Annotated in this window: 56 protein-coding genes (2 of these 56 only partly in view); 23 read left to right on the forward strand and 33 right to left on the reverse strand. The window is 63.0% G+C overall.

Going from position 1 to position 56,592, the window contains the following annotated elements:
- The 5 genes from leuS to KI243_RS28680 all read left to right on the forward strand — a co-directional run.
- Positions 1 to 2,309, forward strand: the 3' portion of a protein-coding gene (gene leuS, locus KI243_RS28660) for a leucine--tRNA ligase (RefSeq protein ID WP_212810160.1). 298 nt of this gene lie to the left of the window's left edge; only the last 2,309 of its 2,607 coding nucleotides appear in the window; the start codon falls outside the window, past its left edge; its stop codon occupies positions 2,307 to 2,309.
- 86 nt (positions 2,310 to 2,395) lie between these two features.
- Positions 2,396 to 3,001, forward strand: a complete 606-nt coding sequence (lptE, locus tag KI243_RS28665) for an LPS assembly lipoprotein LptE (RefSeq protein WP_042934385.1) — start codon at positions 2,396 to 2,398, stop codon at positions 2,999 to 3,001.
- Between the two features lie 40 nt (positions 3,002 to 3,041).
- A complete protein-coding gene (gene holA, locus KI243_RS28670; RefSeq protein ID WP_017123358.1) occupies positions 3,042 to 4,079 on the forward strand; it encodes a DNA polymerase III subunit delta in 1,038 nt (345 codons plus the stop codon).
- A gap of 92 nt (positions 4,080 to 4,171) precedes the next feature.
- Positions 4,172 to 4,333 (forward strand): alternative ribosome rescue factor ArfA, encoded by a 162-nt coding sequence (arfA, locus tag KI243_RS28675; protein ID WP_017123357.1) that lies wholly within the window; start codon positions 4,172 to 4,174, stop codon positions 4,331 to 4,333.
- A gap of 72 nt (positions 4,334 to 4,405) precedes the next feature.
- Complete coding sequence (locus KI243_RS28680; RefSeq protein WP_177127751.1) at positions 4,406 to 5,722, forward strand: lytic murein transglycosylase; 1,317 nt, start codon at positions 4,406 to 4,408, stop codon at positions 5,720 to 5,722.
- A 132-nt stretch (positions 5,723 to 5,854) separates the two neighbouring features.
- Here the strand turns inward: KI243_RS28680 and KI243_RS28685 are convergent, their stop codons facing one another.
- The 13 genes from KI243_RS28685 to KI243_RS28745 all read right to left on the reverse strand — a co-directional run bounded on the left by KI243_RS28685 (position 5,855) and on the right by KI243_RS28745 (position 18,457).
- Positions 5,855 to 6,811, reverse strand: coding sequence for an LD-carboxypeptidase (locus KI243_RS28685; RefSeq protein WP_083875232.1), 957 nt, complete (start codon positions 6,809 to 6,811; stop codon positions 5,855 to 5,857).
- A gap of 2 nt (positions 6,812 to 6,813) precedes the next feature.
- Positions 6,814 to 7,839 carry a lipoyl synthase gene (gene lipA / locus KI243_RS28690; protein WP_042934203.1) on the reverse strand — a complete coding sequence of 342 codons (1,026 nt, stop codon included), beginning with the start codon at positions 7,837 to 7,839 and terminating at the stop codon, positions 6,814 to 6,816.
- A 1-nt stretch (position 7,840) separates the two neighbouring features.
- Complete coding sequence (lipB, locus tag KI243_RS28695) at positions 7,841 to 8,491, reverse strand: lipoyl(octanoyl) transferase LipB (protein WP_017123353.1); 651 nt, start codon at positions 8,489 to 8,491, stop codon at positions 7,841 to 7,843.
- Positions 8,491 to 8,766: a DUF493 domain-containing protein gene (locus KI243_RS28700; RefSeq protein WP_042934383.1), complete on the reverse strand. Its 276-nt coding sequence runs from the start codon at positions 8,764 to 8,766 to the stop codon at positions 8,491 to 8,493. The genes lipB and KI243_RS28700 overlap by 1 nt, the downstream gene beginning before the upstream one ends.
- 125 nt (positions 8,767 to 8,891) lie before the next feature.
- Positions 8,892 to 10,055, reverse strand: coding sequence for a D-alanyl-D-alanine carboxypeptidase family protein (locus tag KI243_RS28705; RefSeq protein ID WP_017123351.1), 1,164 nt, complete (start codon positions 10,053 to 10,055; stop codon positions 8,892 to 8,894).
- A gap of 318 nt (positions 10,056 to 10,373) precedes the next feature.
- A complete protein-coding gene (locus KI243_RS28710) occupies positions 10,374 to 11,387 on the reverse strand; it encodes a septal ring lytic transglycosylase RlpA family protein (RefSeq protein ID WP_017123350.1) in 1,014 nt (337 codons plus the stop codon).
- Complete coding sequence (gene mltB / locus KI243_RS28715) at positions 11,387 to 12,397, reverse strand: lytic murein transglycosylase B (RefSeq protein ID WP_042934202.1); 1,011 nt, start codon at positions 12,395 to 12,397, stop codon at positions 11,387 to 11,389. Before mltB ends, KI243_RS28710 begins: the two co-directional genes overlap by 1 nt.
- A gap of 17 nt (positions 12,398 to 12,414) precedes the next feature.
- Entirely contained in the window at positions 12,415 to 13,518 is a 1,104-nt protein-coding gene (gene rodA, locus KI243_RS28720) for a rod shape-determining protein RodA (protein WP_042934380.1), read from the reverse strand.
- Between the two features lie 38 nt (positions 13,519 to 13,556).
- Positions 13,557 to 15,443: a penicillin-binding protein 2 gene (gene mrdA / locus KI243_RS28725; RefSeq protein WP_177107184.1), complete on the reverse strand. Its 1,887-nt coding sequence runs from the start codon at positions 15,441 to 15,443 to the stop codon at positions 13,557 to 13,559.
- A gap of 9 nt (positions 15,444 to 15,452) precedes the next feature.
- A complete protein-coding gene (rlmH, locus tag KI243_RS28730) occupies positions 15,453 to 15,920 on the reverse strand; it encodes a 23S rRNA (pseudouridine(1915)-N(3))-methyltransferase RlmH (protein WP_007937439.1) in 468 nt (155 codons plus the stop codon).
- A 9-nt stretch (positions 15,921 to 15,929) separates the two neighbouring features.
- Positions 15,930 to 16,424: a ribosome silencing factor gene (gene rsfS / locus KI243_RS28735; RefSeq protein WP_017123347.1), complete on the reverse strand. Its 495-nt coding sequence runs from the start codon at positions 16,422 to 16,424 to the stop codon at positions 15,930 to 15,932.
- Positions 16,425 to 16,494: 70 nt separating this feature from the next.
- Positions 16,495 to 17,184, reverse strand: a complete 690-nt coding sequence (nadD, locus tag KI243_RS28740; protein ID WP_017123346.1) for a nicotinate-nucleotide adenylyltransferase — start codon at positions 17,182 to 17,184, stop codon at positions 16,495 to 16,497.
- 1 nt (position 17,185) lies between these two features.
- Positions 17,186 to 18,457: a glutamate-5-semialdehyde dehydrogenase gene (locus tag KI243_RS28745; protein ID WP_042934198.1), complete on the reverse strand. Its 1,272-nt coding sequence runs from the start codon at positions 18,455 to 18,457 to the stop codon at positions 17,186 to 17,188.
- 178 nt (positions 18,458 to 18,635) lie between these two features.
- Between KI243_RS28745 and KI243_RS28750 the strand changes: the two genes are divergently transcribed.
- Positions 18,636 to 19,331: a DNA-3-methyladenine glycosylase gene (locus KI243_RS28750; RefSeq protein WP_177083950.1), complete on the forward strand. Its 696-nt coding sequence runs from the start codon at positions 18,636 to 18,638 to the stop codon at positions 19,329 to 19,331.
- 66 nt (positions 19,332 to 19,397) lie between these two features.
- The gene (locus KI243_RS28755) at positions 19,398 to 20,714 is read left to right on the forward strand and encodes a bifunctional DedA family/phosphatase PAP2 family protein (protein WP_212810161.1); all 1,317 of its coding nucleotides are present in this window, start codon (positions 19,398 to 19,400) and stop codon (positions 20,712 to 20,714) included.
- 19 nt (positions 20,715 to 20,733) lie between these two features.
- On the opposite strand, the gene KI243_RS28760 is transcribed toward KI243_RS28755, so the two are convergent.
- The 3 genes from KI243_RS28760 to KI243_RS28770 are packed head-to-tail and all read right to left on the reverse strand — an operon-like array spanning position 20,734 to position 22,410.
- Positions 20,734 to 21,324 carry an LON peptidase substrate-binding domain-containing protein gene (locus KI243_RS28760; RefSeq protein ID WP_177083948.1) on the reverse strand — a complete coding sequence of 197 codons (591 nt, stop codon included), beginning with the start codon at positions 21,322 to 21,324 and terminating at the stop codon, positions 20,734 to 20,736.
- 10 nt (positions 21,325 to 21,334) lie between these two features.
- The gene (locus tag KI243_RS28765; RefSeq protein WP_177107187.1) at positions 21,335 to 22,051 is read right to left on the reverse strand and encodes an LrgB family protein; all 717 of its coding nucleotides are present in this window, start codon (positions 22,049 to 22,051) and stop codon (positions 21,335 to 21,337) included.
- The gene (locus tag KI243_RS28770; RefSeq protein WP_017123340.1) at positions 22,048 to 22,410 is read right to left on the reverse strand and encodes a CidA/LrgA family protein; all 363 of its coding nucleotides are present in this window, start codon (positions 22,408 to 22,410) and stop codon (positions 22,048 to 22,050) included. The genes KI243_RS28765 and KI243_RS28770 overlap by 4 nt, the downstream gene beginning before the upstream one ends.
- 178 nt (positions 22,411 to 22,588) lie before the next feature.
- On the opposite strand from KI243_RS28770, the gene KI243_RS28775 reads away from it, so the two are divergent.
- From KI243_RS28775 to KI243_RS28785, 3 genes are all read left to right on the forward strand, one after another.
- Positions 22,589 to 23,044 carry a MaoC family dehydratase gene (locus KI243_RS28775; RefSeq protein ID WP_177062865.1) on the forward strand — a complete coding sequence of 152 codons (456 nt, stop codon included), beginning with the start codon at positions 22,589 to 22,591 and terminating at the stop codon, positions 23,042 to 23,044.
- Positions 23,045 to 23,156: 112 nt separating this feature from the next.
- Positions 23,157 to 24,875, forward strand: coding sequence for a C13 family peptidase (locus KI243_RS28780; RefSeq protein WP_017123338.1), 1,719 nt, complete (start codon positions 23,157 to 23,159; stop codon positions 24,873 to 24,875).
- 27 nt (positions 24,876 to 24,902) lie between these two features.
- Positions 24,903 to 25,544, forward strand: a complete 642-nt coding sequence (locus KI243_RS28785; RefSeq protein ID WP_017123337.1) for an oxidoreductase — start codon at positions 24,903 to 24,905, stop codon at positions 25,542 to 25,544.
- A gap of 174 nt (positions 25,545 to 25,718) precedes the next feature.
- Here KI243_RS28785 and KI243_RS28790 read toward each other — a convergent pair whose 3' ends face one another.
- From KI243_RS28790 to KI243_RS28805, 4 genes are all read right to left on the reverse strand, one after another.
- The gene (locus KI243_RS28790) at positions 25,719 to 26,006 is read right to left on the reverse strand and encodes a YceK/YidQ family lipoprotein (RefSeq protein ID WP_017123336.1); all 288 of its coding nucleotides are present in this window, start codon (positions 26,004 to 26,006) and stop codon (positions 25,719 to 25,721) included.
- Complete coding sequence (gene ubiX, locus KI243_RS28795; RefSeq protein WP_017123335.1) at positions 25,999 to 26,628, reverse strand: flavin prenyltransferase UbiX; 630 nt, start codon at positions 26,626 to 26,628, stop codon at positions 25,999 to 26,001. Before ubiX ends, KI243_RS28790 begins: the two co-directional genes overlap by 8 nt.
- Positions 26,625 to 27,974: a UDP-N-acetylmuramate:L-alanyl-gamma-D-glutamyl-meso-diaminopimelate ligase gene (mpl, locus tag KI243_RS28800; protein WP_017123334.1), complete on the reverse strand. Its 1,350-nt coding sequence runs from the start codon at positions 27,972 to 27,974 to the stop codon at positions 26,625 to 26,627. The genes ubiX and mpl overlap by 4 nt, the downstream gene beginning before the upstream one ends.
- 95 nt (positions 27,975 to 28,069) lie before the next feature.
- Positions 28,070 to 29,986 (reverse strand): sigma-54-dependent Fis family transcriptional regulator, encoded by a 1,917-nt coding sequence (locus KI243_RS28805; RefSeq protein WP_212810162.1) that lies wholly within the window; start codon positions 29,984 to 29,986, stop codon positions 28,070 to 28,072.
- Between the two features lie 405 nt (positions 29,987 to 30,391).
- Between KI243_RS28805 and KI243_RS28810 the strand changes: the two genes are divergently transcribed.
- From KI243_RS28810 to KI243_RS28855, 10 genes are all read left to right on the forward strand, one after another.
- Positions 30,392 to 31,912, forward strand: a complete 1,521-nt coding sequence (locus KI243_RS28810) for an aldehyde dehydrogenase family protein (RefSeq protein WP_103033143.1) — start codon at positions 30,392 to 30,394, stop codon at positions 31,910 to 31,912.
- Positions 31,913 to 32,136: 224 nt separating this feature from the next.
- Positions 32,137 to 33,507, forward strand: a complete 1,371-nt coding sequence (gene eat / locus KI243_RS28815) for an ethanolamine permease (RefSeq protein WP_177083936.1) — start codon at positions 32,137 to 32,139, stop codon at positions 33,505 to 33,507.
- A gap of 123 nt (positions 33,508 to 33,630) precedes the next feature.
- Positions 33,631 to 35,025: an ethanolamine ammonia-lyase subunit EutB gene (locus KI243_RS28820; protein ID WP_017123331.1), complete on the forward strand. Its 1,395-nt coding sequence runs from the start codon at positions 33,631 to 33,633 to the stop codon at positions 35,023 to 35,025.
- Positions 35,022 to 35,852: an ethanolamine ammonia-lyase subunit EutC gene (eutC, locus tag KI243_RS28825; RefSeq protein WP_212810163.1), complete on the forward strand. Its 831-nt coding sequence runs from the start codon at positions 35,022 to 35,024 to the stop codon at positions 35,850 to 35,852. Before KI243_RS28820 ends, eutC begins: the two co-directional genes overlap by 4 nt.
- Before the next feature lie 103 nt (positions 35,853 to 35,955).
- Positions 35,956 to 36,414 (forward strand): GNAT family N-acetyltransferase, encoded by a 459-nt coding sequence (locus KI243_RS28830; RefSeq protein ID WP_017123329.1) that lies wholly within the window; start codon positions 35,956 to 35,958, stop codon positions 36,412 to 36,414.
- Positions 36,415 to 36,727: 313 nt separating this feature from the next.
- Positions 36,728 to 37,381: a DedA family protein gene (locus KI243_RS28835; protein WP_212810164.1), complete on the forward strand. Its 654-nt coding sequence runs from the start codon at positions 36,728 to 36,730 to the stop codon at positions 37,379 to 37,381.
- Positions 37,382 to 37,385: 4 nt separating this feature from the next.
- Complete coding sequence (locus KI243_RS28840; RefSeq protein WP_212810165.1) at positions 37,386 to 38,198, forward strand: zinc-dependent peptidase; 813 nt, start codon at positions 37,386 to 37,388, stop codon at positions 38,196 to 38,198.
- 112 nt (positions 38,199 to 38,310) lie between these two features.
- Complete coding sequence (gene ppa / locus KI243_RS28845; protein WP_017123326.1) at positions 38,311 to 38,838, forward strand: inorganic diphosphatase; 528 nt, start codon at positions 38,311 to 38,313, stop codon at positions 38,836 to 38,838.
- Positions 38,839 to 39,067: 229 nt separating this feature from the next.
- Complete coding sequence (locus KI243_RS28850; protein ID WP_177083928.1) at positions 39,068 to 39,826, forward strand: helix-turn-helix transcriptional regulator; 759 nt, start codon at positions 39,068 to 39,070, stop codon at positions 39,824 to 39,826.
- Positions 39,827 to 40,186: 360 nt separating this feature from the next.
- Complete coding sequence (locus KI243_RS28855) at positions 40,187 to 41,668, forward strand: leucine-rich repeat domain-containing protein (protein WP_212811257.1); 1,482 nt, start codon at positions 40,187 to 40,189, stop codon at positions 41,666 to 41,668.
- 37 nt (positions 41,669 to 41,705) lie between these two features.
- Here the strand turns inward: KI243_RS28855 and KI243_RS28860 are convergent, their stop codons facing one another.
- From KI243_RS28860 to KI243_RS28870, 3 genes are all read right to left on the reverse strand, one after another.
- A complete protein-coding gene (locus KI243_RS28860; protein ID WP_177118399.1) occupies positions 41,706 to 42,641 on the reverse strand; it encodes an alpha/beta hydrolase in 936 nt (311 codons plus the stop codon).
- A 182-nt stretch (positions 42,642 to 42,823) separates the two neighbouring features.
- Positions 42,824 to 43,735, reverse strand: coding sequence for a LysR family transcriptional regulator (locus tag KI243_RS28865; protein ID WP_212810166.1), 912 nt, complete (start codon positions 43,733 to 43,735; stop codon positions 42,824 to 42,826).
- A gap of 57 nt (positions 43,736 to 43,792) precedes the next feature.
- Positions 43,793 to 44,752: a helix-turn-helix domain-containing protein gene (locus tag KI243_RS28870; protein WP_042934371.1), complete on the reverse strand. Its 960-nt coding sequence runs from the start codon at positions 44,750 to 44,752 to the stop codon at positions 43,793 to 43,795.
- Between the two features lie 206 nt (positions 44,753 to 44,958).
- Here KI243_RS28870 and KI243_RS28875 point away from each other — a divergent pair, with 206 nt between their 5' ends.
- The gene (locus KI243_RS28875) at positions 44,959 to 45,573 is read left to right on the forward strand and encodes a hypothetical protein (protein ID WP_042934192.1); all 615 of its coding nucleotides are present in this window, start codon (positions 44,959 to 44,961) and stop codon (positions 45,571 to 45,573) included.
- Between the two features lie 143 nt (positions 45,574 to 45,716).
- Positions 45,717 to 46,487, forward strand: a complete 771-nt coding sequence (locus KI243_RS28880; protein WP_042934190.1) for an alpha/beta hydrolase — start codon at positions 45,717 to 45,719, stop codon at positions 46,485 to 46,487.
- Positions 46,488 to 46,525: 38 nt separating this feature from the next.
- Here KI243_RS28880 and KI243_RS28885 read toward each other — a convergent pair whose 3' ends face one another.
- A complete protein-coding gene (locus KI243_RS28885) occupies positions 46,526 to 46,843 on the reverse strand; it encodes a helix-turn-helix domain-containing protein (RefSeq protein ID WP_244861787.1) in 318 nt (105 codons plus the stop codon).
- A 150-nt stretch (positions 46,844 to 46,993) separates the two neighbouring features.
- Between KI243_RS28885 and KI243_RS28890 the strand changes: the two genes are divergently transcribed.
- On the forward strand, positions 46,994 to 47,584 hold the full coding sequence (locus tag KI243_RS28890) for a malonic semialdehyde reductase (protein WP_177118395.1): 591 nt from the start codon (positions 46,994 to 46,996) through the stop codon (positions 47,582 to 47,584).
- 22 nt (positions 47,585 to 47,606) lie between these two features.
- On the opposite strand, the gene KI243_RS28895 is transcribed toward KI243_RS28890, so the two are convergent.
- From KI243_RS28895 to urtA, 9 genes are all read right to left on the reverse strand, one after another.
- Entirely contained in the window at positions 47,607 to 48,536 is a 930-nt protein-coding gene (locus KI243_RS28895) for an AAA family ATPase (RefSeq protein ID WP_212811258.1), read from the reverse strand.
- 90 nt (positions 48,537 to 48,626) lie between these two features.
- Positions 48,627 to 49,670: an aliphatic amidase gene (locus KI243_RS28900; protein WP_212810167.1), complete on the reverse strand. Its 1,044-nt coding sequence runs from the start codon at positions 49,668 to 49,670 to the stop codon at positions 48,627 to 48,629.
- Between the two features lie 15 nt (positions 49,671 to 49,685).
- Positions 49,686 to 50,030 carry a zinc ribbon domain-containing protein gene (locus KI243_RS28905; RefSeq protein WP_017123314.1) on the reverse strand — a complete coding sequence of 115 codons (345 nt, stop codon included), beginning with the start codon at positions 50,028 to 50,030 and terminating at the stop codon, positions 49,686 to 49,688.
- Between the two features lie 30 nt (positions 50,031 to 50,060).
- Entirely contained in the window at positions 50,061 to 51,290 is a 1,230-nt protein-coding gene (gene fmdA / locus KI243_RS28910; RefSeq protein ID WP_017123313.1) for a formamidase, read from the reverse strand.
- 495 nt (positions 51,291 to 51,785) lie between these two features.
- Entirely contained in the window at positions 51,786 to 52,475 is a 690-nt protein-coding gene (gene urtE / locus KI243_RS28915) for an urea ABC transporter ATP-binding subunit UrtE (protein WP_017123312.1), read from the reverse strand.
- 10 nt (positions 52,476 to 52,485) lie between these two features.
- Complete coding sequence (gene urtD / locus KI243_RS28920; RefSeq protein ID WP_017123311.1) at positions 52,486 to 53,244, reverse strand: urea ABC transporter ATP-binding protein UrtD; 759 nt, start codon at positions 53,242 to 53,244, stop codon at positions 52,486 to 52,488.
- On the reverse strand, positions 53,241 to 54,428 hold the full coding sequence (gene urtC, locus KI243_RS28925) for an urea ABC transporter permease subunit UrtC (protein WP_177118394.1): 1,188 nt from the start codon (positions 54,426 to 54,428) through the stop codon (positions 53,241 to 53,243). The genes urtD and urtC overlap by 4 nt, the downstream gene beginning before the upstream one ends.
- A gap of 10 nt (positions 54,429 to 54,438) precedes the next feature.
- Positions 54,439 to 55,356, reverse strand: a complete 918-nt coding sequence (gene urtB / locus KI243_RS28930; RefSeq protein ID WP_017123309.1) for an urea ABC transporter permease subunit UrtB — start codon at positions 55,354 to 55,356, stop codon at positions 54,439 to 54,441.
- A gap of 520 nt (positions 55,357 to 55,876) precedes the next feature.
- Positions 55,877 to 56,592 carry the 3' portion of an urea ABC transporter substrate-binding protein gene (gene urtA, locus KI243_RS28935; RefSeq protein ID WP_017123308.1) on the reverse strand. The gene runs 529 nt beyond the window's last position, so only the last 716 of its 1,245 coding nucleotides appear in the window; the start codon falls outside the window, past its right edge; its stop codon occupies positions 55,877 to 55,879.

Here is a 56,592-nt window from a genome sequence, read left to right on the forward strand (position 1 = left end):
GGACCTACGAAAACATCGCCTACATGAAGACCCAGCTGCGCAGCCTGGGCCTGGCGGTGGACTGGTCCCGCGAAGTGACCACCTGCAAGCCGGACTACTACCGCTGGGAACAATGGCTGTTCACCCGCCTGTTCGAAAAAGGCGTGATCTACCGTAAGAACGGCACCGTCAACTGGGACCCGGTGGACCAGACCGTACTGGCCAACGAGCAAGTGATCGACGGCCGCGGCTGGCGTTCCGGCGCGCTGATCGAAAAGCGCGAAATCCCGATGTACTATTTCAAGATCACCGCTTACGCCGATGAGCTGCTGGAAAGCCTCGACGACCTGCCGGGCTGGCCCGAGCAGGTCAAGACCATGCAGCGCAACTGGATCGGCAAGTCCCGTGGCATGGAAGTGCAGTTCCCGTACGATGTCGCCTCCATTGGCGAAGCCGGCGCCCTGAAAGTCTTCACCACCCGTCCGGACACCCTGATGGGCGCGACCTATGTCGCCGTTGCCGCCGAACACCCGCTGGCGACCCAGGCCGCGCGCAACAACCCCGAACTGCAGGCCTTCATCGCCGAATGCAAGGGCGGCAGCGTGGCCGAAGCCGACGTCGCCACCCAGGAAAAGAAAGGCCTGCCGACCGGCCTGTTCGTCGAACACCCGTTGACCGGTGAGAAACTCCCGGTGTGGGTCGCCAACTACGTGCTGATGCACTACGGCGACGGTGCCGTGATGGCGGTTCCGGCTCACGACGAACGGGACTTCGAGTTCGCCACCAAATACAACCTGCCGGTCAAGTCGGTGGTGCGCACCAGCTCGGGCGACACCAATCCGGCGCCCTGGCAGGACGCTTATGGCGAGCACGGCACGCTGATCAACTCCGGCGAATTCGACGGCCTGGACTTCGCCGGTGCGTTCGACGCCATCGAAGTCGCACTGATCAAGAAAAACCTCGGCGCCTCGCGCACCCAGTTCCGCCTGCGCGACTGGGGCATCAGCCGCCAGCGCTACTGGGGCTGCCCGATCCCGATCATCCATTGCGACACCTGCGGCGACGTTCCGGTACCGGAAGACCAACTGCCGGTGGTGCTGCCGGAAGACGTGGTGCCGGATGGCGCCGGTTCGCCGCTGGCGCGCATGCCCGAGTTCTACGAGTGCACCTGCCCGAAATGCGGCGCCCCGGCCAAGCGCGAAACCGACACCATGGACACCTTCGTCGAATCGTCCTGGTACTACGCCCGCTACGCCTCGCCTCACTACGAGGGTGGCCTGGTCGACCCGAAGGCCGCCGACCACTGGCTGCCGGTGGACCAGTACATCGGCGGTATCGAACACGCGATCTTGCACCTGCTCTACGCGCGCTTCTTCCACAAGCTGATGCGCGACGAAGGCCTGGTCAGTTCCAACGAGCCGTTCAAGAACCTGCTGACTCAGGGCATGGTGATCGCCGAGACCTACTACCGTCGCGAAGCCAATGGTGCCTACACCTGGTTCAACCCGGCGGACGTGGAGCTCGAGCGTGACAGCAAGGCCAAGGTCATCAGCGCCAGGCTGATCTCCGACGGTTTGCCGGTGGAGATCGGTGGCACCGAGAAGATGGCCAAGTCGAAGAACAACGGCGTCGACCCGCAGTCGATGATCGACCAGTTCGGCGCGGACACCTGCCGCCTGTTCATGATGTTCGCCTCGCCACCCGACATGAGCGCGGAATGGTCCGACTCGGGCGTCGAAGGTTCGCACCGTTTCCTCAAGCGCGTCTGGCGCCTGGCGCAGGCCCACGTTTCCCAGGGCCTGCCCGGCAAACTGGACATCGCCGGCCTGAACGACGAGCAGAAAGCCATTCGCCGTTCGATCCACCTGGCGATCAAGCAGGCCAGCCACGACGTCGGCCAGAACCACAAATTCAACACCGCCATCGCCCAGGTGATGACGCTGATGAACGTGCTGGAAAAAGCCCCGCAAGGCACCGCGCAGGATCGCGCCCTGATCCAGGAAGGCCTGGAAACCGTGACCCTGCTGCTGGCGCCGATCACTCCGCATATCTGCCACGAGCTGTGGAATCGCCTGGGTCACGCCGATCCGGTGATCGACGCCGGCTGGCCGGTGCAGGATGACAGCGCGCTGGTGCAGGACAGCCTGGTGCTGGTGATCCAGGTCAACGGCAAGCTGCGCGGCCAGATCGAAATGCCGGCCAGCGCCACTCGCGAAGAAATCGAAGCGGCGGCGCGGGTCAACGAAAACGTACTGCGCTTCATCGATGGCCTGACGATCCGCAAAGTGATCGTCGTGCCCGGCAAGCTGGTCAATATCGTCGCTAGCTAATTGGACCAGGTGCCCGTCCCGGACGAGCACCTTACAAGACTTCCGGGGTCGCAGTGTCGACCCACGGTTTCAAGGGGAGCAACAAGATGATCAAACGCAATCTGCTGGTAATGGGCCTTGCAGTGCTGCTGAGCGCATGCGGCTTCCAGCTGCGCGGCACCGGCAATACCGAACTGACGATCAAGGAACTGTCGGTCAGCGCCCGCAACGCCTACGGTGACACGGTCAAGCAGTTGACCCAGGTCCTGGAGCACAGCGGCGTCAAGGTCTACAACGGCGCGCCCTACAAGCTGATCCTGACCAGTGAACAGGAAACCCAGCGGGCAGCCAGCTACAGCGGCTCGGGCCGTACCGCCGAGTACGAACTCAACACCGTGCTGACCTATGAAATCCATGGCGACAAGGACCTGACACTGCTGGGCGGCAAGCTGGAAGTGCAGAAGTACTACGTGCACGACGGCAACAACATCACCGGCGGCGACGCCGAGGCCGAGCAGCTGCGCAAGGAAATGCGTCGTGACCTGGTACAGCAGATGGTCATCCGCCTGCAACTGCTGACCCCGGAACAACTCGACGGCCTGCAGCAAACCGCCGATGCCAAGGCCAAGGCAGATGCCGACGCCCTGGAAGCCGCGCGCAAGTACGAAGAGTCGATACCGAAGCAATCACCTCTGGAACTGCCGCAGCAGTAAGCCGGACGGGGCGCCCCAGGCGCCCCGCCGCTATCCGCCTATGAAACTCGCCCCCGCCCAACTCGCCAAACACCTGCAAGGCAGCCTCGCGCCCGTCTACATCATCAGCGGCGACGATCCGTTGCTGTGCCAGGAAGCCGCCGACGCCATTCGCGCCGCCGCGCGCCAGCAAGGCTTCGACGAACGCCAGGTGTTCAGCGCCGACGCCAACTTCGACTGGGGCACGCTGCTGCAAGCCGGTGCCAGCATGTCGTTGTTCGCGCAAAAGCGCCTGCTGGAACTGCGCCTGCCCTCGGGCAAGCCTGGCGACAAGGGTGCCGCCGCCCTGATGGAATATTGCGGCCGGCCGGCCGAGGACACCCTGCTGCTGATCAGCCTGCCCAAGCTCGATGGCAGCGCGCAGAAAACCAAGTGGGGTAAAGCCCTGGTCGAAGGCCAGCAGACCCAGTTCATCCAGATCTGGCCGGTGGACGCCAACCAGTTGCCGCAATGGATTCGCCAGCGTCTCTCGCAAGCCGGGCTGTCCGCGCAGCAGGATGCGGTGGAGCTGATTGCCGCGCGGGTCGAAGGCAACCTGCTGGCGGCGGCCCAGGAAATCGAAAAGCTCAAACTGATGGCCGAGGGCGGCCAGATCACCGTCGAAACGGTGCAGGCCGCAGTGGCCGACAGCGCCCGTTTCGACGTGTTCGGACTGGTCGATGCCGTGCTCAATGGCGAATCGGCCCATGCCCTGCGCATGCTGGAAGGCTTGCGCGGCGAAGGGGTCGAGCCGCCGGTGATTCTCTGGGCCCTGGCCCGGGAACTGCGGCTGCTCGCCAGCCTGTCCCAGCAGTACAGCCAGGGCGTGCCGCTGGACAAGGCGTTCAGCCAGGCCCGGCCACCGGTCTGGGACAAACGCAAGCCGCTGATGAGCAAGGCCCTGCAACGGCATTCGGCGCAACGCTGGAGCCAACTGCTGATGGACGCCCAGCGGGTCGATGCGCAAATCAAGGGACAGGCCGCCGGTTCGCCCTGGAGCAGCCTGAGCCGTCTCAGCCTGCTGATGTGTGGGCAACGGCTGGCATTGCCGCCGGAATAACCCCGCGCCGCGAGCATCACCCTACCCACTGGACAGGCAACCCCATCTGCCCGATCATTCGCACTCTTCACCCAACCCGAGAGCGCACCCTCATGAGCAAGCCGTCCCGGCGCCGTCCCAACAAGGCCAAATCGATCATCGCCCAGCCACTGTTCCGCAGCCGCCAGGAACAACCCGCCAAGGGCAAAGGCAGCTACCGCCGCGAAGCCTTCCAGTCTAAAAGCTGGGAGGCTTCTGACTTTCTGGCCGCGTAAAAGTGTCATCACGACCTGCACCCCTCTGGCGTGATAAGGTCAGCACCTGATTCGCATTCTCCGGACCCGCGCATGCCCTTTAGTCTCACCCTCCGTTGGCCGTTGCGCCGACTGTTCGCCGCCACCAGCTTCATCCTGCTCGTCGCCTGTGCGGAAAAGCCTACCGCCGCCGACGCCCAGCCGCTCCAGACCTTGCCCGCGGCCCCTGCTCCCGTCCCTGCGCCACAGCCCGCCAGCGACGAGTTGAGCATCCAGCCCGCCCAGAGTTTCGATGACTGGCAAACCGCCTTCCGCGCCGAAGCCTTGCGCGCCGGTATCACGGCGAGCACCTTCGACACCGCCTTTGCCGGCGTCACCCCGGACATGAGCGTGATCAAGGCCGATCGCAGCCAGCCAGAATTCACCCGCCCCGTATGGGAATACCTCGACGGCGCACTCTCGGCGCTGCGCGTGCGCAAGGGCCAGTCGCTGCTGGTCCAGAACAGCGCCCTGCTGCAAAGCATCGAACAACGTTACGGCGTCGACCGGGAAGCCCTGGTCGCCGTGTGGGGCATGGAAAGCAATTTCGGCCAGTTCCAGGGCGACAAGTCGGTGATCCGCTCGCTGGCGACCCTGGCCTACGAAGGCCGTCGCCCCGGTTTCGCCCAGAGCCAGTTGCTCGCGGCGCTGCAGATCATCCAGCACGGCGACATCCTGCCCGGGCAGATGCTCGGCTCCTGGGCCGGAGCCATGGGCCAGACCCAGTTTATCCCGACCACCTACAACACCTATGCCGTGGACTTCGATGGGGATGGTCGCCGCGACATCTGGAACGACTCCGCCGATGCCCTGGCCTCGACCGCTAACTACCTGCAAAGCTCCGGCTGGCAGAAAGGCCAGCCCTGGGGATTCGAAGTCACGCTGCCGACCGGCTTCGACTACGCCCTGGCGGACGGTGCCATCCGCAAGCCGGTGAGCGAGTGGCTGCAGATGGGCGTGCAGCTTCCTCCAGGGGTCGCCCTGCCCTATGGCGCCGCGCCGCTGTCGGCCTCGCTGTTGCTGCCGGCAGGCTATCGTGGACCGGGTTTCCTGGTGCTCGACAACTTCCGCGCCATTCTCAAGTACAACAACTCATCGTCCTACGGCCTGGCCGTCGGCCTGCTGTCCCAGCGTTTCAATAGCGGTGGCGTGATTCGCGGGAGCTGGCCGAAAGACGACCTGCCGCTGAGTCGCAGCGAACGGATGGAATTGCAGACGGTGCTCAGCGCCAATGGCCACGACGCGGGCAATCCCGATGGGATCATCGGAGCCAATACCCGCAAGGCGATCCGCAGCGCACAGCAGTCGCTGGGCTGGCCTGCGGATGGGTATCCGACCCACAAGCTGCTGGAGAGCTTGCGCAACCGATAGATCCGCCGGGGCCCTCAAGACCGCCAAAAGCTTCGGGGGCAAGCCCCTCCCACAGGTATTGCAAGGACCGCAATACCCGGTACCACTCGAACACCGTGGGAGTGGGCCGGGCGGCTGAACAGGCAAGCGGACTTACGCGATCAGCACCACGTCCTGCTCCAGGACAAGCTGCCGGGCATCGGCATCCAGGCGCACCTGAGCCCCCAACGGCAGCGTCAGGTTCGGGTCGCAATGTCCGCTGCGCCACCCCGCCAGCACCGGGATCCCCAAGGGCGCCAGTTCCTGCGTGAGCAGGCGCGCCAGCGCATCGCGGTCGACGCCGGCGAAATCCCCTACCAGCACGCCCCTGAGGCCTTCCAGCTTGCCGGCCAGGCGCAGGTGGGTCAGCAGCCGATCAACCCGGTACAGCGGCTCGTTGACGTCCTCGATCAGCAGGATCAAGCCATGGGTGTCGATTTCATAGGGCGTGCCCAACGTGGCGCAGATCAACGACAGGTTGCCGCCTTGCAGACGTCCCGAGGCGGCGCCCGGAACAACGGTGGTCAGCGGGAACGCGGCGGGATGCTCGAACAGGCTACCGGCGCGCACCTGCCCGGTCAGCAGGTTGAATAACGAGGATTCGGTCGGCGGCAGTTTGTCCCCGAGCAGATCCGCATTGAACAGCGGCCCGTGAAAGGTCATGAACCCCGCATAACGGGCGATCGCCAGATGCAGCGCGGTGATGTCGCTGTAGCCGACCAAGGGTTTTGGATGTTTTTTGAGCAATTCGAAATCAATAGCGTCCAGCAGACGCGGGCAACCGTAGCCGCCACGCAGGCAGAGGATCACATCGATTTCGGGATCGGCAAAGGCATCGTGCAAGTCCCGCAAGCGGACCTCATCGCTGCCGGCCAGGTAACCGTCCCGTTGCGAGACACCCGGAAATATCCGCAGCTCATAGCCACGGGCCTGCGCCCACTGCTTTGCCTTGAGCGGATCAAGGGCTGCCGGACCGGCCGGGGCGATCAAACCGATCACCCCGCCCTGACGTAGCGCCGGCACCGCGCTCTGGACCTGACAGGAAGCCTGCACGGGTCGACGACGGTTCAAGGTTACGCTCCGATCAGCTCTGCCTTGACCAGCTTGGCCTGCTCGTCGGCGTGGTACGAGGAACGTACCAGCGGGCCCGAGGCAACGTTCTTGAAGCCCATCTTGTAACCTTCCTCGGCGAACCAGGCGAAGGTGTCCGGGTGCACGAAACGCTGCACCGGCAGGTGGCTGCGGGACGGTTGCAGGTACTGGCCGAGGGTCAGCATGTCGATGTCGTGTTCGCGCATGCGCTTCATGACTTCGATGACTTCGTCGTCGGTCTCGCCCAGGCCGAGCATCAGGCCGGACTTGGTCGGAATGTGCGGCATCATCTGCTTGAAGCGTTGCAGCAGGGTCAGCGACCACTGGTAGTCGGAGCCCGGACGCGCGGCCTTGTACAGGCGCGGTACGGTTTCCAGATTGTGGTTGAACACATCCGGCGGCTCGGCGGCGGTGATTTCCAGCGCGATGTCCATGCGTCCACGGTAGTCCGGGACCAGGGTCTCGAGCTGCACGTTCGGCGACAGCTTGCGGATCTCGCGGATGCAGTCGGCGAAGTGCTGGGCACCGCCGTCACGCAGGTCGTCGCGGTCCACGGAGGTGATGACCACATACTTCAGGCGCAGGTCGGCGATGGCGATGGCCAGGCTTTCCGGCTCGTTGACATCCAAGGGCTTCGGCCGACCGTGGCCGACGTCGCAGAACGGGCAACGACGGGTGCAGATATCGCCCATGATCATGAAGGTCGCGGTGCCGCCGCTGAAACACTCGCCCAGATTCGGGCAGGAAGCCTCTTCACAGACGCTGTGCAGCTTGTGCTTGCGCAGCAATTGCTTGATGCGGTCGACTTCCGGCGATACCGGGATGCGTACGCGAATCCAGTCCGGCTTCTTCGGCAGCTCGGTGGTCGGGATGATCTTCACCGGAATCCGCGCCACCTTCTCGGCGCCACGCAGCTTGACGCCGGTTTCGACTTTCGCACGGGCCGGACGCTCGGAAACATCCAGCGCCGGGATCAGGGTTTGCACAGCGTCTTGCGCAGTAGTCATATCAATCGATTCCGCCCGTTAGGGTCGTCTGCTCAGCATAGTCGAGGTGTTTGACGAGCTGCGCGCGCAGCCGGGCACTTACCTCGGCAAATTCAATCGGTCCTGTGTGGTCACGCAGCTGGGTCATCGCCAGCCCAGCATAACCGCAGGGGTTAATCCGCCGAAACGGCTCCAGGTCCATGTCGACGTTCAACGCCAGGCCATGGAAGGAACAGCCGTTGCGAATCCGCAGGCCCAGGGAGGCGATTTTCGCGCCGTTGACATACACCCCGGGGGCGTCGGCCCTGGCTTCGGCATCCACACCGTAGCTGGCCAGCAATTCGATCAGGCAGCGCTCCATCCGGCTGACCAGTTCGCGCACGCCAAAACCCAGGCGGCGAACGTCCAGCAACAGATAGGCCACCAGTTGGCCAGGCCCATGATATGTCACTTGGCCGCCGCGATCGACCTTGACCACCGGAATATCGCCCGGCAGCAGCAGATGCTCGGCCTTGCCGGCCTGGCCCTGGGTGAAGACCGACGGGTGCTGCACCAGCCAGACTTCATCAGGAAATTCCGCGGACTTGCGTCCGTCGGTGAATCGCTGCATGGCATGCCAGACCGGCTCGTAAGGGGTCTGGCCGAGCTCGCGAAAGCCCAACACGCCAGCCATCACAGCACCATGTGTACGAAGCCGGTGGCCCGCAACTCGCTGTTGATGTTGTACAGCTGGTCCTGGTCGGTGGCCACGATGTGCAGCTGGATCGTGGTGTACTTGCCGTTGGTGCTCTGGCGTTCGTCCACGCGGTTGTCGTTGATCGTCGCGTGTTTCCTGACGATCTCGACGATCTTGTCCTTGTTGCCCACACCCGTGTCACTGATCACCTTGACCGGATAGTCGGTGACGGGGAATTCGATTTTCGGCGCTTTTACTTCAGTGTCTGTCATGACAATAACGGCCTCGTAAGCCCAGGCAACGGACATACCTCGCGCCCGGGTCAGGCGCGAGGTACGTAAATCGACACTATTGGTTCAAATTGCTACGTGTTCAAACTGCCGCCGTTCAAGGTGCTTCAGTTGAACATGCCGTAGAAGAACATGCGGATGCTATCCCACAGGCGACGGAAGATACCACCTTCCTCGACCGCTTCCAGCGCGATCAGATCGGCACTGTGAACGACCTTGTCATCCAGTTTGACTTCCACTTTACCGATCACGTCACCCTTGGCGATAGGAGCGACCAGTTTCGGGTTGATGGTCATGCTGGCGGCAAGCTTCTTCAGCTGGCCTTTAGGCATGGTCATGGTCAGGTCTTCGGCCAGGCCGGCCTTGATCTGGTGGGTGGTGCCTTTCCAGACCGGGGCCTGGGCCAGTTCGGTGCCCTTCTGGTAGAAGGTCTGGGTTTCGAAGAAGCGGAAACCGTAGGTCAGCAGCTTCTGGGTCTCGGCCGCACGGGCCGATTCACTGTTGGTACCGAACACCACCGCGATCAGGCGCTGGCCGTCACGGACCGCCGAGGACACCATGCAGTAGCCGGCTTCTTCGGTGTGACCGGTTTTCAGACCGTCGACGGTCTTGTCACGCCACAGCAGCAGGTTGCGGTTCGGCTGCTTGATGCCGTTCCAGAAGAATTCCTTCTGCGAGTAGATCGCGTAGTGCACCGGGTCGACGCGGATGATCGCGCGGGCCAGCAGCGCCATGTCGTGAGCCGACGAGTAGTGCTCCGGGTTCGGCAGGCCGGTCGGGTTCATGAAGTGGCTGTTGCTCATGCCCAGGTCGCCAGCGGTCTTGTTCATCATGTCGGCAAAGGCGTCTTCGCTGCCGGCGATGTGCTCGGACAGCGCGACGCTGGCGTCGTTGCCGGACTGGATGATGATCCCGTGCAGCAGATCGCTGACGGTGACCTGCGAGCCGACCTTGATGAACATCCGCGAACCGCCGGTACGCCAGGCGTTCTCGCTGACCGTCACCGGATCGTTTTCGCCGATCTGGCCACGACGGATTTCCAGGGTCGCGATGTAGGCGGTCATCAGCTTGGTCAGGCTGGCCGGTGGCAGGCGCTGGTCGCCGTTGTTCTCGACCAGCACGTTGCCGCTGGCGGCATCCATGAGCACATAGGCTTTGGCGGCGAGTTGCGGCGAAGCCGGCAAGGCCATGTCATCGGCGGCCCAGGCAGCGGGCGCAATGATCAACGGCACAAGCAGGCACAAACGTTTGGCAAAGGTGGTGATGTTCATCCGTCTCTCGAAATCGCTAATGGAAACTTGCCCTTGCGGACAAAACTAATCAGACAGCCAACGGCTGCCCCGTGTTAGGTTGCTCGCTCCACCACCCTTTTATCAGGGCGCATGAAAACTACTGCGCTCGGTAATACGGCGTTAAAAGCAGGCCCGGAATGCTCATTTACAGCAGTAAACTGCGCTTCCTCGCGTGCTTTGCCTTGTCTTGCCTTCGCTCGCTACGTTTTCAAGCGCCCTTGAGGCTTTTATTATCAGACGAACCAACAACCAGGACCCGGCCCTTCGGATGCGGCCGAATCCACAATTGTGCCTGTGTTATTCCGACGTCACCAGACTCGGCGAGCCGAGATTGGCCAGGCGGACGCTGTTCTGTACCTGCTGCACTTCATCCGGCGTGCCGATCGGCCCCATCCGGACCCGATGCAGCGTCTGCTGGTTGCGCACGATCGAACTGACGAACACCGGCGCCTTGACCATCGAGCTTAGCTTCGATCGCAGCAGTTCGGCAGCGTCCGGGTTCGCGAAGGCGCCCACCTGGAGATACTGGCCAGAGGCTGGTACAGAACCGTTTTTTTTTGCATCGGCCTGTACAGGGACAACGTCGGTCGCGTGTTGTTGCGGCGGCGGAGTCCATTGCTCGATGGTCCCGGTGGACGCGGTCAGGGCCGGTGCAGGAGCCTGCGCCACTTGCGGCTCATTGAGCATCAGCGGCGCCGGGCGACCGCGCTGGGCCCACCATTGCTGCGGATCGATACCTTCGACCTTGACCCGTGCGGTGCCGATCTCGGCGTAGCCGAGCTTCTTGGCGGCGGCGTAGGACAGGTCGATGATCCGGTCCGAATAGAACGGCCCGCGGTCGTTCACCCGCAGGATCACGCTGCGATTGTTGTCCAGGTTGGTCACCCGCACATAGCTGGGCAGCGGCAGGGTCTTGTGCGCGGCACTCATACCGTAGAGGTCGTAGACCTCGCCGTTGGCGGTGTTCTGGCCATGGAACTTGGTGCCGTACCACGAGGCCGTGCCCTGGGCGACATAGTTCTTCGAGTCCGGCAGCGGGAAGTAGGTCTTGCCCAGCACGGTGTAGGGGTTGGCCTTGTAGGCGCCGGTATGCAGGGTCGGCGTGGCGTCGGGAATCCGCGACACATCCACGTCCCACCACGGCGCGCCGTCCTTGTGGGCCCGGTTGATATCCAGCCCCGGCTTGGCGCGGATGGCATTGGAAGACGACGACTGGTAAGGCGAGCGGCTGGTCGAACAACTGACCACCAGCACCGCCAACGCGGTGTAAGCCAGCAGTTTCAGTGGTTTTTGAATCGGCAAAGCCTGCATTACTTGACGCCCCGTGCTTGGACCAACAGGTCAGACAGCTGATGCACGGCCATGGCGTACATTACGCTGCGGTTATAGCGCGTGATCGCATAAAAATTCTTCAGGCCCATCCAGTATTCAGGGCCATTGTCGCCTTCCAGGCGAAATGCCGTGACCGGCATATCATCGCGCAGCGCATCATGACTCGACCAGCCCAGCGCCCGCAACTCCCCAACGGTCTTCACCGGGTCGATACCCGGGCTCAAACCCTGGTCGACCAGATCGCCCCGCACGTCGGCGCGACTCACCACCGGCTCGCCGGCCACCCAGCCATGACGCTTGAAGTAGCTGGCAACGCTGCCGATGGCATCGTCGGCGTTGGTCCAGATATTGATATGGCCGGTGCCGTCGAAGTCCACCGCATAGGCGCGGAAACTGCTCGGCATGAACTGCGGCAGGCCCATGGCGCCAGCGTAGGACCCCTTGAGACTGAGCGGATCGAGCTGTTCCTCGCGGGCCAGCAGGAGGAACTCGCGCAGCTCCTTGCGGAAAAACTCGGCGCGGGGCGGATAATCGAACCCCAGGGTCGACAAGGCATCGATCACCCGGTAGTTGCCGGTGTTGCGACCAAAGAAGGTTTCCACGCCGATGATGGACACGATCACCTGGGCCGGCACACCGTATTCCTGCTCGGCGCGGGCCAGGGCCGCCTCATGCTGGCGCCAGAAGTCGACACCGCGGGCAACCCGGGCATCGGTGAGGAACATCGGCCGGTATTCCTTCCACGGCTTGACCCGCTCGGCCGGGCGGGAAATCGCATCGAGAATGCTCTGCTTGCGCTCGGCCTGGCGGAACACTTCCATCAGCTGTTCGCCGGCGAAACCGTAGTCGCGGGTCATTTCACCGACGAACTCGGCCACTTGCGGTGATCCTTCGTAATCACCGGCCAGCGCACTCTGCGCCGCCCCCAGGCAGCCCACAAGGCTCATCCATGGAGCGCATCGAGCCGCCCAGCCGCGCATCACTTGCATTGAATTCTTCACCTTAATCAAACCTGTGCGATCCACTTGCGGTGGGTATGGATCGACATCAAAACCCCAAACGCTGACAGCAGCGTCACCAGCGAAGTTCCGCCATAGCTAATGAATGGCAACGGCACGCCCACCACCGGCAACAGGCCACTGACCATACCGATGTTGACGAAAACATAAACAAAAAATGTCATGGTCAGGCTGCCCGCGAGCAGCTTGCCGAACAGGGTCTGGGCCTGGGCGGTGATCACCAGCCCCCGGCCGATCAGCAGCAGGTAGATCAGCAGCAGGGCACAGATGCCCACCAGGCCGAACTCTTCGCCCATGACCGCGATGATGAAGTCGGTGTGGCTCTCCGGCAGGAAGTCCAGGTGCGACTGGGTACCCAGCAGCCAGCCCTTGCCGAACACGCCACCGGAACCGATGGCGGCCTTGGACTGGATGATGTTCCAGCCGGTGCCCAGCGGATCGCTTTCCGGGTCGAGGAAGGTCAGGATCCGCTGCTTCTGGTAGTCGTGCATGATGAAGAACCACATGCCGACCGCCACCGGCACCGCCGCCGCCAGCACGCTGAGGATCCAGCGCCAGCGCAGGCCGCCCATGAACAGCACGAAGGCGCCGCCGGCCAGGACCAGCAGCGAGGTACCGAGGTCGGGTTGGCGCACGATCAGGATAAACGGCACGCCGATGAGCATCAGGCTGATGCCCACGTGCTTGAGCTGCGGCGGCAACGTGCGCTTGGACAGGTACCAGGCGATGGTCGCCGGCATCAGGATCTTCATGAATTCCGACGGCTGGAAGCGGATCACCCCGGGAATGTTGATCCAGCGCGTGGCGCCCATGGCGTTGTGGCCCATGACATCCACCACCACCAGCAGCATCACCCCCAGCACGTAGGCCAGCGGCACCCAGCGGGCCATGAACCGCGGTTCGAGCTGGGCGATGACAAACATCGACACCAGGCCGATACCGAAGGAAGTCGCCTGCTTGATCAGCAGGTCCCAGCTTTTGCCGCTGGCCGAATACAGGACGAACAGGCTGCCGGCCGCCAGGGTCAGCAGCAGGACCAGCAGCGGCCCGTCGATGTGCATGCGCTGCAACAACGTGGCCCGGCGGCGCATCACATCCTCACTGGAGAGGATGCGATCGAAATTGGCGATCAAGGCGTAGCCTCCGCGGTAGTGGTGCCTGCATATTCAGGTTTGATCCGGCCATCCGGGCCCAGCAGCCAGGCGTCCATCACCTGGCGGACCACCGGCGCCGCGACGCCGGAACCGGACTCACCGTTCTCGACCATCACCGCCACGGCAATCTTCGGATTGTTGGCCGGCGCAAAGCCGACGAACAGGGCGTGGTCACGATGACGCTCCTGGACTTTCGAGCGATCGTACTTCTCGCCCTGCTTGATCGCCACGACCTGGGCCGTACCACTCTTGCCGGCGATCAGGTACTGCGAACCGATCGCCGCCTTGCGCGCGGTCCCCCGGGCGCCGTGCATCACCTGCTGCATGCCGTGGCTGACCTTGTCCCAGTCGGAAGGGTTGCGCAGGACGATATCCGCCATCGGGTTCTCATCCAGCGGCTTCTGGCCTTCGATGGTCTTCGCCAGGTGCGGACGGTTCCACACGCCCTTGTTCGCCACCAGCGCCGTGGCCTGGGCCAGTTGCAGCGGCGTCGCCTGCATGTAGCCCTGGCCGATGCCGAGGATCAGCGTCTCGCCGGGGAACCAGGCCTGGCGGCGCGTGGTGCGCTTCCACTCGCGCGACGGCATCAGCCCCGGCGACTCTTCGAACATGTCCAGGGAGACCTTCTGGCCCAGGCCGAACTTGTTCATGTAGGACGACAACCGGTCGATCCCCAGCTTGTGGGCCAGGTCATAGAAGTAGGTATCGTTGGAACGCATGATCGCCGTGTCCAGGTCGACCCAACCGTCACCGGTGCGGTTCCAGTTGCGGTACTTGTGGTCGTAGTTCGGCAGTTCGTAGTAACCGGGGTCGAAGACCCGCGTCGAGGCATTGACCACACCGCTGTCCAGGCCGGCAATCGCCACCGCCGGCTTGATGGTCGAACCCGGCGGATACAGGCCGCGCAAGACCCGGTTGAACAGCGGGCGGTCGATGGAGTCGCGCAGTTCGGCGTAGGCCTTGAAGCTGATGCCGGTGACGAACAGGTTCGGGTCGAAGCTCGGCTGGCTAACCATCGCCAGCACCTCGCCAGTATTCGGGTCCAGCGCCACCACCGCGCCACGACGGCCACCGAGGGCTTCTTCGGCGGCTTCCTGCAGCTTGATGTCCAGGCTCAGGACAATGTCCTTGCCCGGCACCGGATCGGTGCGCTTGAGCACCCGCAGGATGCGCCCGCGGGCGTTGGTCTCGACTTCCTCGTAACCGACCTGGCCGTGCAACTCCGCCTCGTAGAAGCGCTCGATGCCGGTCTTGCCGATATGGTGGGTGCCGCTGTAGTTCACCGAGTCGAGGACTTTCGCCTCTTTCTCGTTGATACGCCCCATGTAGCCCACCGAATGCGCGAAATGCGCCCCCTGTGGATAGTGGCGAACCAGTTGCGCCACCACCTCGACGCCCGGCAGGCGGAACTGGTTCACCGCCACCCGGGCGATCTGCTCTTCGGTCAGCTCGAACAGGATCGGCACCGGCTCGAACGGCCGACGCCCCTGGCGCATGCGCTTCTCGAAGAGCACGCGGTCCTCGGGGGTCAGTTGCAGGACTTCGACGATCACATCGAGGACCTGTTGCCAGTCGCCGGAACGCTCGCGGGTCATGCTCAGGCTGAAGCTGGGCCGGTTATCGGCCACCACCACGCCATTGCGGTCATAGATCAGGCCGCGAGGCGGCGGGATCGACTGCACATGGACGCGATTGTTTTCCGACAGGGTCGAGTGGTAGTCGTACTGGATCACCTGCAGGAAATACAGGCGGGCGATCAGTACCGCAATAAGCAGCACGACCACGACTGCACCGACCACGACACGGTTACGCACCAGACGGGCGTCTTTCTCGTGGTCCTTGAGGCGGATCGGCTGGGTCATTCGGCAGGCTTATTTGTGGTAAGGGTGCCCGGACAGCACGGTCCAGGCGCGATACAGCTGTTCACCGATCAGGATCCGCACCAGCGGGTGCGGCAGGGTCAGCGGCGACAGCGACCAGCGCTGATCGGCCCGCGCACAGACTTCCGGCGCCAGCCCCTCGGGGCCGCCGACCATGAAGTTGACCGTGCGCGAATCCAGCCGCCAGCGATCCAGCTCGACCGCCAACTGCTCGGTGCTCCATGGCTTGCCATGGACTTCCAGCGTGACGACGCGCTCGTTGGGACCGACCTTGGCCAGCATGGCCTCGCCTTCCTGACGGATAAAGCGCGCCACGTCGGCATTCTTGCCCCGGGTATTGAGCGGTATTTCCACCAGTTCCAGCGCCAGTTCGGATGGCAGGCGCTTGGCATATTCATGCCAGCCTTCTTCCACCCACTTGGGCATGCGGGAACCGACAGCAATCAGGCGCAGGCGCACAACCGCACCTTATTCCTGGTCTTTGTTGAGCTTGATGAAATGCTCATGGGTGTTTTCCGGGCTGTGGTGTGCGGCGCTGGCCGAACGGCTCTGCTCGGCACCCTGCCACAGACGCTCCAGGTCGTAGAACTGACGGGCGCTGGCGGTCATCATGTGGACGATCACGTCGTCCATGTCCAGCAGGACCCAGTCGCTGTCGCCCTTGCCTTCTTCGCCCAGCGGCTTGACGCCCAGGGCCTTGACCGCTTCGCGGACCTTGTCCAGCATCGCGCCGATCTGGCGGTTGGAGGTACCGGTGGCGATGATCATGTAGTCGGTGATGCTCTGCTTTTCGCGAACGTCGATCACCAGGATGTCCTGGGCCTTGACGTCTTCCAGGGCCGCCACGGCGATCTTGACCAGCTCATCGCCCTTGAGGGGCTCACCGCTGATCACTTTCTCAGGCAGCGGAGCACTTTTGAAGGTGCCTTTGCGCTTTGCTTTGTTTACGTCGTTGTTCGTCATATAAAACTCGTTTTGCTCGTATGTTCGGGCGCTTCAATACACGATTGTCCGTGCTTTCAAGCGCGCCTTTTCAGTTCGACGCACGGTACAGCCCGTGCGCATCGATATAGGCCAGGACCGCGTCAGGCACCAGGTAACGTACCGACTTACCGCTGGCCAGCAGTTGACGGATCTGGGTGGCCGACACCGCGAGGGGTGTCTGCCAGACGAATGTAATGTGCCCGCCAGGCCCCGGCAGGGCCTTCGGGTCGCTGACCGACCGCGCGGCCAGCAGGTTGCGCAAGGCATCCGGCGGTTCGCTGTCGGCATCCGGGCGTTGCAGCACCAGGATATGGCAATGCTGGAGCAACTCTTCCCAGCGATGCCACGTGGGCAGGCCGCAAAACGCGTCCCAGCCCAGTAACAGAAACAACTGGTCCTCGGCGGCCAGCTCGGCCCGCATGAGTTCCAGGGTGTCGATAGTGTAGGACGGCTTGTCCCGTTGCAGCTCGCGATCATCGACCACCAGCGGCGAGACGCCGGCCACCGCGCAATCGACCATCGCCAGACGGTCGATCGCCGAAACCTGCGGCGTATCCCGATGGGGCGGCCGGGCGCTGGGCGTCAGGCGCAACTCATCGAGCTCCATCAATTCCGCGACTTCCAGGGCACTGCGCAAATGGCCGATGTGCACCGGGTCGAAGGTTCCACCGAGCACACCGATGCGCCGAGGTGGAACTTCGCGAGCGGTCACGGCGGCTGACTGGCGTTTCTCGACCAAGTCAGACCGACTCCTGACCACGCAACTGCCCGTCGCCGACCACGATGTACTTCTCGCAGGTCAGGCCTTCCAGACCTACCGGTCCGCGGGCGTGCAGCTTATCAGTAGAAATGCCGATCTCGGCACCCAATCCGTACTCGAAGCCATCGGCGAAGCAGGTCGGGGTGTTGAGCATCACCGAGCTGGAGTCGACTTCGGCCATGAAACGCCGGGACTCGGCCAGGTTTTCGGTGACGATCGAGTCGGTGTGATGCGAACCGTAACCGTTGATGTGCTCGACGGCCATGTCCAGCCCGTCGACGACACGGATCGACAGGATCGGCGCCAGGTATTCGGTATTCCAGTCTTCTTCCGTCGCGGCCAGCGCCTCGATGATCGCCCGGGTGCGTTCGCAACCCCGCAGCTCGACACCCTTGGCGCGGAACTGCTCGGCCATGGCCGGGAGGAATTCGGCGGCAACGGCCTGGTCCACCAACAGGGTTTCCATGGCGCCGCAGATGCCATAGCGGTAGGTCTTGGCGTTGAAGGCGATACGACGGGCCTTGGCCAGGTCGGCATGGGCACTGACGTAGACGTGACAGATGCCGTCCAGGTGCTTGATCACCGGCACCCGCGCATCACGGCTGACCCGCTCGATCAGGCCCTTGCCGCCGCGGGGAACGATCACGTCGACGTACTCGGGCATGCTGATCAGCGCGCCGACGGCGGCACGGTCGGTGACTTCCACCACCTGCACCACGGCGGCCGGCAGGCCGGCCTCGTCCAGGCCACGCTGGATGCAGGTGGCGATGGCGCGATTGGAGTGGATCGCCTCGGAGCCGCCACGCAGGATGGTGGCATTGCCGGACTTCAGGCACAGGCTGGCGGCATCGATGGTCACGTTCGGACGCGACTCGTAGATGATCCCCACGACACCCAGCGGTACGCGCATCTTGCCGACCTGGATACCCGACGGCCGGTAGCTCATGTCCCGGATCGCCCCGACCGGGTCCGGCAGGCTTGCCACCTGGCGCAGGCCGATAATCATGCTGTCGATCCGCGCCGGGGTCAGTGCCAGACGTTCGACCAGCGCCGGCTCCAGACCATTGGCGCGGGCAGCGGCCAGGTCGAGCTCGTTGGCCGCGCCCAGCTCGTCGCGGGCCGCATCCAGCGCGGCGGCGGCGGCATGCAACGCGCGATTCTTCTGCGCGGTGCTGGCACGGCCGATCACGCGGGAAGCCTCGCGGGCTGCGCGACCCAGGCGGGTCATGTAGTCAAGAACGGACTCAGTCATGGTCTAAGGGGGACTTGGCAAATAGGAAAGCGGCCGATTATAGCTGTCGCGCCGCCTCACGCACAGCGGTGCCGGGCGGATGGTCGAAATCGGGCACAAATAGCCGCCATTCAGCTTGGATTAAGGGCAAAATCGGTATGATTGGCCTCCGACCAGCCTTGAATGCCTCTCAGGAACGATGTCCAACCTGACACCCCCGCCCCTGCCGAACGCCCTGCCCGATGCCTTTTTCGACCGCGACGCGCAACTGCTTGCCCGCGAACTGCTGGGAAAAGTCATACGCCATCGCGTCGGCGATCTGTGGCTCGCGGCGCGCATCATAGAGACCGAAGCCTATTACTTCGAGGAAAAAGGCAGCCACGCCTCCCTCGGCTATACAGAAAAGCGTAAGGCTTTGTTTCTGGATGGCGGACACATCTATATGTACTACTCCCGGGGTGGCGACTCGCTGAACTTCAGCGCCCATGGGCCGGGAAACGCGGTGCTGATCAAATCCGCCTATCCCTGGGTCGACGACCTGTCGGGCCCGGCCAGCCTGGCGCAGATGCTCCTCAACAATCCCGACGCCAACGGTGCGGCGCGGCCATCACAGAAGCTGTGTGCCGGGCAGACGCTGCTGTGCAAGGCCCTGGGCCTCAAGGTACCGGCCTGGGACGCCAAGCGCTTCGACCTGCAGCGGCTGTTTGTCGAGGATGTCGGCAACCGGCCGGCGCAGATCATCCAGACCACCCGCCTGGGCATTCCCCTGGGTCGGGACGAGCACCTGATGTACCGCTTCGTCGACGCCGCCTATGCCCCGCATTGCACGCGCAACCCATTGCGACGCGGACAGGTCGAAGGTCGCGATTACCACATTCTTTCACCAAACCTGTAGGAGCCCGGCTCCTGCAGTAACAAGCGCAATGCCGACGGTTGTCTGGCCTGCATAAGGAAATCCTCCATGGGCCCATGGCTCGATAGCATCACCGGCTGGTTGACGGCTAATCCGCAATGGCTCGGCCTGGCCGTATTCATCATTGCCTGTGTCGAATGCCTGGCCATTGCCGGCATCATCGTGCCGGGCACCGTGCTGCTGTTCGCCATTGCCGTCCTGGCCGGCAGCGGCGCCCTGACCCTGGGCGAAACCCTGCTGCTGGGGTTCCTCGGCGGCTTGCTCGGTGACGGGTTGTCCTACGCCCTCGGCCGGCGCTTTCACCAGAACATCCGGCGCTTGCCGGGCCTGCGCCAGCATCCGGAGTGGATGAGCGGCGCCGAATCCTATTTCCAGCGCTACGGGATCGCCAGCCTGCTGGTCGGGCGCTTTATCGGCCCGCTACGGCCGATGTTGCCGATGATCGCCGGTATGTGCGACATGCCGCTGCCACGGTTTATCGGTGTCAGCCTGATTGCCGCCGCCGGCTGGTCCGTGGCCTACCTGCTGCCGGGCTGGGCCACCGGCGCGGCCTTTCGCCTGCCGTTGCCTGAGGGTTTCTGGCCGCAGACCGCGGTGGTCGCGGCCGGCCTGGCGGCGCTGATCGGGCTGTGCATTCATTGCAGTCTCAAGCGCCACCCGAAGGCGACGATCCTGATCTCGGCCCTGAGCCTGGCACTGCTGGGCGGCCTGTTCTTCGGCTACCCGCACCTGAAGGCCTTCGACCAGGGCCTGATGACGCTGGTGCAGGAGCACCGCGAGAGCAGCCTTGATTTCGTCGCGGTGATCATCACCCGCCTGGGCGACTTCCGCACCCAGTTCACCGTCGCGGCGGTGCTCACGGTCCTGCTGTTCCTCGCCCGCCAATGGCGCCACGCGCTGTTTTTCGGTGCCACCCTGGCGGTCACCGCCCTCGGCAACACCGTGACCAAGCACCTGTTCGCGCGCATGCGCCCGGAGGTGCTGACCGATCCGATCACCAGCTACAGCATGCCCAGCGGCCACAGCTCCGGATCGTTCGCGCTCTTCCTGATGCTCGCCGTGCTGGCCGGGCGCGACCAGCCGCCACGGATGCGCGTGACCTGGCTGCTGCTCGGCTGCCTGCCGGCCTTTGCGGTGGCGTTGTCGCGGGTGTATCTCGGCGCGCATTGGCCGACCGACATCCTCGCCGGCGCACTGCTGGCGATTGGCGTGCTGGCGGCCAGCCTGACCCTCAGCCAGCGCTACATGCCGCTCAATGCCATGCCGCCACGCGCCTGGTGGCTGATCCTGCCGGCCGCCGTGGCCCTGTATGGATTCCACGCGTTATGGCATGTGCAGCACCAGGTGCTGCGGTACGCCTACTAGAGAGAACCGCGCCCCCTGTTCATGCGAATAGTTCGCCCTGCAGTTCGTCGAGCAGGGCCTGGATCGCATCCAGCCGCTGCTGGGGATCGTCGAGTTCCAGCAGATCGATCTTGTCCAGATCGGAAAACGGCAGCAGATAAGCCAGCTGGTTCGCCAGCGACTGCTGTCCGGTGGCTTCGGTGCCCATGTTCAACGCCGCCACCATCGGGTGTTCGGCCAGGGCCTTGAGCAGGGCCACCAGGTCCTCGTCCTCGTCCTGCAATGGCTGCTCGGGAATTTCGTCCAGCCATTCGACGTCGGCGACGGTCAGGTTGTCCTTCTGCAGCTCGCTGCCCAGCACACGGAAACGTCGCCCGCCTTCCACGCGAATGCCCAGCAGGCCATTGTCCTGCTGCTGGAAGTCGCGGATCAGCGCTTCACAGCCGACCCGGGCAAAACCTTCCGCGGCGCGACCGACCTCTTCGCCCTCGAGAATGCACACCACGCCAAAGCCACTGCCTTGCTTCATGCAGCGACTGATCATGTCCAGGTAGCGCGCCTCGAAAATCTGCAGGTCGAGGGTGCAGCCGGGGAACAGCACGGTGTTCAGGGGAAACAGCGCCAGGGTCATAAAGGTTTCCTTAAACCAGCCATGTCACCACCAGCGGCAACAACACCGCCGTGGCCACGCCCATCAAACTCATCGCCAGCGCCGCGAAGGCACCGCATTCGTCACTTTCCTGCAAGGCCACCGAGGTGCCCACCGCATGGGCCGTCATGCCCAGCGCCATGCCACGAGCCTCGGCACGGTGCACACCCAGGCGCGTCAGCATGTTCGGCCCGGCAATGGCGCCGATCACGCCGGTGATCAGCACGAAGACCGCCGCCAAGGCTGCCACACCACCGATCTGCTCGGCCACCAGCATGGCAATCGGCGAAGTCACCGACTTCGGTGCCATGGTCATCAACATCCGGTGGTCGGCGCCGAACAGCCAACCCAGCAGGACACACAGCCCGGTGGCGATCACCCCGCCAATCACCAGCGTAGTAAAAATCGGCCAGAACAACTGCCGGATCCGCCGCAGGTTGAGGAACAACGGCACCGCCAGCGCGACGGTCGCCGGACCGAGCAGGATACTGAGGATTTCCGTGCTCTTGCGGTACTCGGCATAGTCCAGGTCGCACAGCAGCAGGACCCCGACCACCAGTGCCATCGACGCCAGCACCGGTTGCAGGAAGATCCAGCGGGTTTTCTCGAACCCGGCGAGCACCAACTGATAGGCGCCCAGGGTAATGCCGATGCCGAACAGCGGATGGTGAATCACCGCGCTCCAGGCGCCTTGCCAGTCGAGCGTCATGGCTTGCCCTCCCGCCGATCCTTGCGTTGCACCAGCCAGTTCATCAGGACGCCGGCCAAGGCCATGGAGATCAGCACCGAGAGCACCAGCGAGCCGGCGATCGCCCAGAAGTTCGCCGCGATCTCCGTGGCATAGACCATCACACCCACGGCCGGCGGCACCAGCAGCAACGGCAGGTAGCGCAACAGGCTGGAGGCCGCCTCGCTCAACGGCGCGCCCACTTCGCCACGCACCATCAGGAACGCCAGCAACAGCAGCAGGCCGATGATCGGCCCCGGCAACATCGGTACACACAAATGATTGATCGCCGTGCCAAGCAACTGAAACAGCACCAGCCAGGTCAGGCCGCGTAGCAACATCAGACACTCCCTTGGATTCTTCCCCGATAACGCGGCCCATTATAAGCACGCCGATACGGCGGCATTCGCCAAAGCCATGGTGGCTTGACCGGGCACAAGTGCCGTGATGATCTACAGTGGATGCCAAGGGCTGCAAGGCCCCGGCCAGAAAGAACTGGATAAACCAAGGAGAGGCTCAATGCCCTATGTACCCGTAGCGCAACTCAACGACTATGTCGGCAAGGAACTGGGACGTTCCGAATGGCTCACCATCGACCAGGAGCGTATCAACCTGTTCGCGGAAGCCACCGGCGATTATCAGTTCATCCACGTCGACCCGGTCAAGGCCGCGCAAACGCCGTTCGGCAGCACCATTGCCCATGGTTTCCTCTCGCTGTCGCTGATGCCCAAGCTGATGGAAGACATCCTCGTGCTGCCCGAAGGGCTGAAGATGGTGGTCAACTACGGCCTCGACAGCGTGCGCTTCATCCAGCCGGTGAAGGTCGACTCGCGGGTGCGCCTCAAGGTCGAGCTGACCGAGGTCACCGAGAAAAAGCCCGGCCAATGGCTGCTCAAGGCCACCGCCACCCTGGAAATCGAAGGTCAGGAAAAACCCGCCTACATCGCTGAACCTCTGTCGCTCTGCTTCGTCTGAGGTAACGCCCGAGTGCTGGCACGAAACAGTGACACGACTGTTTCGTGCTCTCCCCCCTAGACACAACATAATGCTACGGCATACTCGGTCCCCTAATTGCCCGGATCCCGTTATGCGCCCACTTGTGCCCCTTGCTCTGACCCTGCTGCTCGCCGCCTGCGGTGATGGCGAATCACTACTACCGCCAGACGCCCGTCTGCCGGATGGCGGTCGTTATCGTGGGGAAGTGATCAATGGCCTGCTGCAAGGCCAGGGGCGCATCGACTACCCGAGCGGCAGCTGGTACGCGGGTCAGTTCGACAAGGGCCAATGGCATGGCGACGGCGAGTGGCACGGCAGCAACGGCGAGGTCTACAAGGGCCAGTTCCAGCAAGGCCTGTTCCACGGCCAGGGCACCCTGACCACCCATGACAGCAGCTACACCGGCGCGTTCAAGCTGGGGCGCCGCAACGGCGAAGGCACCCTCAAAGAAGCCGGCATGACCTACCGCGGCGAATTCAAGGACGACCAGTATTCCGGCCTCGGCCACCTGGAGCTGGAAGACGGCAGCCAGTACCAGGGCCAGTTCGCCCATGGCAAACCCAATGGCGAAGGCCAGCGCAGCGATTCGAGCGGCAACCAGTTCACCGGGCGTTTCGTCAACGGCCAGCTGGAAGGCATCGGGACCTTCAACAGCGCCGAAGGCGACCAGTACGCCGGCGGCTTCAAGCACAACCAGTTGAACGGCAAGGGCCGTTATGAAAACGCCGACGGCGATGTCTGGATCGGTGAGTTCAAGGACGGCGTGCTCAGTGGCAAGGGCGAGCTGATCGGTGTCGATGGCAGCCACTATCGCGGTGAATTCAGCGAATGGCGCTTTACCGGCTTCGGCCACCTGAGCCTCGGTGATGGCAGCGTCTATATCGGCGAGTTCGCCGGCGACACCTATCAGGGCCGCGGCATCCTGACCCTGGCCGACGGCAGCGTGCAGAGCGGTGTCTGGGCCAATGGCCAGCGGGTTCGCGATGCCGAGGGCAAGCTGCTGCCGGACGCCCTGGAGCTGGGTCTGCTGGCCCAGGGCTCGCTGCTGGAAAAAGCCCTGGCCGCCGTTCCTGCCTCCACCCCGGCCATCGAGCTGTACAGCCTGGTACTGGCGGGCGATGGCAAGCAGAGCGTGTTCCTGCGTGAAGCCGACTACGTCAACAAGATGCTCGCCACGCGCTTTGGCGCCTACGGCCAGATCAGCCTGGTGAATCACCGCGACCATCTGATCGACCGTCCGATGGCCACCCGCGAGAACCTGCGCCGCGCCGCCCAGACCCTGGCCGACCGTAGCGGCCCGGAAGACCTGATCTTCATCTACCTGACCAGCCACGGCACCCACGAGCACGAACTGGTGCTGGACCAGCCGCGCCTGGAACTGGCCGACCTGCCGGCGGATGAAATGGCCTCGGCCCTGGCCCCGCTGAAGAACCGCGACAAGGTCATCGTCATCTCGGCCTGTTATTCCGGTGGTTTCATTCCCGCACTGAAAGATGAAAGAACTTTAATAATGACCGCCTCGCGGGCTGATAGGGTGTCCTTCGGCTGCTCCGAGGAAGCGGATTTCACCTACTTCGGCGACGCCCTGTTCGCCCAGGCCCTGAACCAGACCGACGATTTGCAGCAAGCTTTCAACCTCGCCAAGGCCCATGTTGCCGACCGCGAACAGGCAGACAACTTCGAGGCTTCGGAACCCCAGATCTGGGCACCCAAGGGCGTGCTGGCCCATTGGCAGCAACTACGCAAGCAACAAGCACGAAAAGCGTTGCAAAGCGCTTCGCTGGACAGCAAGGAAGCCAAGAGCAACTAAGCTGATTCGTATCAAGGGAGATATTTTATGTACTTGACGCCTCAGCACATCCTGCTCGCTGGAGCCACCGGCCTGACCGGTGAACATCTACTCGACCGCCTGCTCAACGAGCCCACGGTCAGCCGCGTACTCGCCCCGTCGCGGCGGCCCCTGGCGGAACATCCACACCTGGAAAACCCGGTCGGCGACCCGGCGGTATTCCTGCCGCAACTGAGCGGCCGTGTCGACCTGGCCATCTGCTGCCTCGGCACCACCATCAAGCTAGCCGGTTCCGAGGAAGCCTTTCGCGCCATCGACCATGACATGGTCGTAGCCTTTGGCAAGCGCGCCCGGGAAATGGGCGCACGGCACCTGATCGTGGTCAGCGCGATTGATGCCAACCCGAAATCCAAGGTGTTCTACAGCCGGGTCAAGGGGGAGATGGAGGAGTCGTTGAAGGCGCAGGACTGGCCGCAACTGACCATTGCCCGGCCGTCGCTGTTGCTGGGCGAGCGCACGGAACCGCGCCTCGCCGAACAGTTGGCGGGGCCCTTGTCGAAGTTGATTCCCGGCAAGTATCGCGGGATCGAAGCCTGCCAGCTGGCCCGGGCACTGTGGCGCCTGGCGCTGGAAGAGCAGGATGGCGTGCGGATCGTCGAGTCGGATGAATTGCGCCGGTTGGGCAAGTAACTCACAGGACTGCTCGGTCCCTTGTGGTGAGCGGTGTTTGTGTGGAGCAGTGCTTATTTATGTGGGAGGGGACTTGCCCCCGAAGCTTTTAGCGATCTCACCGGCCCCTTCAGGGGCAAGCCCCCTCCCACACAAGCTCCACGCAACCCAGCGTCACAAAGCCATCAATCAATGCTACAACCCGCCCGTCGCCTGAAAACCAACCCCCAATACCGTCAACACCGACAGCGGCAACAGCAAGGTGTCGAGCAAGGCGCTGGCCGGCAGGTCGACGCCCGGATAGCTCGGCGCCTCGGCCCCGAAGCGGTCGCTGGCACAACAACCGCCCTGCATCGCGTACAGGTCCAGCCGCGTCCCCGAATAGACGATCGGCGCACCGGTCTTGCCCGCGTCCAGGGTACGCACCGTCGCACAGCCCGCCAGTTGCACGGCCAGCAACAGGTACAGCAGCGACTTATTCATCGCTGCTCAAGTGATGCTCGCCCCAGCGCGGCAACATGTCCTGAGGAATATTCAGCACATTGAGAATCCGTGCCACGACAAAATCCACCAGGTCGTCGATGGTCTGCGGCTGGTGATAAAAGCCCGGCGACGCCGGCAGGATAGTCACGCCCATATTCGACAGCTTGAGCATGTTCTCCAGGTGGATACTCGAGTACGGCGCTTCCCGCGGCACCAGGATCAACTGCCGCCGCTCCTTCAGCGTGACGTCCGCCGCCCGCTCGATCAGGTTGTTGCAGGCCCCTGTGGCAATCGCCGACAAGGTCCCGGTGGAACACGGCACCACCACCATCGCCGCCGGCGAACCGGAGCCCGAGGCGACGGGCGACATCCAGTCTTCCTTGCCATAGACACGGATCTGCCCCACTTGCGCCCCGGTGTATTCGGTGAGGAACGCCTGCATCGTCTGCGGCTTGGGTGGCAGGGTGACATCCGTCTCCGTCGCCATCACCAGTTGCGCGGCCTTGGAAATCAGGAAGTGCACCTCACGGTCCTCGCGCACCAGGCAATCGAGCAGGCGCAAGCCGTATTGCGCGCCGGACGCGCCGGTCATCGCCAGGGTGATGCGTTCCGGGCCGCTCACTGCAAGGCCTCGGCCAGCTTGCCGTGCAGGCCGCCGAAGCCGCCGTTGCTCATGATCACCACATGGGTGCCGGGTTTGGCCTGGCTTTTCACCCGCTCGATAATTCCGTCGAGGGAGTCACTGACAATCGACGGCACGGTACACAAGGCCGCGGTCGCGCCCAGGTCCCAGCCGAGGTTGGCCGGCGCATACCAGATCACCTGGTCGGCCTGGACCACGCTTTCCGGCAAGCCGTCGCGGTGGGCACCGAGCTTCATCGAGTTGGAGCGCGGCTCGATAATGGCGATCACCGGCGCATCGCCGACCTTCTTGCGCAAACCGTCGAGGGTCGTGGCAATGGCCGTCGGGTGGTGGGCGAAGTCGTCGTAGATGGTCACGCCATGGACTTCGGCGACCTTTTCCATGCGCCGCTTCACGCTCTTGAAAGCACTCAGGGCCGCGATGCCCATAGCCGGCACCACGCCGACATGGCGGGCGGCAGCCAGGGTGGCCAGGGCATTGGCGACGTTATGCTGGCCGGTCATGTCCCACTCGACCACACCCTGGGCCACGCCTTCGAACATCACTTCGAAACGCGAGCCGTCTTCACTGAGCAGCTTGACCTGCCACTGGCCACCGGCACCGGTGGTCTGCACCGGCGTCCAGCAGCCCATCTCGATCACGCGCTTGAGCGCCGGCTCGGTGGTCGGGTGGATCACCAGGCCTTCGCTCGGGATGGTCCGCACCAGATGGTGGAATTGCCGCTCGATGGCTGGCAGATCCGGGAAGATGTCCGCGTGATCGAACTCCAGGTTGTTCAGGATCGCCGTGCGCGGGCGGTAGTGGACGAACTTGGAGCGCTTGTCGAAAAACGCGCTGTCGTATTCATCGGCTTCGATCACGAAGAACGGCGTATCGCCCAGCCGTGCCGACACCGAGAAGTTCTGCGGCACACCGCCGATCAGGAAGCCCGGGCTCATGCCCGCGTGTTCCAGCACCCAGGCCAGCATGCTGCTGGTGGTGGTCTTGCCATGGGTGCCGGCGACGGCCAGGACCCAGCGGCCCTGCAACACATGGTCGGCCAGCCACTGCGGGCCGGAGACATAGGGCAGGCCCTTGTTCAACACGTACTCGACGGCGGGATTGCCACGGGACATGGCATTGCCGATCACCACCAGGTCGGGGGCCGGATCAAGCTGGGCCGGGTCGTAGCCCTGGGTCAGCTCGATGCCCTGCGCCTGCAGTTGCGTGCTCATCGGTGGATAGACGTTGGCATCGGAGCCCGTCACGTGATGGCCCAGCTCTTTGGCCAGAACCGCCATCGACCCCATGAAGGTGCCGCAGATACCCAGAATATGAATGTGCATAGTCGACCTCGTAAAACATGGCCGCAGGTTAGCCCAGGGCGGACGAAATCGCACCTTGTGTTTCAGGTTCGCGGACATGAGGGAACCGAGCGTCCTCAGCGGGCGATGCCATGCTTGCGCAGCTTTCTATACAGGGTATTGCGACTGACCCCCAGTTGCCCGGCGGTATGGGTCATGTGCCAGCGCTGCTGCTCCAGGGCATTGAGCAGGGCCAGGCGCTCGGCCTCTTCCAGCGGATGCTCCGAGAGCTCGTCAACCGGCATCGGCGCAAGGGCGGGTCGCGCCTGGCGAATCATCGCCGGCAGGTCCGCCACGGCGATCCGCCCGTTATCACACAGCGCCACCAGCGTGCGCAGCACCGTGCGCAACTGCCGCACATTGCCCGGCCAGGCGAAATCCAGCAGGGCCTGGCGTGCCGCCGCCTCGATCAGCACAGGCTGCCCGGCGGCCTCCTCGGCCAGTAGAAAATCCAGCAACTGGGACCTGTCGCTACGCTCACGCAAGGCCGGCAAGCCGATCTCCAGCCCATTGAGCCGGTAATACAGATCCTCGCGGAAGCTGCCGTCCTGCACCCGCTCCAGCAGATTGCGGTGGGTCGCGCTGACGATCCGCACGTTGACCGCCTCGGGCTCGCCGCCGATCGGCACCACCTGGCGGTCCTCCAGCACTCTCAGCAGGCGGGTCTGCAATGCCAGCGGCATATCGCCGATCTCATCGAGGAACAGCGTGCCGCCATCGGCCTGCTGCAACTTGCCACGCATGCCTTCCTTGCGCGCGCCGGTAAAACTGCCACCGCGATAACCGAACAGTTCGCTTTCGATCAGGCTTTCCGGGATGGCCGCGCAGTTGAGGGCGACAAAGGCCTTTTCCGCGCGCTGGCTGGACTGATGCACCGCCTTGGCGAACGCTTCCTTGCCCGAGCCGGTTTCGCCGTTGATCAACAGCGGCACATCGCGCTCGAAGACCCGCAACGCCTTGCGAAAATCACTCTGCAAGCCTTCGTCACCCAGGCAGATGCCCGAGAGGCCTGCCCGTTCAGCGATGATCTGCGACGATACCAGCGGCTTGGGCACACTGCGCGGCTGGCCGCGCAACACCGCGAACAAGCCGCGGCCATCCCGCGTGCGCAATGGCCAACTGGCGCTGGCCTGGGCACTCGCACGCCCCAGCAAGTCATCCAGCGAGCAATCGAAAAACGCTTCCACCGGCTGCCCCAGCAGCCCGCCGCGGGCATGTCCCAGCAGGTTCAGCGCGCTCTGGTTGACCGCACTGATCCGCCCTTCGCCGTCGAATGCCAGCAGCCCTTCGCTGAACAGGCCCACGGACTCGGCCTGCAAGTGAAAGCGCAACAACCAGTGCTTGTCGTAATAACGCAGGAAATAGCAGCTCTCGATCATCTTCGCCGAGAGGTTCACCAGGGCCATGGTGTGGAATTGGCTCTGCCGGGATACATCCGGACGCGCGGACGACACATCGAGCACCGCCAGCAATTCGCCCTGGGGATCGAAGACCGGGCTCGCCGAACAGGTCAGGCCGGTGTGGCGGCCACGAAAGTGTTCGTCCTGGTGGATGGTCAGCGACTGCCGCTCCACCAGGCAGGTGCCGATACCGTTGGTGCCTTCGCAGGCCTCGCTCCAGTCGGCGCCGAGCCAGAGCCCGGCACGTTCGAAGATCTTGCGTTCGGCGGGAGCGGTGACGCAGTTGAGGATCACGCCCCGGGAATCGGTCAGCAACACCGCATGCCCGGCACCGGAGAGTTGCTGATGCAGGCTGGTCATCTCGTTGCCGGCGATCTGCAACACCTGCTTGAGGCGCTCGCGGCTTTCCAGGAGGCGATCGTGCTCCAGCACCGTGGGTGCGATGCTCAACGACGGATCGAGGTGATAATCCTCAAGGCAGCGCAGCCAGGAACGGGCAATGGACGGATCACTACCCGGCCCATGCAGTTGAGGCTTGCCCTGGGTCACGGTCAGCACCTGGCGGGCGTGACGGCTCAAATGGTTGTTCTGCATTTCTTATTGTTCTCCCTTGTAGGAGCGCGGCCGGTCGAGGCTCGATTGCCAGCGATAGAGCCAGTGGGCCTCGCATCGCCTGATCGACCGCCATCGCCAGCAAGCCGGCTCCTACAGGTTTCGCGGGGTGTTCAGAATCCATGCGCCTGACTCTGGCCCATCAGCATCCTCCTGCGCCGCAAGCATTGCAATCACCCCAAGACCGATGAGTCACAGGCTGTGCCATCGGCGTTACAAAGTGTCACCCAGACTTGTACCAGACGCGCCACAGTGCATCGGCGACGACTTCGGGCGAATCCTGCCAGGCCCCGTTGCTGCGGGGTTCGGACGCACTGGCCCGACCTTTGCTCTACGCTTGATAAGCGCAACTCCCTTATAAGCACAAAAGCCAAGGAGACACTCACCATGCGTTACGCCCACCCTGGTACTGCCGGCGCCATCGTTTCGTTCAAGGCCAAGTACGGCAACTACATCAATGGCGAATTCGTCGCTCCCGTGGACGGCCAGTACTTCACCAACACCTCGCCGGTGAACGGCCAGCCGATCGCCGAGTTCCCGCGCTCCAATGCCAAGGACATCGACAAGGCCCTGGACGCAGCCCACGCCGCGGCCGATGCCTGGGGCAGCACCTCGGTCCAGGCGCGCTCGCTGATCCTGCTGAAAATCGCCGACCGCATCGAACAGAACCTCGAACTGCTGGCCATCACCGAAACCTGGGACAACGGCAAGGCCGTGCGTGAAACCCTCAACGCCGACATCCCGCTGGCCGCCGACCACTTCCGCTACTTCGCCGGTTGCCTGCGCGCCCAGGAAGGCAGTGCCGCCGAAATAGACGGCAACACCGTGGCCTATCACATCCATGAACCGCTGGGCGTGGTCGGACAGATCATCCCGTGGAACTTCCCGCTGCTGATGGCCGCCTGGAAACTCGCCCCGGCCCTGGCCGCCGGCAACTGCGTGGTGCTCAAGCCCGCCGAGCAGACCCCGCTGGGCATCTGCGTGCTGATGGAACTGATCGGCGACCTGCTGCCGCCCGGCGTGCTGAACGTGGTGCAAGGGTTCGGCAAAGAAGCCGGCGAAGCCCTGGCCACCAGCAAGCGCATCGCCAAGATCGCCTTCACCGGCTCGACCCCGGTCGGCTCGCACATCATGAAATGCGCCGCCGAAAACATCATTCCGTCCACCGTGGAGCTGGGTGGCAAGTCGCCGAACATCTTCTTCGAAGACATCATGCAGGCCGAGCCGAGCTTTATCGAAAAAGCCGCCGAAGGCCTGGTGCTGGCGTTCTTCAACCAGGGCGAAGTCTGCACCTGCCCTTCCCGGGCGCTGGTACAGGAGTCGATCTACGACGAATTCATGCAGGCCGTGATGAAAAAGGTCAGCCAGATCAAGCGTGGCGACCCGCTGGACACCGACACCATGGTCGGCGCCCAGGCTTCCGAGCAGCAATTCGACAAGATTCTCTCCTACCTGGAAATCGCCAAGGGCGAAGGCGCCGAGCTGCTGACCGGCGGCAAGGTGGAAAAACTCGAGGGCAACCTCGCCAGCGGTTACTACATCCAGCCGACCCTGCTCAAGGGCACCAACAAGATGCGCGTGTTCCAGGAAGAAATCTTCGGCCCGGTGGTGAGCATCACCACCTTCAAGGACGAAGCCGAAGCCCTGGCAATCGCCAACGACACCGAGTTCGGTCTCGGCGCTGGCCTGTGGACCCGCGATATCAACCGCGCCTACCGCATGGGCCGGGCGATCAAGGCCGGTCGCGTGTGGACCAACTGCTACCACCTGTACCCGGCGCACGCCGCGTTCGGCGGCTACAAGAAGTCCGGTGTCGGCCGTGAAACCCACAAAATGATGCTCGATCACTACCAGCAGACCAAGAACCTGCTGGTGAGCTATGACATCAATCCACTCGGGTTCTTCTAACCCCTGAACCCCTTCGCGGGCAAGCCCGCTCCCACAAGTGCAGCGCCAGGCACCTATCTTGTGTGCATCGCAAACCTGTGGGAGTGGGCTTGCCCGCGAAGAGGCCCTTATAGACACCCCAAAAAGCCTTGGCTGCGCCACTAAGGGCATTGCGTGCCCGCTGTACAAGAAATCGACACCCGCAAGTCCAACAACCCAACAATAAAAAAGACAAGCGAGGACTTATGACTACAAAAACCGAACTCAAACCGACCCTCGGCACCCTGCACCTGTGGGGCATTGCCGTCGGCCTGGTGATCTCCGGCGAATACTTCGGCTGGAGTTATGGCTGGGGGACCGCCGGCACCCTGGGCTTCCTGGTCACCGCGCTGATGGTGGCGACCATGTACACCTGCTTCATCTTCAGCTTCACCGAACTCACCACCGCGATTCCCCATGCCGGTGGACCGTTTGCCTACAGTCGCCGGGCCTTTGGTGAGAAAGGCGGCTTGATCGCCGGCATCGCCACCCTGATCGAATTCGTCTTCGCCCCACCGGCGATTGCCATGGCGATCGGCGCCTATCTCAACGTGCAATACCCCGGGCTCGACCCGAAGCTCGCCGCCGTCGGCGCCTACTTCGTGTTCATGACCCTCAATATCCTCGGCGTCAGCATCGCCGCCACCTTCGAACTGGTGGTCACCGTGCTGGCGGTCGCCGAACTGCTGGTGTTCATGGGCGTGGTCGCGCCGGGCTTCAGCTTCAGCAACTTCGTGCTCAATGGCTGGTCGGGCTCGAACACCTTCAGCATTGACTCGATCCCCGGCATCTTCGCCGCCATCCCCTTCGCGATCTGGTTCTTCCTCGCCATCGAAGGGGCCGCCATGGCCGCCGAAGAAGCCAAGGACCCCAAGCGCACCATTCCCAAGGCCTATGTCAGCGGCATCCTGACCCTGGTCTTCCTGGCCATCGGCGTGATGGTCATGGCCGGCGGCGTCGGCGACTGGCGCCAGCTGTCGAACATCAACGACCCGCTGCCCCAGGCCATGAAAGCCGTGGTCGGCAGCAATTCGAGCTGGATGCACATGCTGGTGTGGATCGGCCTGTTCGGCCTGGTGGCGAGTTTCCACGGCATCATCCTCGGCTACTCGCGGCAGTTCTTCGCCCTGGCCCGGGCCGGCTACCTGCCACGCTCGCTGGCCAAGCTCTCGCGTTTCCAGACGCCTCACCGCGCCATCCTGGCGGGCGGCGTGATCGGCATCGCGGCGATCTACAGCGACGGCCTGGTCAACCTGCAAGGCATGAGCCTGACGGCCGCGATGATCACCATGTCGGTATTCGGTGCCATCGTGATGTACATCATCAGTATGCTGAGCCTGTTCAAGCTGCGCAAAACAGAGCCGAACCTGGAACGGACCTTCCGTGCCCCGGGTTATCCGATCGTCCCCGGCATCGCCCTTGCATTGGCCCTGGTCTGCCTGGTGGCGATGGCCTGGTTCAACATGCTGATCGGCCTGATTTTCCTGGGCTTCATGGCGGCGGGATTCATTTACTTCCAGTTGACCGCCAGCCAGCGCTCGGACGCCCCGGCGGACGCTATGCTCACGGGTAACTGATTGCACCAGTGCGGGGCGCCCCACGCCCCTGCACTGCACACATGAACACCGTTGAACTGTGGGAGCCGGCTTGCCGGCTCCCACAGGGAAGGGTTATCGCTAAGGTTCAGGAGGACACCGCCCATGGCCACATTCGCCCATTCCGTCGGCGCCCAGACCTATCGCTTCGACAGCCTCAAGGAGGTCATGGCCAAGGCCAGCCCTGCACGCTCCGGGGATTTCCTCGCCGGCGTCGCCGCACAGAACGACGGCGAGCGGGTCGCGGCCCAGATGACCCTGGCCAATATTCCGCTCCGGCATTTCCTCGAGGAAATGCTGATCCCCTACGAAACCGATGAAATCACCCGGCTGATCGTCGACACCCATGACAAACAGGCCTTCGCCGCCGTCAGCCACCTGACCGTCGGCGGCCTGCGCGACTGGCTGCTCAGCGACGCCGCCGACGAACAGAGCCTGCGCGCCCTGGCCCCGGGCCTGACCCCGGAAATGGCCGCCGCCGTGTCGAAGATCATGCGCGTGCAGGACCTGGTGCTGGTGGCGCAGAAAATCCGCGTCGTCACCAAATTCCGCGGCACCCTCGGCCTGCGCGGCCGCCTGTCGACCCGCCTGCAACCCAACCACCCGACCGACGACCCGGCCGGCATCGCCGCCAGCGTCCTCGATGGCCTGCTCTACGGCAACGGCGACGCCATGATCGGCATCAACCCGGCCACCGACAGCCTGACCTCAATCTGCGACCTGCTGAACATGCTCGACGCGGTGATCAAGCGTTACGAGATCCCGACCCAGGCCTGCGTGCTGACCCACGTCACCACCTCCATCGAGGCGATCAACCGTGGCGTGCCGCTGGACCTGGTGTTCCAGTCCATCGCCGGCACCGAAGCGGCCAACGCCAGTTTCGGTATCAACCTGAACGTCCTGCAGGAAGGCTACGACGCCGGCCTGAGCCTGAATCGCGGCACCCTCGGGCAGAACCTGATGTATTTCGAGACCGGCCAGGGCAGCGCCCTGTCGGCCAACGCGCATTTCGGTGTCGACCAGCAGACCTGCGAAACCCGCGCCTACGCCGTGGCCCGGCATTTCAAGCCGTTCCTGGTGAACACCGTGGTCGGCTTTATCGGTCCGGAATACCTGTACAACGGCAAGCAGATCATCCGCGCCGGCCTCGAAGACCACTTCTGCGGCAAGCTGCTGGGTGTGCCCATGGGCTGCGACATCTGCTACACCAACCATGCCGAAGCCGACCAGGACGACATGGACACCCTGCTGACCCTGCTCGGCGTGGCCGGGATCAACTTCATCATGGGCATCCCCGGCTCCGACGACATCATGCTCAACTACCAGACCACCTCGTTCCACGACGCCCTCTACGCCCGCCAGACCCTGGGCCTGAAGCCCGCGCCGGAATTCGAACAGTGGCTGGCGAAGATGGGTATCTTTACCCAGGCTGATGGCAAGGTGCATTTTGGCAACAGCCTGCCGCCGGCGTTTCGCCAGGCACTGGCGCAGCTCGGATGAACGACATGGCCAAAGAGATCAACAACGACAACCCCTGGCTGGAACTGCGCCGCCTGACCCCGGCGCGGATCGCCCTGGGCCGCACCGGCACCAGCCTGCCCACCAGCGCGCAGCTGGATTTCCAGTTCGCCCACGCCCAGGCCCGCGATGCCGTGCACCTGCCGTTCGACCATGCCGGCCTGAGCGCCCAACTGGCCGGGCGCGGGCGTGACACCCTGCTGCTGCACAGCGCCGCCGACGACCGCCACGGCTACCTGCAACGCCCGGACCTGGGGCGCAAGCTCAACAGTGCCTCGGCCCAACGGCTGCGCGAACATGCCCTGGCCCACCCCGGCGGAGTCGACCTGGCCATTGTCGTCGCCGACGGGCTCTCGGCCCTGGCCGTGCATCGCCATGCAGCCCCCTTCCTGGCACGCCTGGAAGAACAGATCGCCGCCGAAGGCTGGTCGTTGTCGCCGGTGATCCTGGTGGAACAGGGGCGCGTGGCGGTCGCCGATGAGGTTGGCGAACTGCTCGGGGCGAAAATGGTGGTGATCCTGATCGGCGAACGCCCGGGCTTGAGCTCGCCGGACAGCCTGGGATTGTATTTCACCTATAATCCCAAAGTCGGCCTGACCGACGCCTACCGCAACTGCATCTCCAACGTCCGGCTGGAGGGCATGAGTTACGGCATGGCCGCCCACAAATTGCTGTACCTGATGAAAGAAGCCTGCCGCCGGCAGCTGTCGGGGGTCAATCTCAAGGACGAGGCCCAAGTGCAAACATTGGAAAGCGAATCGGATGTCCACTCAAACGGCAACTTCCTACTGGGCCCGACCCAGGACTGATCGTCATCCGGATTGCGCTTTTCCCGCGCTTTGGGCAGCATCGGCGTTACGGCTGCCCGAGTGAACCGTTTGCCGTCATATCCACGAAGTTGAGGCCTGATCTATGCGGATTACTCAAGCGACCCTGGAACATCTGGACCTGTTGACGCCCCTGTTCGTCAAATACCGCGAATTCTACGGTGCACTGCCCTTCCCCGATTCGTCCCGCAGCTTCCTGGAAAAGCGCCTGCGCCGCAAAGAGTCGGTGATCTACCTGGCCCTGGCCGACGATGACGACAAGAAACTGCTCGGTTTCTGCCAGCTCTACCCCAGCTACTCCTCGCTGTCGCTCAAGCGCGTATGGATCCTCAACGACATCTACGTGGCCGAAGATGCCCGGCGCCAGCTGGTGGCCGACAACCTGATGCGCACGGCGAAGAAAATGGCCCGCGAAACCCATGCCGTGCGGCTACGGGTCTCCACCAGCAGCGACAACAAGGTGGCGCAGAAGACCTACGAATCCATCGGTTTTCGCGAAGACACCGAATTCAAGAACTACGTGTTGCCCATCAGCGAAGATTGATCGCTCGCCCCGACTCCCTGTGGGAGTGGTGCTAATTGTGGGAGCGGGCTTGCCCGCGAAGAGGCCCCTCAGACCGCCAAGGCTTCGCGGCGGTACGGCGTCCCGGCAAGCCCGCCCCCACCATGCCGGACGCCTGCGCCCCGCAACCCGACGACATCCCTCGCTACAAACTCGACAGGCAGAATCCTCTCCAGCTCTTATAATCCGCCTTTCCCAGGAATGTACGAAAAAACTACATTCGATGTAGTTAACTACGTGTCTACTTTTCTTCGCACAGGTCTGCCGAGTCGGACCGTCAACACAGGTGCCACCCATGGATTTCAACCCGCTGGACCTAATCCTGCATCTCGATGTGTACCTCGACCTGCTGGTGAACAATTACGGGCCATGGATCTACGCCATCCTGTTTCTGGTGATCTTCTGCGAAACCGGCCTGGTGGTGATGCCTTTCCTGCCGGGCGACTCGCTGCTGTTCATCGCCGGCGCGGTGGCTGCCGGTGGCGGCATGGACCCGGTCCTGCTGGGCGGCCTGCTGATGCTCGCGGCAATCCTGGGTGACAGCACCAACTACATCATCGGCCGCACCGCCGGGGAAAAACTCTTCAGCAACCCGAACTCGAAGATCTTCCGCCGCGACTACCTGCAGAAGACCCACGACTTCTACGACCGCCATGGCGGCAAGACCGTGACCCTGGCGCGCTTCCTGCCGATCCTGCGGACCTTTGCGCCGTTCGTCGCCGGTGTCGGCAAGATGCCTTATGCGCGCTTCTTCATGTTCAGCGTCCTCGGCACCGTGCTCTGGGTGGGTGGCCTGGTGACCCTGGGCTACTTCTTCGGCAACGTGCCCTTCATCAAGAAAAACCTGTCGCTGCTGGTGGTCTTCATCATCGTGCTGTCGCTGGTACCGATGATCATCGGCGTGCTGCGTAGCCGCTTCGGCGGTACGTCCAAAGCCGAGACCCACTGAAACCGTGTGGTCCCTGAGTGCCTGGCGGCGCCGGCGGGTCCTCGCCCGCCATCCCGTTGCCGCGCAGACCTGGCAGCGGGTGCGCGAACACCTGAGTTTCCTCGACGGCCTGAGCGACGCCGAGGATCGCTGGCTGCTGGAGCACAGCGTGCTGTTCCTCGCTGACAAGCACCTGACTACCCTGCCCGGTGTCGAACTGGACCAGCAAAACCGCCTGCTGCTGGCAGCCCAGGCGCAATTGCCGTTGCTGCACCTGGGCGACCTCGAGTGGTATTCGGGTTTCCACGAGATCATTCTCTACCCGGACGACTTCCTCAGCCCCCAGCGCCATCGCGATGCCAGCGGCGTCGAGCACGAATGGGACGGTGAACACAGTGGTGAAGCCTGGCAGCGCGGACCGGTGATCCTCGCCTGGCCTGGCGTGCTCACCAGCGGTGCCTGGGAAGGCTACAACCTGGTGATCCACGAACTGGCGCACAAGCTCGACATGCTCAACGGCGACGCCAACGGCCTGCCGCCACTGCACAGCGACATGCGGGTCGGCGAGTGGGCCAAGGTGATGCAGCACGCCTACGATGACCTCAACCGCCAGTTGGACCGAAATCCCGATGCCGAAACCGCCATCGACCCCTACGCGGCGGAAAACCCGGCGGAATTCTTCGCGGTCACCAGCGAATACTTCTTCAGTGCCCCGGATTTGCTGGTCGCGGCCTATCCACGGGTCTACGAGCAACTGCGCGCGTTCTACCGCCAGGATCCGCTGGCCCGACTGCGGCACCTGCAGGCCCACGACCCACGGTATAAGACTGAAGCCTAAGGCCCGCACGTCCTGCGACACGTGGCATCCACCCTGGAATGTGCCTATAATCGCCGCCACTTTTTGGTCAATCCGACCAGTTTTTTTGGTCAACTAACGGGGGCATCGCCCAATGAGCTACAGCAAGATTCCGGCTGGCAAAGACCTGCCGAACGACATCTACGTCGCGATCGAAATTCCGGCCAACCACGCGCCGATCAAATACGAAATCGACAAAGACAGCGATTGCCTGTTCGTTGACCGTTTCATGGCCACCCCGATGTTCTACCCGGCCAACTACGGTTTCATCCCCAACACCCTGGCCGACGACGGTGATCCCCTCGACGTGCTGGTCGTAACCCCTTACCCGGTCGCTCCAGGCTCGGTGATCCGCGCCCGTCCGGTCGGCATCCTGCACATGACCGACGACGGCGGCGGCGACGCCAAGGTCATCGCGGTCCCGCACGACAAGCTGTCCCAGCTGTACGTCGACGTGAAGGAATACACCGACCTGCCACCGCTGCTGCTGGAGCAGATCAAGCACTTCTTCGAGAACTACAAGGATCTCGAGAAAGGCAAGTGGGTGAAGATCGAAGGTTGGGGCGACGCTGAAGCCGCTCGCGCCGAAATCACCAAGTCGGTTGCCGCCTATAAGGGCTGATCTGCCCCTGTACGCATCCGCTGTCGAAGAACCCCGGTCCGCCGGGGTTTTTTGTGTCTGTTTACCCACAAATAAACAAATGGTTTAATCAATAAACACAACGAAACAGGCGTCCACGCGTCAGAGTAGGATTAGTCAACCAGATCAATCACTTTGTGTGCTTTTATCGACCATTTTTGAACACCTCGTTTATTTAAACAGGTGTAGCACGCCAGTAAACTCTGTGTTCATGAATACATCAGGTGACCGCTTAAGAGCCCTCCTGCGGGAGTGCCATCTTTCCGCTTCGGACTTCGCTGCCAACCGGCAAGTGACGCCGCAGCACGTCAATAACTGGTTCAAACGTGGCATTCCAATGGCACGCATGGATGAGATAGCCGAGCTTTTGTGTGTCAACAGCCGCTGGCTACGCACGGGCGATGGTCCGAAGCATCCCGGCGCCTCAGCCGACGAAACCGCGGGCGACCACTCGCACCTGCACACCCACGAAAAAGCTCCCTACTCGGCCCGTGAAGACTTGGCCGCCACCGAACGCAACGACGTGCAGGTCCCCCTCTACAAGGAAACCCCCACCGGCCCCGGCTCGAAGCAGACCCAGGTCGCCGCCATGCCCGGGCGCAAGGTGCGCCTGCCCTACCGGATCCTGCAGGCCATGGGCGTCGACCCGGACAAGGCCATCTGCGCACCGATGACCGGCAACAGCATGGCCGAGAAGATCCAGGACGGCTCCACCATCGCCGTCGACCGTAGCCTGACCCAGGTGGTGGACGGCGAAATCTATGCCCTGGAGCATGACGGCATGCTGCGGGTGAAGTACGTCTATCGCCTGCCGGCGGGCGCCCTGCGGCTACGCAGCCACAACAGCGACGAATACCCCGATGAAGTGTTCACGGCGGAACAGATTGAGCGGCAGAACATCCGCATCCTCGGCTGGGTGTTCTGGTGGTCGACCCTGAACAAGCGCCGTCCACCGGTGCCCTTCAAATAGTTTCAAAACGTTGTTTTCACTAAAAACGACAGCTCTGCGCAGCGCTTTTCGCTGGGAATCTGTCGTAAATGTGGGTATCCTGCGCGGCACATTTGGGCAGCGTCCCGCGAAAGCAGGCCAGCGCGCCCCTGATGCTATGCAAGACTGTTGCGCAGCATCCTACAACCAGACATTGCGATTCTGGATGTCGTTTTGAAGGCGGGCGAGGCTTACCAAAAATGAGCCAAACCCGTCCCCGAGAAGCCGGCCACAAGCCGGCTTTTTAATGCCTGTTTGAAAGTCATCCTGGGCTGAGCTCTGCGGCCTTGTAAAATGAGTCTGATCATTCCTATCAGCGCTCTCATTTCGGACTCTCAACCCGTGCAGAACCCCGACCGCAACGCCCTGATCGCCCGCCTCCGCACAGCCCCCGATGACATCGCGACGCGGGCGGCGCTTTATCGCGATCTGCTCGACAGTGCAGAGGCTTCGCTGGATGGCTTGCGCGTGGCGGCGGGCCTGGGTGATCCGGCCGCTAGGGTCGCGGTTGCCCGGTTGAACGCCACACCCCATGCCAATCGCCCGGCCGCATGGTTGCCACAGCTTCGTGGACTGCCCGTGGATCATATCGAGCTGGACAACGCCGAGCTGGCCTGGTGTGACGCCCTGGCTGACCTGCCCTTGCGGACCCTGATACTCAACGGCCCGAACTTCAGCTGCGGTCCGGATAGCTGGCGGCGCTTGCCGGACGTTGCCCTGGAAACCCTGAAAATCAGCGGGTTTTCGCGCGATGACGACGCCACCAGCCTGCCTTCGCTCGAACGACTGCGCCGGCTGAAGTTGCAGACCTACGGTGAAGACTTCAACGACGGTTTCCTCCAGCAACTCGGCAGCGGTCCGTTGCAGGAGCTGTCGTTGAACCGTTGCGATGAAATCACCGACGATGGCCTGCAAGTCCTGTCACGCCTCAAGCTGCGCTCGCTGACACTGGAGCGCGCGGGAGAACTTACTTCACGTGGAATGCGCCATCTGGCCAATCATCCGCTCGAACAGCTGTCGATCAGTTCGAATGGCGCCGTCCTGAAAGACCCTGCCTGGCTCGCAGACCTGGCAGTCCTGCGCTCGCTGAGCCTTGACGGCTGCTACGCAACAGACACCCTGCTGCACGCCATCAAGGACCTGCCGATCGAGCGGCTGTCGCTGCACTCCTCGTATATCGGCGAGGACGACATTGTGCTACTGGAAGGCATGCCGCTGACCGATCTGGATCTCAAGTCCTCACAGCAAATGATCGAGCGGCTCGACACGCTGCACGTGTTCCCGCTGAAACGCCTGGGACTCGCCGATGTGCAGGGCATCGACGCGCGCACGCTGTCCGATCTGCGCGGTCTGGATCTGGAATCCCTCGACCTGTCGTTGAACGACATCACCTGGAAAGAACTGAAGCAACTGGCCGGACTGCCACTTAAAAAGCTGAATCTCAGTTTCTGTGAGGGAGTCGACGGCAAGGTTCTGCGAATGCTCGTCGAACTGGGATTGCCATTGGAACACCTTGAGCTCGGCGGCCTGAAGCTATGCGATGCCGACCTGGCCTGCCTGCACGAACTGCCCCTGCGGCGTCTCGGCTTGTATGAAAGCCCCTGGCTCACCGACGCCGGCGTTGCCCACCTCGCCCGTCTGCCGCTGCAGGATCTGACGCTTGGGGCAGGCCCAGGGGAATCGCGGATCACCTCGGCAGCGGTGTCCGTGCTGGAGCAGTTGCCACTGCAAACACTATGGTTGCCGAACAGTTGTGCAATCAACGCGGACGGTTGGGACCGCCTGGCCCGATTGCCGGCACGCGTGACGGGGCCCGGCATCTGAGACCCGCGCTACGATCACAACCGCCGCCGCCCTACCCTCAGCCTGCCGGCAATCCCCTTACAGGTTTGCCATCCACAAAGTTGCGCACGACAAGGACAATGGTGTCCGGCGCCTCTTCCATCAACCAATGCCCCGCGCCAGGTACGACAAACTCCGTCACATTGCTGGCGACGTTACGCATCATTATTGCCTCGTTGGCACCAAACAGTTTTTCCGAACCGATGGCGAGCACCGGCATGGTCAGCCGGGTAGCCATGACCATCCGGTTGTCCTTGACGTCCTGCCGTATGGCTTGAAACTGTGCAAAAGAAGAACGCATGGCCCCAGGGCGAGCGTACAAACCTGCATAGTGACTGCGAGTGGCTTCATCGATCTTCGCCGGATTACCCGAGAACTCATTCCAGAAACGATCCAGGTAAATCCGCTCGCGGCCTGCCACCAGTCGCTCCATGTCTTTTCCGCCAAAATCGAAATGCCAGAGGATTGGCAACTTGATGACCTCATCCCAAGGAGGAATCCCCGGCAACGGCGAATCCATTACGACCAACTTGTCGGTCTTGTCGGGATAACGTGCGGCATAGGCGTAGGCAACCATGCTGCCGATGTCATGCCCAACCACCACGGCATGGTCGATATTGAGTTTCATCAATACATTGCGAATGTCCATGGCCTGCGTTTTTTTGTCATAACCATCCTCCGGATGGGATGACAGCCCCATGCCACGCAGGTCAGGGACGACAACGGTATGGTCGCGCGCCAGATTGACGGCCAAGGGTTCCCACATATCCCCGGTATCGCCGAAACCATGCAGAAGTACAACTGCAGGCCCCTTGCCACCGACACGAACATGCAACTGCGCGCCCTGAGTCTGGATGGACTCGTTTCGGAATGAAGTCGGGAATGGGGTGATATCCGCCATTGCCGGAAGACTGACAGTCGCGAAAAGACACGCCATGAAAAATGGTCGAATCATGAGATTCCTCTTCCAGATGAAAGGCTGATAATTTTCAACGCGCCCAGGCAGATAACGCCTGTCCGTTACATGACCGGCGACGTTTGTTCACTGTATGAATATTCAACAGGCCAAAGAATGCCTGCCGCCCGCTAAACAGTTTTGCGCGTCGCGTTGTAATCGTCGCGACTGGCCCTGGCCCTTCATTGGCTAAGGGATGCGAAACGGGAACGCAGGTGCGGCAGCGCGAAGTCGATAAAAGCGCGAACCTTGGGCACGGCGAGGCGGCCAAATGGCGAAACGATATGCACCGGCATGGCCGGCGGCTCCGCATCGGCCAGCACGATTTGCAGCAGGCCCTGACTGACCTCCGGCGCCACATGGTAGGAGAGCAGGCGGGTCACGCCATGCCCCTCCACCGCCGAGGCAATGGCCGCACGGACACTGTTGATGATCAGCCGCGGCGTGAGTGAAATGAAACGAGGCACCGACGAGCCTTCCAGTGGCGGAAAACTCCAGGAGTTCAGGCCCATGTGATCCATGGCGATGATCGGGTGTTTGCAAAGGTCGGCCGGTTTGGTGATATCGGGATGCTTCTCCAGGTAGCACGGCGACGCCACCACCACCCGCCGTACCTCGCCGATCCGATGCGCCACCAGCGTGGAGTCCGGAAGGTGGCTGATACGCAGCGCCAGGTCCATGCCCTCGTCGATCAGGTTGACCTGTCGATCCAGCAGATGCAGCCGTACATTGATGGAGGGATATTCGTCCATGAAGGCATCGATGATGGGCCGCAGGATCTCCACCCCGGCGAACTGGGTGGCGGACAGGGTCAGGGTCCCTCGCGCGACGCTCGACTCATCGGCCGCGCTGCGCTCGGCCTCATCCAGCTCCATCAGGAGCTTTCGGCAGCTGACCGCATAACGCTCCCCCGCTTCGCTCAACCGGATCGAGCGCGTGGTGCGGTGCAACAGCGGCACGCCCACACGGGCTTCAAGAAAGGCAATGGCACGACTGACCGCGGCGATCGAGCGACCGGTCTTGCGGCTGGCGCCGGTAAGGCTTCCTTCGTCCAGCGTGGCGACGAAGACTTTCATGGCATCCAGGCGATCCATGGTGCTTTCCTCTTCTGGACACTTGCGGGCGGATGGGGCAAACGCGGGCAGCGCGACTCATGACGCCCGCAGCTCGCGGACACCCTTGCCCAAGCGTCGGCGCAACAACGTGCGCAACGTGACGCCGTTTGCATAGCCGACCTGCTCGGCAATGCGCTCGACCGTAAGCTCGCTGGTCCTGAGCAGGTGCACGGCGCGCTCTATCCGCAGGTCCTGAATGTATTCGACCGGTGTTTTCCCCAGCACCTCGTTCAGATGCCGCGTCAGCGTTCGCTTGGTGGTTGCCAGTGCCCGTGTCACGACGTCGAGGGCAATGGCCGTGTCGAGGTGCTCGCGCACCCAGCGATCGAATCGCTCGACGAGCGGGTCCGAATGCTTGAGGTGATCGGAGATCGCATAGACGGACTGTGACAGCCGCGTATCAAACACGAGGTACTTGGCCACCAGTGCCGCCAGTTCGGGGCTGTGGTTGCGGATCAACCAGAGCGTAAGGTCAAGGTGGCTCAGGGCCGCACCGGCCGTCAGCACGCGGGCACTGGGAACGATGATGCGATGCGCGTCCAGGTGCACCTGCGGGTAGCGCTGCCGGAACAGCGGCGAAAGCCACCAGGTCGTCGTCGCGTCCCCGCCGTCGAGCAAACCGCTTTCGGCCAGCAGGAATGTCCCCGTACACGCCGCTGCAACACGGGCTCCTTGGCGGTGCCACAAGCGCAACACATCCAATGCATCATGCACATCATCGCGGGCGAGTTCCGGGACAAGCTCCTCGGCCGTCATGTGGTTGAGCGCCGGGATGACCACCCAATCAGGGGTGATGCCATCGGTCATATCGCCCACGGGCACCTGCATGCCCAACGCCGTGCGCACCGTGGGTCGTACACCCACCACACGGATCTCGAAGCCCGCCGTACCGCTCCCCGCCACACCGGCAAGCCGGTTGGCCATGTTCAGGCTATCGAGCACCGTGGTCAGGCCGGTGTCGAACACCCCTTCGAGCACAAGGACAAAAATACGCATGGCAGGATCGGTATCAAAATTGTCGATCGGGCTAGTATTGCCGTCGACATCGGGTTTGTACAGTAGCTCTCGCCGCATAAGCATTCAGGCGCAGGCGGAAGGACAAAAACAACTATCAGGGACGACAACAAGTTTGCGAGCGCAAGTTCGCCCGACTCATCGATACAACCCACAGAACAATCTCAACGCTATAAATGGAGTAACTCGTGTCGACTCATTACAAATTAGCCACCCTATTCGCCGCCATTCTCTTTTCGGGCATATCCCTGGCACAAACCCCTGATGTCAAACCGGAGCGGATTCGTGGGGACATCGTGTCTTTCGAAGGCGAAATGCTGAAGGTGCACCGCAATGGCGGCGACATTATTTCGGTGGATATCAACCCGGAGCTCGCTGTTTCGGCGCTCAAGAGTGCCAGGCTGTCCGATGCCAAAGTCGGCTCATACGTGGGGACCCCGGCACTGACCGGCAGCGATGGAAAACTGACCGCCACCTCGATGATCATCTTTCCGGAGGCCGCGCGCGGTGTAGCCGAGGGGCACTTCCCTTATGACTTCGGCGCCAACAGCACAATGACCAATGCGAATGTGGTCAAGGTGGTCACCGGCAGCAGCGGCCGGAAGCTGGACCTGTCGTACAGGGGAGGCAGCAGCCAGGTGACAGTACCGGAAAACGTGCCCGTGGTGACGCCGGTCCCCGCGAGCCGGGCAGATCTGATAACGGGGAAAAAAGTCTTTCTGGTGGTGACACCGGGTACGACTGGAAAGTATGACGCACAAGTACTGTTTGTTGAAAAGGACGGTGTATTGCCGCAGTTCTGAAGCCCCGCCCTCCACGGCTGTCGTCAATAAGTCATTAACAGGGTCGCGACAAGCACCTGTGTTATCCGACCTGGATTGAAACTCTCCCGCTCATCTACTGGGCAACTTCAATAAACCTTGGCATTTTTGCCGGAGGATTGAACATGCGCTTTCCCAAATTACGGCTGGCCGCAACACACGTTGCCGCCCTATCGTGCCTGCTTGTCACGGCGTCCGCTTTTGCCGCACCGATAAAGAACATTGTGGTGGTCCACGGCGCATTTGCCGATGCCGCGGGCTGGCGTCCTGTCTATGACATCCTGACGAAGGATGGCTATCACGTGACGCTGGTGCAACAGCCCCTGACGTCATTCAAGGACGATGTGATTGCCACCCGACGCGTGCTCGATAGCCAGGACGGTCCCTGTGTGCTGGTCGGTCATAGCTATGCCGGCACGATCATCAGCGAAACCGGGAATGACGAGCACGTGAAATCGCTGGTCTACATCACGGCGCATGCGCTCGATACCGGTGAAACCATCGCCGGCAACAGCAAGCAGTACCCTTCGGCGGCGCCCTTGTCCATCGTCGCGACGGCGGACAATTTTGTGTACCTGAAGCCGACTGACTACCCGGCGCAGTTCGCGCCCGACTTGCCGCGTCGGCAAGCCGACTTCGAAGCCCATGCACAGATCCCCCTGGCGGCGTCCCAGTTCTCTGCGCAGGTCGACGACCCGGCGTGGAAGAAAAAGCCGAGTTGGTACCTGGTGGCCAAGGCGGACAAGATCATGAGCCCGGATCTCGAGCGGATGTATGCGGCGCGGGCCCACGCCAGGACGGTGGAGATCGATGGCGCCAGCCATGCCGTGTTTGAATCCCATCCACGCCAGGTCGCGGCGCTGATAGAGCAGGCGGCGCGGCAGTCCGCTCGGTAAAAGCCGCGTGTGCGCCGGGCTTTGCGCGATGTCATGCCCTACCCGGCGGTCGGCGGTGTCACAAGCTTGCTGCCATGCACCCGCATCCACTGCTCAAGGGCCTCCAGTGCTCCAATGAGTTCACGCGCCACCGGCGTGGCTTCGTACTCCACGCGGGGTGGCACTTCGGGGAAGACCGTCCGCCGCACCAGGCCCGGCGTTTCCAGCAGTCGCAGTTGCTTGGTCAGTTCCTTCTGGGTGATCGGCCTTGCCGCCCTCTGCAACTCCCCGAAGCGGATAGGCCCGTCCGTGACGATAAGCCGATACAGGATGGGGATCGCCCATTTCCCCGCCACCAGGTTTACGAAGGCAGACAAGGGGCAGTCTTCCAGCGTGTCGCGGTTCAGGAGGTGCGTAGCTTCTGTCATCGGATATCTCACGCCCACGGTATACAAAAAGTGCCTACTTTTCTTTTCAGGCCTGGCTTTCTAAGGTGCTCGTCTCTTTCCACGACATGAGCCTACCAGATGAATATGCCACTTTCCGATGAGCTGCTGGACCAGGTTTTTCGCAAAGCCCGAACCTACAACAGCTTCATTGACCGGCCCGTTGCGCAGAGCACCATGCGCGCCCTCTACGACCTGCTGAAGTGGGGCCCCACCTCGACGAACCAGCAGCCATTGCGGGTGGTGTGGTGTCACAGTCCCGAGGCCAAGGAACGACTCGCCGCGCTCTGCTATGCGGGTAACGCGGAGAAAGTCCGCGCCGCGCCGGTGACCGCGATCCTGGGTATGGAGCTGGATTTCGTCCGTTACCTGCCACGGCTGTTTCCCCATGCGGATGCCCGCGGATGGTATGGGGACGACCAGCGCCTGATCGCCGAGTCGGCCTTTCGCAACTCCTCCCTGCAAGGCGCCTATTTCATCATTGCCGCGCGCATGCTCGGGCTGGACACCAACCCGATGTCGGGCTTCGACGAAGAGCAGATCAATGCGAGTTTCTTCGCCGACTCCAGCATTCGCGTCAACTTCATCGCGACCCTGGGTTACGGCGACTCGACGACGCTTTACGAGCGCGCGCCGCGCCTGGACTTCGACGAGGCCAACCGTTTTATCTAGGCGAACAAACGCTGAACGCTTTTCACCCACCCGCCTGCGCCAGCACCACCAGGCGCTGATCCCGCACCGTCGCCCTCATCGGCCCGGACCCGGCGCCAGCCAGCAGGTAATCGGCAATCGCCGGTTCCAGCTCGACCCGCACCCGCCGCACCAGGGCCCGGGCACCGAAGCGCGGATCATGCTCGCGGCACAGCCAGGCACGGGCCGCATCGTCCAGCGATAGCGAGCGATGCGGGCCCAGGCGCTTGTTGAGTTTGCCCAGTTCAATATCCAGCAGCGCCTCCAGCCAGCGGCCCTCAATGCGCTCGAATACCAGGATGCGGTCGATCCGGTTGAGAAACTCCGGCTCGAAACGGCTGTGCAAGGCACGCTCCAGCACCTGCGCCTCGGCTTCGCCGAACCGGCCCAGCAAGCTTCGCCAGCCGCTCAAGCGCTGTCGCCGGGCGTTGGCCTGCTGCGCGCCGATGTTGCTGGTCATGAAGATCAGGCTGTTGCGAAAGTCCAGGGTATGGCTGCCGCTCGCCAGGGTCAGGGTGCCGCTTTCCAGGATCCCCAGCAGACTGCGCAGCACCTCGTCGCTGGCCTTTTTCAGTTCATCGAACAGGACGATACCCGGCCGACTATAGCTGCCCTGGATCAGTTCGCTGTCGAACAGGCTGACGCCCTCCTTGCTGCCGACATAACCCGGCGGCGCCCCGGTCAGCGCCGCCGCGTAATGTTCCTGGGCCAGGGTCTGCATATCGATACGGCACATGGCGTCGGCACGGCCATGGATGGCCTGGGCCAGCAGGCGGACGATCTCGGTCTTGCCGACGCCGGTCGGGCCCATGAACAGGTTGACCCCGAGCGGCCGCTCGCGATCGCCGATATCCGCCTTGAGCACCTTGAGCTGCGCCTCCACCGCCGCCAGCGCCGCGTCCTGGCCGACGATGCGCTGGCGCAGCAGTGCCATGACCTGCCGTGGCTCGAAGGTGAACCGCGAGGCCAGCGGACGGACTTCGGGCTGTCCCGCCGCGGGGACCGGTTCGAGCGACGACACGCCTCAGCCCACGGTCTTTTCTTTGCCGCCATGGGGCAATTGCCCCACCGGGCAATCCGCCACGCCCACGGTGCGGCGGGTGATGCTCTCGACGTTCTCCCGGGCCTTCTCGGCATCCAGCACCCAGGTGCGGTAGAACTCGAACGGGCAGTCGGCAATGCCCTTGTCGCCATCGCCGGAATCGTGGATGCCGGTGTAGCCACGGTGCAGCAGTTTGAACAGATGGTTCTGCGACTGGTCGTTGGCCCGCGCATCGCGTATCTGCGAGATCGACAGCTGGGCGTACTGGATGCCCATTTCTTCCTCGCCACATTCGCCGAGGGTGCGGCCATCGAAACCGATGATCGCCGAGTGCCCGAAGTACGAGTACACACCATCGAAACCGGCGGCGTTGGCCACCGCGACGTAGCAGTTGTTGGCCCAGGCCATGCTCTTGGACATCTGCACCTGCTGCTCCTTGGCCGGGTACATATAGCCCTGGCAACGGACGATCAGTTCCGCCCCCTTCATCGCGCAATCGCGCCAGATCTCCGGGTAGTTGCCGTCGTCGCAGATGATCAGGCTGATCTTCATGCCCTTGGGACCGTCGCACACGTAGGTGCGATCGCCGGGGTACCAGCCTTCGATGGGACACCAGGGAATGCACTTGCGATAACGCTGGACGATCCGCCCCTGATTGTCGATCAGCACCAGGGTGTTGTAGGGCGCCTTGTGCGGATGTTCCTCGTGACGCTCGCCGGTGAGGGAGAACACGCCCCAGGTATTGGCCTCGCGACAGGCCGCGGAAAAAATCGCGGTTTCTTCGCCGGGAATGGTCGCGGCGGTGGCCATCATCTCGTCATGGTCATAAAGGATGCCCATGGTGCTGTACTCGGGGAACACCACCAGGTCCATGCCCGGCAGCCCCTGCTTCATGCCCTTGATCACCTCGGCGATCCTGCGGGCATTGTCGATGACCTCGGCCTTGCTGTGCAGGCGCGGCATCTTGTAGTTCACGACAGCAACCCCGACGGTATCCGGGCTGCTGGAAATGTCGCCATGGCGCATGGAAAAAAACCTCTGTCAGTGACTGATCATCCAGGGCCGTGGCCCGGTCTTGCTCTTGAGTCCCAGGGGATTGGCCTTGCTCGGCACCACCGGTTTGTTCGGCGCGCAGCAGCCGCAACCCTTGGGATGGCGCCGCTGCTGGTACTCGGCAACGGTCTGCGGCGCGTGGGCGCTGCGCTCATTGGTGGCGATGGCCTGGCGCTGGCTGCTCGACAGGCAGTTCAAGGCCGGCGCCGAGAGCTGCAAGCCGCCGCCCGCGCCGCCGCAGTAGGGGCACTGGCAAGGCTCGTGGCGCTGGTCCATCGGCCGCAGCATGGTGAAGGTGCCGCAGGCCTGGCACTGGTATTCGTAGGTCGGCATGCTTGGTACTCCCGGCGTGTGGAGGGCGCCTTACAGGTCGTGGGCGATGGGCAGGTCGATGCTACCGTCCAGGTGCCTGATCGGGCCGCTGGCGTTGGGGTTGATGTCGAAGTCGAAGATTTCGGTCGGCAGCCACAAGGTCGCGCAGGCGTTGGGGATATCCACCACGCCGCTGATATGGCCCTGCACCGGCGCCGATCCCAGCAGGGCATAACCCTGGGCCGGCGAATAGCCGAACTTGGTCAGGTAGTTGATCGCATTGAGGCAGGCCTGGCGGTAGGCGACGTTGACGTCGAGGTAGTGCTGCTGGCCGCTCTCGTCCACCGAGATGCCTTCGAAGATCAGGTAGTTCTTGTAGTTCGGGGTGATCGGACTTGGCTTGAACACCGGGTTCTTGATGCCGTACTTGGCCATGCCGCCCTTGATCAGCTCGACCTTCATATGCACCCAGCCGGCCATCTCGATGGCGCCGCAGAAGGTGATCTCGCCGTCGCCCTGGCTGAAATGCAAATCACCCACCGACAGACCCGCACCCTTGACGTAGACCGGGAAGAAAATCTTCGAGCCGCGGGACAGGTCCTTGATATCGCAGTTGCCGCCATGCTCGCGTGGCGGCACGGTGCGCGCGCCGGTGGCCGCGGCGTCATCGCGGGCCTGGCCCTTGAGCTTGCCCATGTGCGCGGTGGCGGCCAGGGGGGCGTTGGCCAGCGGTGGGACGCGGGTCGGGTTGGTGTCGATCAGTTCCTGCTCGCGGCGGTTCCAGTCGGCGAGCATCACCGGATCCGGCAGGCAGCCGATCAGCCCGGGGTGGATCAGGCCGGCGAAGTTGACGCCGGGGATGTGCCGCGAACTGGTGAACATGCCCTTGAAATCCCAGATGGCTTTCTGCGCGCTGGGGAAGTGATCGGTAAGAAAGCCACCGCCATTCTGCCGCGAGAAGAAACCGTTGAAGCCCCACTGCGAGTCGGCCTTGGCGCCGATATCCAGCAGGTCGACCACCAGCAGGTCGCCGGGCTCGGCGCCGTGCACGCCGACCGGGCCGGACAGGTAATGCACGGTGGACAGGTCGACATCGCGCACATCCGACGCGTCGTCGTTGTTCTTGATCGCCCCGGCGGTCCAGTCGTAGGTCTCGAGAATGAAGTCATCCCCCGGCTTGACCCAGCAGGCCATCGGAATGTCCGGATGCCAGCGGTTGTGGATCTGCTCGTTCTCGGTGACGGGCTGGTTGAGGTCGACTTTGATCAAGGTATCGGTCATGGCAAAGCTCCTGGACAGTAGGGATGTACAGCGTTGCTGGCAGTCTCGAATGGCGGCGCGAATCGGCCAATACGTCGGATGACGTAGCCCCTTTTGCAGGAGCCCGGCTTGCTGGCGATGGCGATTTCAAGACCGCTATCGCCGGCAAGCCAGCTCCCACAAGTCAGCATTTCACCTCGTGCTATCGTCGAGCCCGAAATGTGTGGGCGCCCGGCGTGCTGGAGATGACGATTTCAAGGCTGCTATCGCCAGCACGCCGGCTCCCACAAGTCAGCATTTCACCTCGTGCTATCGTCGAGCCCGAAATGTGTGGGCGCCCGGCTTGCCGGCGATGGCGATTGCAAGGCCGCTATCGCCGGCAAGCCGGCTCCCACAGATCGGCGCTTCATCGCAAAATATCGCCGGACTCGGAACCCTGTAGGAGCTGGCTTGCCGGCGATGGCGATTTCAAGGGTGCTATCGCCGGCAAGCCGGGCTCCTACAGGACTGTGGTGTCTATACGGAGAGGTAACGACTGATGGTCGCCTCGTCGACATTGGCGCGGGTTTCCTCGATGACGAAGCGGCCCTTCTCGATCACCAGGAAGCGGTCGGCGATTTCCAGGGTGAAGGACAGCACCTGCTCGGAAACCACGATGGTCAGATCCCGCAGGGTGCGGATTTCCTTCAGGGTGCGGGCGATGTCCTTGATGATCGACGGCTGGATGCCCTCGGTCGGCTCGTCCAGCAACAGCACCTTGGGATTGGTCGCCAGCGCCCGGGCAATCGCCAGTTGCTGCTGTTGCCCGCCGGAAAGGTTGCCGCCCTTGCGCGAGCGCATGTCGTGCAGCACCGGGAACAACGCATAGAGGTCTTCTGGCACCTGGCCCCGGGCCGAGGCCGGCAAGCCGGTCTGGATATTTTCCAGTACCGTCATGCTGGGGAAGATCATCCGCCCCTGGGGCACATAGGCGATGCCGTGCTCCACCCGCTCGTGGGTCTCCAGGCTCGACACCTCGCGCCCGTCGACGCTGACCTGGCCGCCCCATTGCGGGAGGATGCCCATCAGGCTCTTGAACAGCGTGGTCTTGCCCATGCCGTTGCGGCCCATCACGGCGACGATTTCCTGTTTCGCCACGGCCAGGTCGAGGTCGTGGAGGATCTGGCTCTGGCCGTAGCCACAGGACAGCTTGTTGACGTTGAACATGCCTGCTTCCTCAATGGCCCAGATAGACTTCGACGACTTTCGGATTGTTCTGCACCGACTCCATGCTGCCCTCGGCCAGGACCTTGCCCTGGTGCAGCACGGTGACCTTGTGGGCGATGCTCTTGACGAACTCCATGTCGTGCTCGATCACCAGCACCGAACGGCCCTGGCTGATGCGCTTGAGCAACTCGGCGGTCTGCACCCGCTCGTTGACGCTCATCCCGGCGACGGGCTCGTCGAGCATCAGCAGGTCGGGGTTCTGCATCAGCAGCATGCCGATCTCCAGCCACTGCTTCTGGCCGTGGGACAGCAGGTCGGCCTGTTGCTGCAAAAGGTCGCCGAGGAAGATCTCCCGGGCCACCTCTTCCACCCGGGCAACCACGGCGGCGCTGCGCTTGAAGAACAATGCGCCGAACACCTTGCGCCCGGCCGGATAGGACATCTCCAGGTTCTCGAACACCGTGAGGTTTTCGTAGATCGACGGGTTCTGGAACTTGCGCCCGACCCCGGCGCGGACAATGTTGTACTCATGCATCTTCGTCAGTTCCTTGCCGTCGAACTGGATGCTGCCGCTGGTGGCGCGGGTCTTGCCGCAGATCAGGTCGAGCACCGTGGTCTTGCCGGCGCCGTTGGGCCCGATCACCACCCGCACTTCATTGCGGTCGATATACAGGTTGAGGTTGTCCACGGCCTTGAAACCGTCGAAGGACACCGTCAGCCCCTCGATGGCCAGCACCGGTTTGTTCATCTGAAAACCGATGGCGCTCATGGTTGTGTCTCCAGGGAAGGACGCTCGGGCGTCGGCGTCGCCGGCTCGATCCGCGTTGCCTGTGGCAAGGGCGCGACCACCGGTTGTGAGCGCGGCGCGCGCCGCAGCAAACGGGCCAGCGCCTGGCGGCCATGGCTGTCCCAGAGCCCGGCGAGACCATTGGGGAAGTACATGACCACGGCAATGAACAGCCCGCCCATCAGGTACAGCCAGAGCTCGGGAAAGGACTCGGAGAAATAGGTCTTGCCGTAGTTCACCAGCAAGGCGCCGTACACCGCACCGAGCAGAGACATGCGCCCGCCGACCGCGGTGAAGATCACCATCTCGATGGACGGCACGATGCCGACGAACGACGGCGACATGAAGCCCACCTGCAAGGCGAACATCGCCCCGCCAATCGCCGAGAAGCCGGCGGCGATGCAGAACACGAAGATCTTGAAGGCGGCCACGTCGTACCCGGAGAAGCGCACCCGTTCCTCCTTGTCGCGCATCGCCATCAGCAAGCGGCCCAGCTTCGACGCGAGGACAAAACGGCCGATGAAAATGCAGCCGAACAGCAGCCCCGCGTTGAGGAAATACAGCAGCAGCTTGGCGTTGTCGGTGCGCAGGTCCCAGCCGAGCACGGTCTTCAGGTCGGTGATGCCGTTGACCCCGCCCGTCAGGCCCTGCTGGCCGACGATCAGCACCGTGAGAATCAGCGCGATGGCCTGGGTGACGATGGAGAAATACACATCGCCGACCCGTCGCTTGAACAGCGCCATGCCGATGACAAAGGCCAGCAGCACCGGCACCAGGATCACCGCCAGCAGCGTGAAGCTGAAGCTGTGGAACGGCACCCAGAGCCACGGCAGTTCGGTGATCTGGTTCCAGTCCATGAAGTCCGGGATGCCCGGCGTGGTCTGGATCTTGGTACTCACCGGGTCGGAGGCTTCGAGCTTGAGAAACATCGCCATGCAGTAGCCGCCGACGCCGAAAAACACGCCCTGGCCGAGGCTGAGAATGCCGCCATAACCCCAGCACAACACCAGGCCGACAGCGACGAAAGCGTAGGTCAGGTACTTGCCGACCATGTTCAGGCGGAAGGCATCCAGGGTCAGCGGGAACACCACGAAAATCAGCAGCGCCAACAGCGCCACACCGAGCAGGTTCGGCTTGCCCGCCAGCATCTTGTCTAGAACGTTCATCGGCTCGCCTCTACTTGCGCACTTTGATGGAGAACAGCCCCTGGGGGCGCAACATCAGGATCAGGATGACCCCGGACAGGGTCAGCACCTTGGCCATCGAGCCACTGAGGAAAAACTCCGAGATCGATTGGGTCTGGGCAATCACGAACGCCGAGGCGATGGTGCCGAACAGGCTTTGCGCGCCGCCGAAGACCACCACCAGGAAGGTGTCGACGATGTATTGCGAACCGGCGGTGGGCCCGGTGGAACCGATGGTGGTAAAGGCCGCGCCGGCCACGCCAGCCACGCCGCAACCCAGGGCGAAGGTCATGCGGTCGACCTTGCGCGTGTTGATGCCCACAGCCCGGCTCATCAGACGGTTCTGCACCGTCGCCCGCACATGCAGGCCCCAGCGTGAACGGTAGAGCAGGACAAAGATGCCGGCCGTCAGCAGCACGGTCAGGGCGATCATGAACAGGCCATTGCGCGGGATTTCGATGGACTCCGTGGGGTTGAACGAGCCCATCAGCCACTCCGGTGGCGTGGCGCTGACTTCACGGGCGCCGAACACCGAGCGGAAAGTCTGCTGCATGACCAGGGACAGGCCCCAGGTCGCCAGCAGCGTGTCCAGCGGCCGCTTGTACAGCCGGCTGATCATCGCCCACTCCACCAGCCAGCCGATGGCACCGGCGATCAGGAACGAGAAGATGATGGCGAAGAAAAAATAGTAGGGCTGGAACCCCGGGGCGAAATGGCTGGTGAGGCTCGAACAGACATAGGTGGTGTAGGCACCGATGGTGAGGAACTCGCCGTGGGCCATGTTGATGACCCCCATTTGTCCGAAGATGATCGCCAGCCCCAGCGCCATCAACAGCAGCACGCAGAACACGGACAAGCCGTTGAACCCCTGCATTGCCGCGATGGCACCAAATTCCGATAGCCATTCCATGATGATGGTCTCCTGCTTGGAGGTAGAAATAAAAAACCGCATCTGCGACAGGCCTGGTTCGGGCGCAGACCGTCTTGATCGTTAACCCGCAATGACGGCCAACACGACCCCTGTAGGAGCCGGCTTGCCGGCGATGAGGCCCGAAAGCCTTGCATCGCCTGACCGACCTTCATCGCTGGCAAGCCAGCTCTCACAGATAGGTGCTCCACCACAAAGGGATCGTCGTACCCAGCCTTTGTAGGAGCCGGCTTGCCGGCGATGAGGCCCGAAAGCCTTGCACCGCCTGATCGGCCTTCATCGCTGGCAAGCCAGCTCCCACAGATAGGTGCTCCACCACAAGGGATCGTCGTACCCAGCCTTTGTAGGAGCCGGCTTGCCGGCGATGAGGCCCGAAAGCCTTGCACCGCCTGATCGGCCTTCATCGCTGGCAAGCCAGCTCCCACAGATAGGTGCTCCACCACAAGGGATCGTCGTACCCAGCCTGTGTAGGAGCCGGCTTGCCGGCGATAGCGGTCGAACGTTATTGGTAACCTTTGGGGAACGGATTCGGCTCGATCAGATCGGACTCGTAGACCACCTTGAACTGGCCGTTGGGCTGCACTTCACCTATGCGGGTCTTGCTCCACAGGTGATGGTTTTCATGCACCTTCACGTAGCCTTCAGGCGCGGTTTTCAACTCGATGCCCGGCGAGGCGGCGACCACTTTGTCGACGTCGAAGCTGCCGGCCTTCTCCACCGCGGCCTTCCACAACCACGGGCCGAGATAGGCCGCCTGGGTCACGTCGCCGATCACCGCATCCTTGCCGTACTTGGCCTTGAAGGCTTCGACAAAGGCCTTGTTGTTGGGGTTGTCCAGGCTCTGGAAGTACTTCATCGAGGCATAGAAACCGGCCATGTTCTCGCCGCCGATACCCAGCAGTTCGTCTTCGGTCACCGACAGGGTCAGCAGGGTCTGCTTGGCCGCGTTGACGCCCGCCGCGTTGAGCTGCTTGTAGAAGGCCACGTTGGAACCACCGACCACGGCAGCGAACACCACATCGGGTTTCTTCAGCTTGACCTTGTTGATCAGCGAGCCGAACTGGGTGTTGCCCAGCGGGTAGTAGTCTTCGCCGACCACGGTGCCGTGCAGCACGTTCTCGATGTGCTTGCGGGCGATCTTCATCGAGGTGCGTGGCCAGATGTAGTCCGAACCCACCAGGTAGAAGGTCTTGGCACCCTTGGTCTTGGCGATCCAGT

Source organism: Pseudomonas sp. Ost2, assembly GCF_018326065.1.
GTDB lineage: Bacteria > Pseudomonadota > Gammaproteobacteria > Pseudomonadales > Pseudomonadaceae > Aquipseudomonas > Aquipseudomonas gingeri.

Excerpts from the sequence above, each read along its gene's own strand:
- lptE (WP_042934385.1), top strand. The coding sequence starts at position 2,396 with ATGATCAAACGCAATCTGCTGGTAATGGGCCTTGCAGTGCTGCTGAGC.
- holA (WP_017123358.1), top strand. The coding sequence starts at position 3,042 with ATGAAACTCGCCCCCGCCCAACTCGCCAAACACCTGCAAGGCAGCCTC.
- arfA (WP_017123357.1), top strand. The coding sequence starts at position 4,172 with ATGAGCAAGCCGTCCCGGCGCCGTCCCAACAAGGCCAAATCGATCATC.
- KI243_RS28680 (WP_177127751.1), top strand. The coding sequence starts at position 4,406 with ATGCCCTTTAGTCTCACCCTCCGTTGGCCGTTGCGCCGACTGTTCGCC.
- lipA (WP_042934203.1), bottom strand. The coding sequence starts at position 7,839 with ATGACTACTGCGCAAGACGCTGTGCAAACCCTGATCCCGGCGCTGGAT.
- lipB (WP_017123353.1), bottom strand. The coding sequence starts at position 8,491 with ATGGCTGGCGTGTTGGGCTTTCGCGAGCTCGGCCAGACCCCTTACGAG.
- KI243_RS28700 (WP_042934383.1), bottom strand. The coding sequence starts at position 8,766 with ATGACAGACACTGAAGTAAAAGCGCCGAAAATCGAATTCCCCGTCACC.
- KI243_RS28705 (WP_017123351.1), bottom strand. The coding sequence starts at position 10,055 with ATGAACATCACCACCTTTGCCAAACGTTTGTGCCTGCTTGTGCCGTTG.
- KI243_RS28710 (WP_017123350.1), bottom strand. The coding sequence starts at position 11,387 with ATGCAGGCTTTGCCGATTCAAAAACCACTGAAACTGCTGGCTTACACC.
- mltB (WP_042934202.1), bottom strand. The coding sequence starts at position 12,397 with ATGCAAGTGATGCGCGGCTGGGCGGCTCGATGCGCTCCATGGATGAGC.
- rodA (WP_042934380.1), bottom strand. The coding sequence starts at position 13,518 with ATGCGCCGCCGGGCCACGTTGTTGCAGCGCATGCACATCGACGGGCCG.
- mrdA (WP_177107184.1), bottom strand. The coding sequence starts at position 15,443 with ATGACCCAGCCGATCCGCCTCAAGGACCACGAGAAAGACGCCCGTCTG.
- rsfS (WP_017123347.1), bottom strand. The coding sequence starts at position 16,424 with ATGACGAACAACGACGTAAACAAAGCAAAGCGCAAAGGCACCTTCAAA.
- KI243_RS28745 (WP_042934198.1), bottom strand. The coding sequence starts at position 18,457 with ATGACTGAGTCCGTTCTTGACTACATGACCCGCCTGGGTCGCGCAGCC.
- KI243_RS28750 (WP_177083950.1), top strand. The coding sequence starts at position 18,636 with ATGTCCAACCTGACACCCCCGCCCCTGCCGAACGCCCTGCCCGATGCC.
- KI243_RS28755 (WP_212810161.1), top strand. The coding sequence starts at position 19,398 with ATGGGCCCATGGCTCGATAGCATCACCGGCTGGTTGACGGCTAATCCG.
- KI243_RS28760 (WP_177083948.1), bottom strand. The coding sequence starts at position 21,324 with ATGACCCTGGCGCTGTTTCCCCTGAACACCGTGCTGTTCCCCGGCTGC.
- KI243_RS28765 (WP_177107187.1), bottom strand. The coding sequence starts at position 22,051 with ATGACGCTCGACTGGCAAGGCGCCTGGAGCGCGGTGATTCACCATCCG.
- KI243_RS28770 (WP_017123340.1), bottom strand. The coding sequence starts at position 22,410 with ATGTTGCTACGCGGCCTGACCTGGCTGGTGCTGTTTCAGTTGCTTGGC.
- KI243_RS28775 (WP_177062865.1), top strand. The coding sequence starts at position 22,589 with ATGCCCTATGTACCCGTAGCGCAACTCAACGACTATGTCGGCAAGGAA.
- KI243_RS28780 (WP_017123338.1), top strand. The coding sequence starts at position 23,157 with ATGCGCCCACTTGTGCCCCTTGCTCTGACCCTGCTGCTCGCCGCCTGC.
- KI243_RS28785 (WP_017123337.1), top strand. The coding sequence starts at position 24,903 with ATGTACTTGACGCCTCAGCACATCCTGCTCGCTGGAGCCACCGGCCTG.
- KI243_RS28790 (WP_017123336.1), bottom strand. The coding sequence starts at position 26,006 with ATGAATAAGTCGCTGCTGTACCTGTTGCTGGCCGTGCAACTGGCGGGC.
- mpl (WP_017123334.1), bottom strand. The coding sequence starts at position 27,974 with ATGCACATTCATATTCTGGGTATCTGCGGCACCTTCATGGGGTCGATG.
- KI243_RS28805 (WP_212810162.1), bottom strand. The coding sequence starts at position 29,986 with ATGCAGAACAACCATTTGAGCCGTCACGCCCGCCAGGTGCTGACCGTG.
- KI243_RS28810 (WP_103033143.1), top strand. The coding sequence starts at position 30,392 with ATGCGTTACGCCCACCCTGGTACTGCCGGCGCCATCGTTTCGTTCAAG.
- eat (WP_177083936.1), top strand. The coding sequence starts at position 32,137 with ATGACTACAAAAACCGAACTCAAACCGACCCTCGGCACCCTGCACCTG.
- KI243_RS28820 (WP_017123331.1), top strand. The coding sequence starts at position 33,631 with ATGGCCACATTCGCCCATTCCGTCGGCGCCCAGACCTATCGCTTCGAC.
- eutC (WP_212810163.1), top strand. The coding sequence starts at position 35,022 with ATGAACGACATGGCCAAAGAGATCAACAACGACAACCCCTGGCTGGAA.
- KI243_RS28830 (WP_017123329.1), top strand. The coding sequence starts at position 35,956 with ATGCGGATTACTCAAGCGACCCTGGAACATCTGGACCTGTTGACGCCC.
- KI243_RS28835 (WP_212810164.1), top strand. The coding sequence starts at position 36,728 with ATGGATTTCAACCCGCTGGACCTAATCCTGCATCTCGATGTGTACCTC.
- ppa (WP_017123326.1), top strand. The coding sequence starts at position 38,311 with ATGAGCTACAGCAAGATTCCGGCTGGCAAAGACCTGCCGAACGACATC.
- KI243_RS28850 (WP_177083928.1), top strand. The coding sequence starts at position 39,068 with ATGAATACATCAGGTGACCGCTTAAGAGCCCTCCTGCGGGAGTGCCAT.
- KI243_RS28860 (WP_177118399.1), bottom strand. The coding sequence starts at position 42,641 with ATGATTCGACCATTTTTCATGGCGTGTCTTTTCGCGACTGTCAGTCTT.
- KI243_RS28865 (WP_212810166.1), bottom strand. The coding sequence starts at position 43,735 with ATGGATCGCCTGGATGCCATGAAAGTCTTCGTCGCCACGCTGGACGAA.
- KI243_RS28870 (WP_042934371.1), bottom strand. The coding sequence starts at position 44,752 with ATGCGTATTTTTGTCCTTGTGCTCGAAGGGGTGTTCGACACCGGCCTG.
- KI243_RS28880 (WP_042934190.1), top strand. The coding sequence starts at position 45,717 with ATGCGCTTTCCCAAATTACGGCTGGCCGCAACACACGTTGCCGCCCTA.
- KI243_RS28890 (WP_177118395.1), top strand. The coding sequence starts at position 46,994 with ATGAATATGCCACTTTCCGATGAGCTGCTGGACCAGGTTTTTCGCAAA.
- KI243_RS28895 (WP_212811258.1), bottom strand. The coding sequence starts at position 48,536 with ATGGCACTGCTGCGCCAGCGCATCGTCGGCCAGGACGCGGCGCTGGCG.
- KI243_RS28900 (WP_212810167.1), bottom strand. The coding sequence starts at position 49,670 with ATGCGCCATGGCGACATTTCCAGCAGCCCGGATACCGTCGGGGTTGCT.
- KI243_RS28905 (WP_017123314.1), bottom strand. The coding sequence starts at position 50,030 with ATGCCGACCTACGAATACCAGTGCCAGGCCTGCGGCACCTTCACCATG.
- fmdA (WP_017123313.1), bottom strand. The coding sequence starts at position 51,290 with ATGACCGATACCTTGATCAAAGTCGACCTCAACCAGCCCGTCACCGAG.
- urtE (WP_017123312.1), bottom strand. The coding sequence starts at position 52,475 with ATGTTCAACGTCAACAAGCTGTCCTGTGGCTACGGCCAGAGCCAGATC.
- urtD (WP_017123311.1), bottom strand. The coding sequence starts at position 53,244 with ATGAGCGCCATCGGTTTTCAGATGAACAAACCGGTGCTGGCCATCGAG.
- urtC (WP_177118394.1), bottom strand. The coding sequence starts at position 54,428 with ATGAACGTTCTAGACAAGATGCTGGCGGGCAAGCCGAACCTGCTCGGT.
- urtB (WP_017123309.1), bottom strand. The coding sequence starts at position 55,356 with ATGGAATGGCTATCGGAATTTGGTGCCATCGCGGCAATGCAGGGGTTC.